Source organism: Corynebacterium liangguodongii (genome assembly GCF_003070865.1).
Lineage (GTDB): Bacteria > Actinomycetota > Actinomycetes > Mycobacteriales > Mycobacteriaceae > Corynebacterium > Corynebacterium liangguodongii.
This window is the reverse complement of sequence record NZ_CP026948.1, coordinates 339,936-394,763: the sequence shown is the minus strand read 5'-3', so window position 1 is coordinate 394,763 and position 54,828 is coordinate 339,936. Positions and strand designations below refer to the sequence as shown.

Here is a 54,828-nt window from a genome sequence, read left to right as displayed (position 1 = left end):
GAGAGACCTCGCGCACCGCGCGTACCCGCACGTCGGCGGGCAAGAGCTTGGCAAGGCGCCTCACCAGGCGGGCGGGGTCTCCGTCGATGGAGCGCTGCTCGAGAGCGGCCGCCGGGACGTCGAGGTGGGCGACCTGCCCGGAGGCGTGAACGCCGGCGTCGGTGCGCCCGGCGACGGTGAGCTCTGAGGGGGTGCGCAGCACCGTCGTCAGCGCATCCTCGAGCGTCGCCTGGACCGTGCGCGTGGGCGTGCCGTCCGCCTGGTCGGCCTGCCGCGCCCAGCCGTGGAAATCCGTGCCGTCGTAGGCGATGTCGAGGCGCAGTCGTATCGTCTTGTCGGTCTGGGCGGGGTGCATGGTGATTCGAGGGTAGCAAAAGGCCCCGCGGCCGCGTGTGCGGTGCGGGGCCTTCGTGTGGGCGGGGCCTACTTCTCGTCGGCCTCGGTGCCCTCTGCAGTCTCGTCCGTCTCAGCGGCTTCGGTCGCTGCCGAGGTCTCCTCGGCCTCGACCGCGGGGGCCTCCTCGACCTTCTCGGCGGACTCCACAGACTCCACAGACTCAGCCTCAGCCTGCTTGGAGGCTGCGGCGCGGGCGGCGCGGGACGCCTCGGACGACACGGTCTCCTCGAGGACGAGGGAGATGTGGGTCATGGGCGCGTTGTCGCCGGAGCGGTTGCCAATCTTGATGGAGCGGGTGTAGCCGCCGTCGCGGCCGGCAAACTGCGGCGCGAGGTCGTTGAACAGGTGCGCAACGATCTCCTTGTTCGGCAGCTCGGCGGCCACGGCGCGGCGGTCCGCCAGCGTGCCCTTCTTCGCCTTGGTGATCAGCTTCTCGGCGTAGGGGCGCAGAACCTTGGCCTTGGCCTCGGTGGTCTTGATGGCGCCGTGCTCGAAGAGGGACATCGCCAGGTTAGAAACGATCTGCTTCTGGTTGGCGGCGGAGCCTCCGAGACGGGCACCCTTCTTAGGGGTCGGCATTTTCGTACTCCTCGTGTGCGGTTAGTTGAGAGCGCGTGCTCTTCTACGTGTTACTCGGTCTCTTCCGCGCTGACGTCGATGTAGTCGCCCGTCTCGGCGTCGTAGCCTTCGATCTGGGTCGGGTCGAAGTCTTCCGGTGCGTCCTTCAGCGTCAGGCCCAGCGAGGCGAGCTTGATCTTGACCTCGTTGATGGACTTCTGCCCGAAGTTGCGGATATCCAGCAGGTCCGTCTCGGTGTACTCGGCGAGCTCACCGACGGAGTGGATCTCCTGGCGCTTGAGACAGTTGTAGGAGCGCACGGAGAAGTTCAGGTCCTCAATCGGCATGTTGTAGGCGGCGATGAACTCCGTCTCCTGCGGGGACGGGCCGATCTCGATGCCTTCTGCCGAGGTGTTGAGCTCGCGTGCCAGGCCGAAGAGCTCGACGAGCGTCGAGCCGGCGGAGGCGAGCGCGTCGCGCGCCGTCATCGAGTTCTTCGTCTCCACGTCGATGATGAGCTTGTCAAAGTCGGTGCGCTGCTCAACACGGGTCGCCTCGACCTTGTAGGCCACGCGGGTGACCGGGGAGTAGATCTGGTCGACCGGGATGCGGCCGACCTCCCCGCCCGAGTTGGGCACGGCCGGAACGTAGCCGCGGCCGCGCTCGACGACGAGCTCCATCTCCAGGCGAGCGCTCTCGTTGAGCGAGGCGATGTGGAGGTCCGGGTTGTGGATGACCACGTCCGCCGGGGTCTCGATATCGCCCGCGGTGACCTCGCCCTGACCCGTCTTGGACAGGTACATCACGACCGGCTCATCGGAGTCGGAGGAGAGCACGATGTTTTTGACGTTGAGGATGATCTCGGAGACGTTTTCCTTCACGCCGTTGATCGTGGTGAACTCGTGGAGCACACCATCGATCTTGATCGAGGTCACGGCCGCGCCCGGGATGGACGAGAGCAGCGTGCGGCGCAGGGAGTTTCCGAGGGTGTAGCCGAAACCGGGCTCGAGCGGTTCAATGACGAACTTCGAGCGGTTGGTGTCGATGTACTCCTCGGTCAGCTGAGGGCGCTGTGAGATGAGCATGGACTTCTCCTTTGTCGGCAACCACTATTTGATGCCGGTAGGAACGGATAAAAACGGAAGGTAGTGCGCGATGCAGTCTGGTGAAAGACTACTTCGAGTAGAGCTCGACGATGAGCTGCTCCTGCAGCGGAACGTCGATCTGGGCGCGCTCGGGCAGCTGGTGCACGAGGATGCGCAGGGTCTCCGGAACGACCTGCAGCCAGGCCGGCACGACGGAGTCGACCAGGTTGTCCTGGGCCTCCTCGAACCACAGCATCGCGCGGGACTTCTCGCGGACATCGATGATGTCGTACCGGGAGACGCGGTAGGACGGCACGTCGGTGCGCTTCCCGTTGACCGTGAAGTGGCCGTGGGAGACGAGCTGGCGTGCTTGACGACGCGTCCGTGCCAGGCCGGCACGGTAGACGACGTTGTCCAGGCGGGACTCGAGCAGGACGAGCAGGTTGTCACCGGTCTTACCAGGCAGGCGGTTGGCCTCCTCGTAGTAGCGGCGGAACTGCTTTTCCATCACGCCGTAGGTGAAGCGGGCCTTCTGCTTCTCCTGCAGCTGGAGGAGGTACTCAGATTCCTTGATGCGGGCGCGGCCAGCCTGCCCCGGGGGGTAGGGGCGGCGCTCGAAGGACATGTCACCGCCGACGAGGTCGACGCGGAGGCGACGGGACTTGCGGGTAGCAGGGCCGGTATAACGAGCCATGGTGTTGTTACCTCTTTCCTTTCTGCCTTAAACGCGACGACGCTTCGGCGGACGGCAGCCGTTAAACGGCTGGGGCGTCACGTCGGAGATCGAGGACACCTCCAGGCCGGCGGCCTGGAGCGAACGGATGGCGGTCTCGCGGCCGGAGCCGGGACCCTTGACAAAGACGTCAACCTTCTTCATGCCGTGCTCCATCGCCTTGCGGGCGGCGTTCTCGGCGGCCATCTGCGCGGCGAACGGGGTGGACTTGCGCGATCCCTTGAAGCCGACGTGGCCGGAGGACGCCCAGGAGATCACGGCACCGTTCGGGTCCGTAATGGAGACGATGGTGTTGTTGAAGGTGGACTTGATGTATGCGTGGCCTGCGGCCACGTTCTTCTTGACGACGCGGCGGCCAGTGCGGCGCGCGCCGGAGCGAGTCTTGGGAGGCATATGTTACTTCTTCTTTCCTGCGATGGTCTTCTTCGGGCCCTTGCGAGTGCGCGCGTTGGTCTTCGTGCGCTGGCCGCGCACGGGCAGACCACGGCGGTGACGCAGGCCCTGGTAGGAACCGATTTCAATCTTGCGGCGGATGTCAGCCTGGACCTCGCGGCGCAGATCGCCCTCCACGGTGTAGGAGGACTCGATGGCGTCGCGCAGGGCGGCGAGCTGATCGTCACTCAGGTTGTCGGTACGCAGGTCAGGAGAGATGCCGGTCTTCTCAAGCAGCTCCTTGGAACGGGTCGGCCCGATTCCGTAGATGTAGGTCAGTGCGATCTCCATGCGCTTGTTGCGCGGCAGATCGACGCCAGCTAGACGTGCCATATGGGACGTGCCTTTCAGGTTGGTACGGTGGTTTTCTCCCCACCCGTCCGCGCCACGCGGCGCCCTACCCGGTCCTCGCCGGATGATGGGCCGTGGTTACGCGCGGCTCCGGCCACCGTGGCCGAAGGTAGGCGACGCACCCGCTGCAAGCGGGCACGCTTGGGTAAGGAGGCTTCTTTGAGGTCGTGCTACTTGTAGCGGTAGGTGATCCGCCCGCGGTCGAGGTCGTAGGGCGAGAGCTCCACGATGACTCGGTCCTCCGGGAGGATGCGGATGTAGTGCTGGCGCATCTTGCCACTGATGTGGGCCAGAACCTCGTGACCGTTGTCAAGCTCGACACGGAACATCGCGTTCTTCAAGGGCTCGACGATGCGGCCCTCGACTTCAATTGCGCCTTCTTTTGCCATACACTCCACTTCCTACAAGCACTGCGCCACGAGAGTGCGGCCCAGGTACTTTTCACCTTTTCGGATTGCTACACGGCGCGCTCGCCTGCGGGTTTTCCGAAGGCGTGACACACCGGTTGTCAATCTTAGCGCCCGACCTGCACAAAGACAAACCCCGCCGCCTCGCGAACGGCGAGGAGGCGGGGCTTACCCGCAGCCGGGCTAGTAGACGACGACCTTGTCGCCGATCTGCAGGTCGGCGAAGTAACGCTCGGCGTCCTGGCGGTGCATGCGCACACAGCCGTGGGAGAGGTACGCCGGGTCGCCCTCGTGGAAGGCGATGCCGTTGTAGGTGAAGTATGTCGCAAACGGCATCGGCGCGTTGCCGAACTCGTAGGAGATCTCGTCCTTGATCTTTCGGTTGACGTAGAACGTCCCGCGCGGGGTCTCAAACCCGGGCTTGCCGGTTGCCACGTGCGACGCGACGTAGTAGGCCTCTCCGTTGTTCTGCAGCCAGGACCGCTGCCCCGCGATATCGACGCAGACCTTGGCGTCCTTCGGGCAGGCTCCGTAGTCGAACGCCGGGGCGGGCGCGGGCGCCGGGGCGGCGGGGGGCTCGGGTGCCGGGGCGGGCGCAGGAGCCGGGGCAGGCGCCGGGGTGTGCTCGGCGACCAGGCCCGGGAACATTGCCTCGAAGGCGCGGTCGATCTCCACACGCGCCTGCTCGGGCAGCGCCGGGTTGATCGCGGAGAGCGCGCCGGCCTGGGCGATGAGCGACTGGCGGACGTTCCACGCGTTCTCGCGCGTCGCGCTCGTCAGCGAAGAGTTGACCTGCTGCGCAAACGCACCAAGGCTTTGCGCGGACGAGGACACAGGCGCCGGGGCGGGCTGGGCAGCAGCCACGGCGGGGGAATTCATGAGCGAGAACGCAACCCCCGCCGAGGCGAGGACGGCGGCTACGCGGCGAGGCGAGAAAGAGACCATGCGATGAGTATAACTCTTTACTTGGACAATGCTGGAGATGCGCTCCTAATCCTCCGCCCGGGGCGTGAGAATCCGCGGGCCGGACGCGGTCGCCGCAACCGTATGCTCCCAGTGGGAGGCGGGCGAGCCATCGGCGGTGACGACCGTCCAGTCGTCGTCAAGCACCGCGCTATCGACCTCGCCGCCGAGGATGAGCATGGGCTCGATCGCGAGCACGGAACCCTCCTGGATGAGCGGTCCGCGCCCGGCCTTGCCCTCGTTGGGCAGGTACGGATCCTCGTGCATGCTCCGGCCGATGCCGTGGCCGCCGTATCCGTCGAGGATTCCAAGCGCCACGCCGAAGCGCTCCTCCGCCTGTCGCGTCGCGGCCTCGAGCGCAAAGGAGACATCGCCAAGCCGATTGCCGGGCACCATCGCCTGAAGCCCCTCATCGAGCACCCACGCGGTCGCGCGGTTGAGCTTATCCACTCCCCCGTCGAGCTCCCCGATCCCGAACGACCACGCGGAATCCCCGACCCAACCGTCAAGGGTGGCGCCGCAGTCGATGGAGACCAGATCGCCCTCGGCCAGGACGGTGCGCTCGCTCGGAATGCCGTGCACCACAACGTCGTTGACGGAGGCGCAAATCGATCCCGGGAACCCGTTGTAGCCCAAAAACGTCGGCTGCGCCCCGTGGGAGCGGATCACTTCCTCGGCAACGCGGTCGAGCTCGGCGGTGCTCACTCCCGGGCGGGCGGCCGCGCGCACTTCCACGAGGGCCGCGCCGACGACCCGGCCCGCCGCCTCCATCGCGTCGAGCTCGGCGGGGGTCTTCGCGGGAATGCGGCCGCGGCGCGCGCGGAAGATCATCGCGGCAGCGCGCTCAGGGCGTCCATGGCGCGGCCGTTTACCTCATCAACCTCGCCGACGGCGTCGATGTTGATGATCGCATCCCCGTAGTGGTCGATCAACGGGGCGGTCTCCTCGCGGTAGACGCCCAGGCGGGTGCGGATCGTCTCCTCGTTGTCGTCCTCGCGCCCGCGGGCGAGCATGCGCTCGACCACGACGTCCTCATCGACCTGGAAGTTGAGAACCCCATCAAGGCTCACGCCCTGCTTGGAAAGGAGGTCTTCGAGGATCGACGCCTGCTCCACCGTGCGCGGGAAACCATCGAGTAGGAAGCCCTCCGCCGCGTCCGGCTCGTTGAGTCGGGCCTCAACCATGCGCGCGGTCAGCTCGGTGGGCACCAACCGGCCAGCGTCGATGTATTCCTTCGCCTCCACGCCCAGCGGGGTGCCCTCGCCGATGTTGGCGCGGAAGAGGTCGCCGGTGGAGATGTGGGGAACGCCGAGCTTTTCGGAGAGGATTGCAGCCTGGGTGCCTTTGCCGGCGCCGGGAGGGCCGAGTAGAACGAGTCGCATTATCGCAGGAGTCCTTCGTAGTTGGATTGCAGGAGTTGGGATTCGATTTGCTTCACCGTGGTCAACGCCACGGAGACCATAATCAGGATAGCCGTGCCGCCGAACGCGCTCATGCCCATCTGCCCGGAACCGCTCACGCCCGCGTCGAAGGCGAGGTTCGGCAGGATGGCGATGAGCGCGAGGTAGAGCGCGCCTACGAAGAGCAGACGGTTCATCACAAACGCCAGGTACTGCGCGGTCGGGCGGCCGGGGCGGATGCCGGGGATGAACCCGCCGTACTTCTTCATGTTGTCCGCCTGCTCCACCGGGTCGTACTGGATGGAGACGTAGAAGTAGGAGAAGAAGACGATGAGCCCGAAGTAGACGAGGATGTATTGCCACGAGCCCGGGTTTTGCAGCCAGGCCATGACGTTGCGCATCCACCAGTTATCCGGCGGGGTCGGCTTGTTCATGGTGACGATCTGGGTGATGAGCACCGGAACGTACATCAGCGAGGACGCGAAGATCACCGGGATCACGCCGGCCTGGTTGACTTTCAGCGGCAGGTACGTCGAGGTGCCGCCGTACTGGCGGCGACCCACCATGCGCTTGGCGTACTGCACCGGAATGCGCCGCTGGCCCTGCTCGACGAAGATGATGCCCACGACGAGCACAACCAGCGCGGCGAGCACCAAGCCGAAGGTCACGGGCCCGGACTGCTGGAGGATGAAGACGCCCTCGGTGGGGATCTGGGTGGCGATGCCGGCGAAGATGAGCAGGGACATGCCGTTGCCCACGCCCTTTTCAGTGATGATCTCGCCGAGCCACATGATAAGGACCGCACCCGATGTCATCACGATGATCATCATGATCAGCGTCCAGATGTTGCGGTCTTCCACAAGCACCGGCATTCCCTGGCCAAGGAGCTGCTCGCGGTCCGCCAGCGCGACGATGCCCGAGGACTGCAGCAGGGCCAGCGCGACAGTGAGGTAGCGGGTGTACTGGGTCATCTTCGCCTGACCCGACTGCCCCTCCTTCTTGAGCTCCTCGAAGCGCGGGATCACCACGGTAAGCAGCTGGACGATGATCGACGCCGTGATGTAGGGCATGATCCCGATAGCGAAGATGGACAGCTGCAGCAGCGCCCCGCCCGAAAACAGGCCGATGATGGAGAACATCGTGGCTTGATCACCTTGAGAGATGTCCTCGAGGCGCTGGTTGATCAGCGCATAGTCAACACCCGGGGTGGGGATCTGGGCCCCGACCCGGTAGAGCACGACAAGCGCAAGGGTGATGAGGATCTTCTTACGCAGATCGGCGTCCTTGAACGCCTGGACGATAGCGGACACACAGCCTCCTGGCTCCCGGGCGCAGCGTCCCCGGAAGGTCGTGAACAGGTACAGCCTGAGCGCGGCTCCGGGAGTGTTTCTCTCCCCCGGAGCAGATCCCAGACAGTTTGACCACAACAGCCTAGCAGCGCGACCTTCACCGCTGTTGTTGCGGTCGGCTTTGTAATTCCTGATAATCGGAGCGAGCAACTCCTTCGATCCCCGAAAGGCCCACGCGATGACAGAGAACGAGCGCGACGTGCGGATTGGCAACCCAGAAAGGTCTGATGCGCTTAACAGGCTTACCGACGCCTTTGTCAACGGCTACGTTGACATCACCGAGTTCGACGAGCGCTCCGCCGCGCTCGCGCAGGCGACGCATCGGGGCCAGCTCGACGCCGTCTTCGCCGATCTTCCGCAGGCTGCCAGGGAGAACACACTCAACTACGCCGAGCAGTCCGCTTTCGTCGGCTCCGCCGAGGCGGAATTGGACCAGGTCCTTGACCGTGGACGTAAGGCGCGCACCGCCGATGCGATCATCGGTACTATCACCGCGGCGCTGTTCTTTCTCGGCCTATTTGTCTTCCACTGGCCGTACTTTTGGGTCGTCTTTCCCCTCTCCGGTGCGGCGTTCATGGCCACGCGGGCCATCATCGGGGTGGGCCACGATGACGAGAAGATCTACGACGAGCTGGAAGCAGCGGAGAGAAAGCAACGCGCGCAGCGCCTGCGCGTCGCCCTGGAGCGTCGAAAAGAGCTCGGGCACTCAGCCGAGTAAGCGCGGGCCACGAATCGGGGGTAGCGCGCTCATCCCCACCGGAATCCGACGCGGCGTGCGCGTTGAAGGCGGCTCCGAGGGTGGCTCCGAGAGCAATTGCCCCGATCCAAAAACAAAACGGGCCACCCCCGCGAAGGGGGCGGCCCGTCAAGCGGCGCAGCTGCTAGCGTCTACGCCTCGGTGACGGAGCCACCGGCTGCCTCGATCTTCTCGACGGCAGACTTGGAGAACTTCGTGGCGGTGACGTCGAGCTTGACGCCCAGGTCACCGTTGCCAAGAACCTTCACAGGCTGGTTCTTGCGCACCAGGCCAGCGGCGACGATGTCGTCGATGGCGACGGTGCCACCCTGCGGGAACGCCTTTTCCAGATCGGAGACGTTGACCACCTGGAAAACGACCTTGTTCGGGTTCTTGAAGCCCTTGAGCTTCGGCAGGCGCATGTGCAGCGGCATCTGGCCACCTTCGAAAGCGGCCGAAACCTGCTTGCGAGCGCCGGTGCCCTTGGTGCCGCGGCCAGCGGTCTTGCCCTTGGAAGCCTCACCGCGGCCGACGCGGGTCTTGGCCTTATTCGCGCCCTTTGCCGGGCGCAGATCATGGAGCTTAATGATGTCAGCCATGTCTTATCTACTCCCCTGCAATTTCTTCGACGGTGACGAGGTGACGCACCTTGAGGATTTGGCCGCGCGTAGCGGCGTTATCCTGCTTGACCACGGACTGGCCGATCTTGCGGAGGCCGAGGGCCTCGAGGTTCGCGCGGGTTACCGGCTTTTCACCGACCTTGCCGTGGTGCAGCGTAATCTTCAGAGCCATTGTTTCTAGGCCTCCTGTCCTGCGCGTGCGCGCAGCATACGAGCCGGGGCGATGTCTTCGACGCTCTTGCCACGCTTCGCGGCGACCTCTTCGGGGCGCACGAGCTGCTTGAGGCCTGCGACAGTCGCCTGGACGACGTTGAGCGCGTTGTCGGAACCGAGCGACTTCGACAGGATGTCCTGCACGCCAGCGCACTCGAGGACCGGGCGCACCGCGCCACCGGCGATCACACCGGTACCGGGTGCGGCCGGGCGCAGCATGACGACGCCCGCCGCGGCCTCTCCCTGCACCGGGTGGGGGATGGTGCCGCCGATCATGGGGACGCGGAAGAAGTTCTTGCGAGCCTCTTCGGCGCCCTTTTGGATCGCGGCCGGGACTTCCTTTGCCTTGCCGTAGCCGACGCCGACCATACCCTGGCCGTCGCCAACCACCACGAGAGCGGTGAAGGACATGTTGCGACCGCCCTTGACGGTCTTGGCAACACGGTTGATGGTGACGACCCGCTCGATGTACTTATCGCGCTCGTCGTTGTGGTTGCGGCGGTCGTCGCGGTCGCGGCCACGGCCCCCACGCTCACCGCGGCCGCCGCGGTCACCGCGGCCCCTGCGGTCGTCGTTGCTGTTGTTCTGGTTGTCGGCGGAGCGTCCGCCGTCACGCCGTTCACGTTCGGCCATTACGCGTTCCTTCCGTTGATGGTGATGATTGCGGCAGTCATTAGAACTTCAGACCACCTTCACGAGCTGCGTCCGCCAGGGCCGCGACGCGGCCGTGGTACTTGTAGCCGGCGCGGTCGAAGACGACGGCCTCGATGCCGGCTGCCTTGGCGCGCTCGGCGATGAGAGCGCCGACCTTGGCGGCCTTGTCCTTCTTGTCGCCCTCGGCGGCACGGATGTCGGCTTCCATGGTGGATGCGGAGACAAGCGTGTGGCCGGCGAGGTCGTCGATGACCTGGACGTGCATGTGGCGGGAAGAACGGTGCACGACGAGACGCGGGGTCTCAGGCGTGCCACGCAGGGTCTTACGGATGCGGTAGTGGCGGCGTGCGCGAGCCTCGCGGCGGCGGGTGGAGATATCCTTGCCCACCGGGGTGCGCTTCGTGTTCTCTGCGGTGTTACTCATGGTTTACTTACCCGTCTTTCCGACCTTGCGGCGAATCTGCTCACCTGCGTAACGGATGCCCTTACCCTTGTAAGGATCGTCCTTGCGCAGTCGGCGGATGTTCGCGGCGATCTGGCCAACCTGTTGCTTGTCGATGCCCTCGATGGAGAACTTCGTGTTGCCGTCGACGGCAAAGGTAATGCCTTCGGGGGCCTTGATGAGGATCGGGTGCGAGTAGCCGAGAGAGAACTCGAGGTCCTTGCCCTTGGCCTGGACGCGGTAGCCGACGCCGAAGATCTCCATGTTGACCTTGTAGCCCTCGGTCACGCCAACAACGAGGTTGTTGACCAAGGAGCGGGACAGGCCGTGCAGAGCGCGGCTCGTGCGGTGGTCGTTCGGGCGGGCGACGACGATCTCGCCGTCCTGGATGGAGGCGGTGATCGGCTCGGGAAGGGTCATCGAGAGGGTACCCTTCGGCCCCTTGACCTCAACGTTTTGGCCGTCGATCTTCGTCTCCACGCCGTTCGGAATGCTGATGGGCGCTTTACCTACGCGTGACATAGTCTTTTCAACCTCCCTTTACCAGACGTAGGCGAGAACTTCTCCGCCTACGCCTTTCTCCTGGGCCTGACGGTCGGTCAGGAGGCCCTGAGACGTGGAGATGATTGCCACGCCAAGGCCGCCGAGAACCTGCGGCAGGTCGTTCGACTTTGCGTACACGCGCAGACCGGGCTTGGACACGCGACGCAGGCCGGCGATGGACGCCTCGCGGGTCGGACCGTACTTGAGGTCGAGGGTTAGCGTCTTGCCCACCTTCGCGTCCTCAACGGTGTAGTTAGCGATGTAGCCCTCCTGCTTGAGGATCTCCGCGATGTTGACCTTCAACTTCGAGGAGGGCATAGACACGGTCTCGTGATGAGCGCTACTGGCGTTGCGCACGCGAGACAGCATGTCTGCGATTGGATCAGTCATGGTCATAAGAGTGACCGTTTACCTTTCTCGTTGCGGTTCCCTTGAAAACCCACCTGACCCCGCGGGGGTACCGCGGAAAGGTCGCGTTATCCGTGTGGTCTGTCGGGGGCCACTTGACGCTCCCCGCGCTCAGTAACGCGGGGCGCTCGCCGCCTCCCCTGCACCCGGTCCGCATTTCGGCGGGGGGCCTGCAACAAAGTTGGATGTACGATGAACTTGGATGGACCCACGCGGGCACGCAGCAACACGGCCCGAAAGTCCAGGGGCTTACCTTACAGCCCTCTTATCGCGGCAGGCAAATCGCATTTTGTTCGGCCTATCGGCGCCTCATTCCTACACCGTTCCACGTAGTTGCCTGCACCGCACAGTACACTCTTTACGTATGACTATCGCGTTAAACGTTCACCCCGAAAAATCGCCCGAGCCGTTTTACCGGGCGTTGGGCCGGACGAAGCACACGTGAAGGTCCGGCACACACCCGCAGCCTCCGACCGAACCGAGGCTTTCCATGGGAACGACTCCGCGCTTTTAGGGATCGTACTGTCAGTTATTTCTTTTTGGCTGTTTGCTCAGACGACGTTGAACATCGGTCCTGCCATCGGCCAGGACATTGGCGCCCCGCCTCCGTTGATGAACGCAGCGATTTCACTAACGGCGCTGTGCGCCGGCATGTTTATAGTCGCGGCTGGGGGACTGGCGGACAGATTCGGCCGCGTTCGCTTCGCAATGGCCGGCAACGTACTCAACATCGTGGGTTCACTCATGGTTGGGATTGCCTTCCCGGGCCCCGTGGGGATCGCGATGCTGCTGGCCGGCCGAAGCATCCAGGGACTATCGTCCGCCTGTGTCATGCCCGCCACACTCGCTCTGATCAAAACCTACTGGCAGGGCGAGAACCGCCAGCGTGCTGTATCAATTTTTTCCATGGGCACCTGGGGAGGTTCCGGCCTGGCCTCACTCTTCGGTGGGTTCATGGCCGCCTCGCCCCTAGGGTGGCGTTCCATTTTCCTGGTTTCCGCCGGGGTCTCAATTGCGGCGATGTTGCTATTGCGCCAAGTCCCCGAAGATGCCCCGGAGCGCAGCGTCCGCACCGCCATCGACTACCCGGGAATTGCCTCCCTGGCGGTGTTCGTGCTCGGGTTACTCCTCGTAGTCACCCAAGGTCCGGCGTTAGGTTGGAGAAGCTGGCCGACGCTATTACTCCTGGGCGCATCCGTCATTTCCCTGGCGGTGTTCATCCGGGTCGAGCGCGCCACACCGAGGCCCCTGGTTGATTTCAGCGTATTTAGGAACCGGGTGTTCGCCGGAGCAACCCTTTCTAACCTGCTTATCAACGCGACTGCCGGACTGATCCCGGTATCCATGTGGGTAATCCAGGACAGCGCCGGGTGGACCACCGCCCAGGCCGGATACCTCACCATCGGCTATGCCGTATTTATCCTCGCGTTCATCCGCCTCGGAGAGAGGCTACTGCAACGCTTTGGAGCACGGCAGCCGATGGTCTGGGGCACGCTAATCGTGATCGCCTCCATCGCGCTACTCATGCTCACACCTCTGCCGACCAGAACATACGTGGTACTAACCGCGATCTCCTACTGCCTCTACGGGCTCGGACTCGCTTTCTACGCCACCCCGTCTACAGATACGGCGCTCGCCGCGCTTCCCACCGAAAAGGCCGGCGCTGGCTCGGGGTTGTACAAGATGGCGTCCTCTCTCGGTGCCGCATTCGGCGCGGCCATCCCTGCCTCGATCTACGTCGCTGTCTCCCACAATGGTGTGAGCTTCTTAAGCACGATGGTGCCTTTTCCAGTCCCGGACGACAACCTCGCGGTCCGCGAGGCCGGAATGCTCGGCCTCGGAGCAACGCTTCTTATGGCACTCGTGGCGCTGTCTTTCGTCTACCTGGTGCCCCGCTCAGCGGGGACGGCACTACCCGATTAGGCCCAATCAGGCCCAATCAGGAAGGAAAGGCCCCATGGTATGCAGAAACAGGTAGTTTACTGTATCCGCCGTGTCCTTGGAGGACGCAGCGGTCTCCCGGGATACCCGAGGGGGCGGCGTGCCTGCGGAGGATCCGCGGTGGTACGAATCAGCCGGAATTCTTTATTACCGGATACCCGAACACTTGGAGCCGATGTCGAGTTGGTCCACCGGCGAATTTTGTCAGCGCTCTTTGAAAAGTAGCCCACCCGGAAAAGGTTGGATGGGTGATTACGACGACGAGCAGCGGGCGTTATCGATCCACACTGATATCTTCGACGGAGTCCTGCGCCACCTTGGGGCGCTGCTTTCCGACGCCGGCGTTATAGGGGATGGGGAGTTCTGGGCAACAGTGCGCGACTGCGTCGAAAGCTACTGGATCGATTACCCCGATTCCGGGCGCGATCTCCCCTTGCTGGCGGACACATTCCGCCACTCCTGCCTCAACCGACTGCAGTTGCGAAACCCCGAGGCGATGGTCAACCTCGGAGACCAAAACGCCTCCCTACTCTACGCCGGGCGGATTGCTAACCCAGCGGCTCGCGCGGGACGATAAGCGGAGCCTGACTGACGGGGTCTTCCCACACGTCCGCTCTCAACCTGTATGCCTCGGCCAACACCGCTTCGGTCAGTGCCCGCCGCGGGGCGCCGCGTGCAATAACCCGGCCGTCCCGCATCACTACGACGGTGTCAGAAAACTGCCCTGCCAGGTTGAGGTCGTGCAGCACCATTACCACTGTCTTTCCCGCGCGCGCCTGCCGGCGGACGAGGTCGAGCATTGCCACGGCGTGAGCGGGGTCAAGGAATGTAGTGGGTTCGTCAAGCAGCAGCACCGGGGTGTCCTGGGCAAGCGCCATAGCAAGCCACACGCGCTGTCGTTGTCCGCCTGATAGCTCGCAAATATCGCGCTCAATCAAGCCAGTAATCCCGGTCTCCTCGCAGGCGCGCTCCACGGACTGACGGTCTCGCGCTGAGGGGCCGCGGAACCTGCCCTGGTGAGGGTGTCGGCCGCGGGAGACAAGCTCCCCGACAAGCAGGCCTTCCGGCGCGGTCGGCTGCTGCGGCAATACCGCGACAAGCCTCGCCGCTCGACGGGGCGGAAGAGCGTGCACATCTACCTCGCCGACGTGGACCGCCCCGGAGCGCGGGGGAAGAAGCCGAGACATCGTTTTCAGTAGAGTCGACTTTCCGCAACCATTCGGGCCGACAAGCGTGGTCACCTGCCCCGGCTCAGCGTGAACTGTGACCCCGTGCAAAATCTCGGGCCCACCCCCGTAGCCTGCGCAGATCATTTCCGCACACAGCTGCACCTCCGTCGGTGCCGATGTTCCGTCCACCACGACCCCTTTCCCTTAAAACCTTGAGCTAAACGGCGTAACGTCGCCAGACCAAAACCACTAGCGCAACTCCGCCGATGACGGAAGATACGGACCCCACCGGTGCGGCGACCGGAAGCCACCCGGCGATAACCGCGCAGATTGACAACAACGCAGCGCCTGCAGCAGCGGAGATCAGCGGACCAGGTGTCGGTGCCCGAGCGATGAGGCGGGCCAGGTGCGGCGCGATGAGCGCGACGAAGCCGATCGGCCCCGCCACCGAGACCACCACAGCGCTAACCCCGGTTGCGGCGACTACTAACAGGGCTCGGCTTCGGCGCAGGTTCACCCCAAGCGTGGCGGCTGAATCGTCGTCGTGCGCTAAAAGCGGGACGTCGCGCGCACACCAGGCCCCGACCGCCACAAACGGGGCAAGCCCGAGGAGAAGCGGCCCGATGGCGTCGGCGCGTACGAAGCCCGTCGAACCTGCGATCCAGGTCTGAGCCTCGGCCGCCCGTAGCACCTCCGCTTTGAGCAAGAGGAAGCTGGTACCAGCTTGCAACATGAGCGAGAGAGCAAAACCCGTAAGTACGATCCTGATTCCGCTGCCAATTCCCCCGAGCAAGGCGAGGACCGCGACCACACCAAGTGATCCCACCATGGCCAGTCCCGCGCGCCACCAGAAGGTGGGTACGCCCTCCGCAAACTCCGGGCGGGTGGTGACCGTTCCGGCCACCACGAACAGGGCGGCGCCGGAGGTAACGCCGAGGATATCCGGCGAGGCCAGCGGGTTGCGCGCCATTGTCTGTGTCCAGGCCCCCGCCGCTCCGAGCGCGGCCCCTACGATCACGGTCGCCAGCGCTACTGGGAGGCGGAGGTCCCACACCACAGCGATCTCGCGCGCCGTCCCCCACCGGTGAGGACCTCGATCACCTGACGGGGAGTGAGTGCCACCGCACCCTGACCGAGCAAAACGAGGTAGGCCAGCACCGCGGCGACACCCAGCAGCGCGGTCGCCCAGGTGGTACGCCAGAGGCGCCGCCGACGTGCCACGCACAGAGCTTCACCCACTGCGGACACTTACACCACCGCCTTTCGCCACCCCAGGCCGCGGTTTACGGCCGCGATCAGCGCCGGGGTGCCGATCACCGCCACTACGATAGACATCTCCAGCTCCCCAGGCCGCATAACCAGGCGGCCAATTATGTCGGCTGCGAGTACGATAACGGCACCGAGTAGCGCCGTGGGCACGACCATTCGAGTCAGCTGGGGGCCAAGAACTCGGCGAACCAGGTGGGGCGCGGCGAAGCCAACGAAGGCGACTGGGCCCACGGCGGCGGTAGCAGAGCCAGCAAGGACGACCACCCCGGCCGCAGCCAATGCCTGGGCGGTACGCGGAGAGCTGCCAAGAGCGCGGGACGTCTCCTCCCCCATTGCTAGAAGATCGAGCGGGCGGGAAGCCAACCCTGCCAGGGCGAGCCCGAGCGCTAGGCCGACCACCGCGATCACGATGTCGGATCTATCCCGGCCGAAGGTGGATCCCGTCGTCCAGCGACGCATCACGTCAAGGACATCAGTGTCGAACAGCCCAATCAGTCCGGCCGCCGAGCGCAGCGCTGTGTCCACACCCACCCCCACCAGAACCAGGGTCAGTGGGCTGCGCGCCTGGGTTGACACCGCCACTACGAGGGCGGAGGCAGCCGCCGCGCCCACCAAAGAAGCCGCGCCTCGCCCAAGGGCGGTGCCCGCACCGAGCAGCGAGGAAAGCGCCACAGCACATGACGCCCCGGCAGTCACCCCGATGAATCCGGGGTCAGCCAGGGGATTGCGGGTCCACGACTGCGCCAGTGCACCGGCAACCGCGAGGGAAGCTCCGGCTGCGAGCGCCAGCAACGTACGGGGGACGCGTAGGCCCCAGACTATGTTGCTGATCTCCGCACTGCCTCCTCCAACCAGCGCGGTACCGACCTCGGAGGGTTCTAGTGTGCGCGAGCCGAGCAAAAGCGAGCCGGCAACGCATACCGCAACCGCGATAACGAGCCCGGCCGACAACGCGGCACCCCGAGCTGCGCGGCGCTGACGACCCGCTGAATGCATCATTTAATCCAGCTGCCCTGCAAATTTCTGGATAGCCCATGGAATGGTCACCGGATTAGGCATGCTCATCGCATTTCCGGTGTCGGTGTCTAAGTAGCGCACCCGGCCTTCCTTAACCACGTCGAGTTGCTGGAAGGTCGGATCGTCCTTCAGCGCGTCGATGGCCCCGTTGTAGTCGAGCACAAAGAGGTAATCCACACCGTTGAGCCGATCATAGTTCTCCGGCGCGTAGTCAACGAAGAAGCTGGCGCCGTCGCCCTGTAGTTCCTCGGGGATGGTAAAACCGAGGTTCTCAATGAACTGTCCGCGTCCGTCCGACGCTGTGTACAGACCGATCTTGCCTTCGTACGGCATGACGATGGCGGCGCGTTTTCCCTGCGACTCCGGGTGATCGGCTTTGAACCTTACAAAGGCTTCTCGGGTGTCTTTAACCAGCTGCTCGCCCTCGTGTTCTCGGTCCACGGCATCAGCGATCGTCTCCACCTGTTTATCCCATGGGATCTGCCAGTCTGGGTATCCCTCAGGTTTCAGAGTGCTCGGGGCGATCCCTTCGAGAGAGACCCGTGCCTGGTCATCGACGGCTTGGTTTACTGCGACGATCTGAGTCGGGTCCGCCGCGGCAACCTGCTCGAGGATGTCTGCGGTGAAACCGCTTGCGGTGTTGTAGATGACCTCCGGCTGAGCACTGCCAAGTAGCTCCTTCGACCACGGCCCAACGCCCGAGCCATCGCCGTCACCTTCTGCACCCCAGGGAGCAACAGCAACGGGCGTGACTCCCAGTGCAAGAAGCGTGTCCGCGTCCCCTAAACCGAGGCTGGCGACTCGCGGTTCCGCAGCCGCAATGGAGGGCTCCGTCCTGGCCGCGGGGTCAGCCCCCTCACCACGGGAGCACGCGCTTAAGGCAAGTGCCGAAGCGGTCAGGACCGCAACCGCAGCAAAAGCTCGGTGGGACACCGAAGTCATGTGGAGACCTTTCTGTAGAAATGCGTCGAATGGCGGGGAGATTGAAGCCATCCTAAGAGGCCACTATGGTCTTAGGCAAGCCTAACCTACCCAAGGTCGGAGGAAATACTGCCCGATGTCACACACGCTCTTGCCCGCCACCTTGACCGCGAACCAGCAGCTCAAGCCCAAGCTGCACCGACTCACGTTCAGCTCACCGGCGTTCTCCCGGCACCGCCTCACCGGTCCAGATGAGTACTTTGGATTGATCATGCCCAAGAAAGGTCAGGAGTTCACCCCGTTCGAGATTGACGGAGTGAACATCCGCTCGGCGGTCTCGGCCCTGCCTGAAGAAAAACGCCCGGAACTGCGCTGGTACACCGTCCGCAACTTCCGGCCCGCTGAACAGGAAATCGACGTTGACGTTGTCACCCACGGGGATTCCGGCCCCGGCTCGCGATGGATTCGGCGCGCTCGTCCCGGGGATACTGTCGGGATCTTCACCTGCCCCGCCCTATGGGTGCCCCCGACGGATTCGCAGCTGCTCGTCGCCGATGCCTCGGCACTGCCCGCGCTGCGCCACATTTTGGCCTACCAGCGAGCGAACGCCCCCCAGGCACTGAGCCGCACCGATGTCGTAGCGGTGGTGACCTCGACCGATGAGGTTGAAGGCCGGTTCGTGGCTGAGTGGTCCCGCTCACTACGCAACCTCACGGTGGTCAGTGCCGAAGAGACAGGGGAAACCCGAGTGGTACTGGGCACGCTCCACGGTGCCTACGACGTGCACAGCGCTCCTCGATCCGTCTGGGTCTCGGGCGAAGGAGAGCTGGCGAAGGCCGTTCGCCGGCTTGCGGTGACGGGTTGGGGCATCTCCCCCGCAAACGTGGTCTGGGTGCCGTACTGGTTCCGCGGCAAGGCACGCCCTTAAAACAACCCCAGATGCCACGGCCCACTAAGGCATAGAGGACATCAGCCCGCTCGACAACGGCATCGAGCTCAGCGCGGAGCTGGAGTCGGCTACGGACGACCCTGTGTTACCGTTGAAATTCGTACAGGTTGTCCCCGCCGCGGGGCCACGACCATAGAAGGCGTTGACAATGAACGGGATGCCGAAAGACCCTCCGGATACAGCCTGAGCGACATGGTTGTACTCGCCGAGCGCTCCCAGTTCAGGGAGGAAATCGTCGCGATAGACCACATCAACGCCCTTCGCGCACCAGGTCTGCGCGAGGTGCTTTGCTTGACCATATGCAACGTTGCGGTCGTAAGGACCGGAGACGATCATCACAGGCACGCGCGGCCGTCCAGTGCCGATCACCTGATCATCCATCGCCGCCTTGGTCTCAGGAAATGCTCGCGTCAGCTCTGTCAAGGATCGCTCTCCGGTGATCCACTGCCGGGTGTTTTGGAAACCGAATTCTTCCATAATGTCGTTGGTGCACATCTGAGAGACCCGGGTGAGCACATCCTTCCCCTCAGGAGTGACGTTAGCCTCGATAATGGGCGCAAGACTCGGGTACCGGGCGAGGAGCCCGTTGATGGTAAAACCGATTGCGCCGACCAGGTCGGAACCATCAATGTTGCGCTGTACCTCGTCAAGGTCCGCCGGCGGTGCAGAGGCGTACGCCGCAGCGAGGTTAATATCGGGCGCGTAGGTTGGCTGGGCCTCTGCCGCGGCCGCAGAAGCGCCCCCACCCTGCGAGTGGCCGTAGAGACCCACCTGGCCGAACCTGCCGCCCCGGCTTTCTACCAGGGTGCGCGCAGCTCGAGCTGCGTCGAGCATCGCGTGCGCCTGGTCGTCGCGATTCATGTAGGTATGCGTGCCCTGAGTTCCCATCCCGACCAGATCCGTGACCACAACGCGTATCCCCTGATCGGCAAACACCATGTCGTAGAGGCCCTCAAGGTTGACAAACCTGCCCGTGTTCACGGGGTCCGGCTGACCATCCAGCGGCCAGTTGCGCGAGGGTGCGCAGTGGTCGCCCTGGCCGACGGTCCCCCGCACGATCACAACGGTGGGCCGCTCTCCTTCCCCGCGCCACGGCACCGCTGGTTCAAGGACGTACCCGGTTACCGGAGTCAACGCGCCGGAGGCATCACGCGTGGTGTACATGATTTTGTCCACGCTGTCCGGCAGTGCCAGAGCAGCATCACCGAAGATGCCGGAGTAGGAGGCTTGCTGGGTGCGCAGGATCTCACCCTCTCGCACCGGCGTGACGGTAGATGTGTCGTAGAACGGGTCGACCTCGCCCGGCGCTACCACGGGTCGAGTCACCACCGAAGATCCCACAGAGGATCCCTTCAACGAACTCCCCTCAGCGTGGGCAACAGGCGCTGCCACGGCACACAGCGATATCGCCGCCGACAACGCAGCCCCGCCGACAGCGAGGAAAGAAGCGCGCACCCGCGGACGCCCGGCTTGTCCAGTAAAACGACGCATGTGATCTCCCTCTCTAGAGACGTCCTAGTGTGTATGGGAACACATTACGTTTAGTTTTGGCACACTGTTCGCATTTTGAAATATTTTCTCGGGCCCAACCCCACCCAGGCGCCCGGGTGCGGCCATCCGCTGTGTAATCAGCGGTACCCAGACCGCGAAACCTGTGGTGCGTCCGGCACGAGAAGAGCGTGAAACAGCATGCGCTGCATCGGGTTGACGTTGTCGTCCGAGACCACTATGACGCTGCGGCGCCACTGAAAAAGTACCGTGCTCGGGTGAAACGAAGATGTATGCGCGTACGGGCCCACGGTCCCCCTTGCCATCGGAAATGGCGATCCACCTGCTGTCCCCGATTCGTTCAAGGCCGCTTAAACCCCCGATGCCAGGGTCTGCACCAATCACGCTGACGTTGAAACCTCCGCGCTACCCTCCCGCAACCACCGCCTGGACCGGGCCAACGCTCTCATTGGCGCTGAGATAAAGCGCAAGGCACCGCCGCAGCGGCAATCAGGACCACGGCGGCTGTGGCAACGGCGGCCAGTGGTAAGCCTGCGCGGTGGCGACTGACCATAGGTGGCTCTCCCCGGTGAAAGGTCATGGCAAATAAGCTGTCACCACCTTAAGGTTGAACCCCCGGCGGTTCGACAGGGAAGCGTAACGCGAAAAGCCGCCGCCCGAAAGCTTCTCGGGAGGCGGCTTGATGGGAGCACAAACGCTAGGCCTGCTGCATCTTCCCATCCTTGTCCGCGAACGGGAAGCCGAGGTGGCGCAGCAGCGCGCGGCCCTCGTCGTCGGTCGTCGCGGTGGTCACGAGCGTGATGTCCATGCCGCGGACGCGGTCGACCTTATCGATGTCGATCTCGTAGAACATGGTCTGCTCGTTGAGGCCGAAGGTGTAGTTGCCCGCACCGTCGAACTGCTTATCGCTTAAGCCGCGGAAGTCGCGGATACGAGGAAGCGCGATGGAGAGCAGGCGGTCGAGGAACTCCCACATGCGGTCACCGCGCAGGGTGACCTTAGCGCCGATCGGCATGCCCTCGCGGAGCTTGAAGTTCGCGATGGACTTGCGGGCGCGGCGCAGCTGCGGCTTCTGGCCGGTGATCGCCGTGAGGTCCTCGAGCGCGCCGTTGATGACCTTGGAGTCGCGCGCGGCATCACCGACACCCATGTTGACCACGATCTTGGTCAGGCCGGGGATCTGCATGACGTTGTCGTAGTGGAACTCGTCGTTGAGCTTGGCGCGGATGTCGTCCTTGTAACGCGCCTTGAGGCGCGGGGTGTAGTTCTCAGCCATGCTTAGATGTCCTTCCCGTTCGACTTTGCCACGCGGACCTTCTTGCCGTTCTCGTCGAAGCGGTAGCCCACGCGGGTCGGGGTGCCGTCGGAATCAAGGAGCATCACGTTGGAGACGTGGATCGGGGCCTCCTGGGTGACAATTCCGCCGGACTCGGCGCCGCGCTCGTTGTACGAGTTCGCGACGTGCTTCTTCACTCGGTTCACGCCCTCGACGAGGACCTTAGAGCGCTTCGGGTAGGCCTCGATGACCTTGCCCTGAGCGCCCTTGTCCTTGCCAGAGATGACCTGGACCATATCGCCCTTCTTGATCTTCATGGGTTAGATCACCTCCGGTGCGAGAGAAACGATCTTCATGAACTTCTTGTCGCGCAGCTCGCGAGCGACGGGGCCGAAGATGCGGGTGCCGCGGGGCTCGGTGTCGTTCTTGATCAAAACGGCAGCGTTCTCATCGAACGCAATGTAGGAGCCGTCCGGGCGACGGGTCTCCTTCTTGGCGCGGACGATGACGGCCTTGACAACCTCACCCTCCTTGACGTTGCCGCCCGGGGCGGCTTCCTTCACGGTGGCGACGATCGTGTCGCCGATGCCGGCGAAGCGTCGGACAGAGCCGCCGAGCACGCGGATGCACAGGATTTCCCTGGCGCCCGTGTTATCGGCGACCTTCAGACGCGATTCAGGCTGAATCACAGTTGGTCTCCTGACCTGGTAGTATGTGCGCCAGATTTCCGTCCTGCACGCACGTGGCCAATGTCTTTTCTGCGCCTCTCGCTTATCGACGAACCGCCCAAACGCGGTCGAAGGGTCTCGGGGCGCTCACTCGGAAACGCGCTCACACCCCGACCAGCTCGAGACAACTACGACAGTAAACCACGCCCGAGGTGCGAAAACCAAATCGCTCACGGCGCTTCCCGCCCACCCCGCGCAACCACAACGCGGGCGCCCCGGGAACGATGCCCGGGGCGCCCGCGTTCGCGCGAATCCCTCGCGCAGTCTTCTTAGAATTTCCTAGAAGTGGATGGAGTTGACGATCTGCTCGACGACCGGGATCGCGGCCATGATGCCGTTCATCGTGAGCAGGGTGTAGAGGCCGTACGCGGACATGATCATGTGGGTTTCCTCCTATGCGGGTCGAACTAGGGGTGGTCGAGCGGGACTAGATGATGGAGTGGGCGAACTGGTCGATGGCCGGAACGGCGTCCATCAGGCCGGTGCGCACCGCGAGGGTGTAGAGCCCGAAGGAAGACAGACCCGTGCCAATGATGGCCGGGATGATCGACAGGACGGTAGCGACGATGCCGCCAATGCTCATAATCTTGATTCCTCCTGGATGTAGCGAGAGCGGGTGTGGAAAATCTCCGCACGCTTAGACTCCGGCACCCAAGGGAAATTTCCCCTCGCATCCCGAGCGAGCACACAGCTTTTCCATGGACGATCGTATATGTAAACATTTGGCACGGCAACCGATTTGGCAGTAAACGCGTAGAAAGTAGACCATGAACTACCAGCAACCCCGCGTCCTCTCCATCGCAGGGACGGATCCCACAGGCGGGGCCGGCATCCACGCCGACCTCAAATCCATCGCGGCCGCCGGAGGCTTTGGTATGGCCGTGATCACCGCGCTCGTCGCCCAAAACACCCAGGGCGTGCGGGAGGTGCACACTCCCCCGCAGGCGTTCCTCCGCGCGCAGCTCGAGGCGGTCTTCGACGACGTCGCCGTCGACGCGGTCAAGGTGGGCATGCTTGGCGACGCCCCCACCACCGCCACCGTCTCCCACTTCCTAGCCACCCACCCCGTCCCCGTCGTCGTGGTCGACCCGGTGATGGTAGCCACCTCTGGCGACCGCCTGCTCGACGAGGACGCCGAGGAGGCGCTGCGCGAGTTCGTCCGCGACCACGCGACCGTGGTCACGCCCAACGTGCCCGAGCTCGCCGCCCTGTGCGAAACCTCCCTCGCTTCCGCCTTCGAGGAGGCGCTCGATCAAGGTCGCGCGCTCGCCGCGAGCGCGGGGGTGTCGGTCCTGGTCAAGGGAGGCCACCTCGCCGGGCCCGAGGCCTCCAACGCGCTTGTCACCCCCGCCGGTGAGGCGCACACCATCGCGCTGCCCCGCGTGAAGACCACAAACACCCACGGCACGGGCTGCTCGCTGTCCTCCGCGCTGGCCACGCGCATGCGTATCGACACCTCCGCCGCAGCCGCCGCCGAATGGTCCTCCCACTGGCTCCACGAGGCGATCTCCCACGCCGACGAGCTCCACGTGGGCCGCGGCCACGGGCCTATCGACCACTTCCATGCCCTCAGGCGGCTGGCGGGCTGGGGCTAATAGTGCCCCGCCCACCGCTTCTCGGCCAACATCCACGCATAAAAGCGGGAACGAGCGTGCGGGAACACTCGATCCCCCGCACAACCGGGTTGTTAGCCGGGTCACGGCCAGGGGGCGAACTCTAGAGCCTTTCTCCGCACCAACTCTCCCAACCCTGCACCACCTGTAGCTTCGAGGCGCAACCGCTCGTCTGCCAACCCTGCCATCACATCGATCCCCATTGCTAAAAGGTCGCGTAAGCGCAAGGAGGCCAAGCCCCTCATGCCCACCTTCTTGGCGCTCACGGCGCGAAGCTGGTCTGAGAATAGGGGTCGCCAACCGGCTCCATCATCGCAAAAGGCCACGGGCCCTGGTAAGCCGGCACGATCTCGCAGTCGGTATGGCCAAGCACGATACTTAGGCGCGCCCGCGGGTCGTTGTCCTCATTCCTTGCCGAGCAGGTAGTTGAGAGCGTACACATTTGTCGACAGCCTGCGATACGCGACTGGCTCCTCGAGCTTTATCCCGTGCCGCATTTGGGTGCTGAGTCGGAGTGCGGCTTCATCTCGCCGAGGCGAACGTGGCTCAAGGCCGGCTCTCCGTCGTGCATCTCCACGCCTCTTGTCTCGCGCTGAGTACCACCGCAGATGGAAAAACTACCACGACGCGGTGTCGTGGTAGTACGGCCGCAGTCGACCGCTGCTTTCTTAGGCCTCGACGCCGATCTTCTTGCCGTCGGTGCGCCACGCCATGGCAACCGCCGGGCGCGGGACGGCGTTGCCGCCCTCCGGCCAGTGCGAACCGGGCTGCTCGAAGGTGGCGTCGTCACCCTCGCCCGGGTGCTGGACGTTGACCATCACCAGATCATCGGTGACGATCGGGCCGCAGGTCTCAGCGTCCTTCGGCACGGTGAGGAAGCACTTGACCTGGCCGCGGTTCTCGCCCTCGAGGCCAACGGCGTAGAGGCCGTCGTTACTCTTCAGTGCGTTACCGTCGGTCGAGATCCAGAGGTTGCCGTAGGTGTCAAAGGCGAGGTTGTCCGGGCAGGAAATCGGAGAGACCTTCGCCTTATCAAACCCGCCGAAGTAGGTCGACGCGGCCTCGGGGTCGCCGCAGACGAGCAGCAGGTTCCAGGTGAAGGACTCGCCGGCGAAGTCGTCCTCGATCTCCATGACGAGACCGTTCTTGTTCTCGCGGATCGGGGCGTACTCCATGACGTCTTCCTTGCTCTTTTTCGCGTTCTCGCCGGAAGCGCCGCGGTAGGAGTTGTTCGTCAGGGCGACGTAGACCTTTTCGTTGACCGGGTTGACCTGGAAGTCCTCCGGGCGGTCCATCTTGGTCGCGCCAACCTTATCGGCCGCGAGGCGGGTGTAGACGGCGACTTCCTCGGCGGTGAAGCCGTCGACGTGGGACTCGGCGCCGCCCGCGGTGACGGTGAGCAGCTTGTGCCAGGTGCCCTTGCCGTCGAACGCGCCGTCAGCCGGGAGGTCACCGTCGCCCGTGATCTCACCCTGCGGGGAGTTGCCCTCGAGCGAGGCGACGTAGAGCGTACCCTCGTCAAGGATGGTCATGTTGTGGGCGATGTCGCCCTCCTTGACCTTCTTGGAGGAGACGAACTTGTAGATGTACTCGAAGCGGGAATCATCGCCGGAGTAGCACACCACGGTGCCATCCTTGGCCACGTGGACGTTGCCGGCTTCGTGCTTGAAGCGGCCCATCGAGGTGTGCTTGACCGGGGTCGATTCCGGATCAAAGGGGTTGATCTCGACGACGTAGCCGAAGCGGTGGAACTCGTTGGGCTCCTTGCTCAGGTCGAAGCGCTCGTGCACGCGCTCCCACTTGCGCTCGGAGGCACCCTCCTCCACACCGAAGCGCTTGACGTCTTCTGCCGCGCGCTCGTCGGTCACCGCCGCGGCGTTGGCGAAGTACTGGTCGATGTTTTCCTCGCCGGAGAGCATCGTGCCCCACGGAGTGATGCCGCCGGAGCAGTTGTTGAAGGTGCCAAACACCTTGGTGCCGGTCGGATCGGCCTTGGTCTTCACCAGGTCGGACCCGGCGGCAGCGCCGGCGAGCGTGAACTCGGTAAACCCGGTGATGCGGCGGTTAAGGGGGCCGAACTCGCGCTTGAGCTCGCCACCCTTGCCCGTCTTGGACACCTCGAGGATGGTGTGGCCGTGGCTGGCGATCCCGATGTTGATCTGCTCGTCGGTCGGGTTCTCTCCGTCGTAGCCGGGGAACATCTGCGGCTCGGTGGAGTACTCGTGAGAGCAGACGTAGACCATGCGGGCCTTGTTGTCGGGGTGCTCGAGGAGGCCGGCGAAGTCGTTGTTGAAACCGAACTGCTTCTTAGCGGCCTCCGCCGTCTGGTTGTTGGGGTCAAACTCAGGAGCGCCCTCGACAACCGGGTCGCCCCACGCGATGAGGACGCCGGTTTCGTAGCCCTCGGGCACGACGACCTTGTCCTCGGTGTTCGGCTCGACACTGGCAAACTGCATGCCCTTGAGCGGCTTGACGTCCTTGGCAGCCTCGGCCTTCGAGCTCGTGGCGGAACCAGCGGCTGCGCCGCCCTCCTCGGGAGAACCGCAGGCGGCGAGCGCTGCGCCGCCGCCGACGGTGACCACGCCGAGACCGAAGGACTTCAGCACACCGCGGCGGGACATCACGTCCCCGAAGTACGCGTTGTTGGACGTGTTGGTGCACTCACCCAAGCAGGCGTTGCCGCACTTGTAGGTGCAGGTCAGCTTCGAGCGCTTGGACTGAAACAGCAGGTTAATGCCTTGAAGAGACACGATTGAGCTCCCTGGATAGTTAGATACGGACCGCAGTTGCCGAAAGTGAACACGAATGACACTAAGTTGTTCGTTTTGCCGTGCAGAGAAAAGGGAGTGAATTTTCGGTGAACATGGGCCTTCGGCGGCGTCCCCGCGCATGCGGCACGCACGTAAAAAGCCCCGCCTACCGGCGGGGCTTTTTACGTAGATCCGTCGAACTCGGAGGGGCTAGCGGGCCTTCTCCACGATTTCGAAGAGGCGGAAGTGCTTGTCCTTCGACAGCGGGCGGGTCTCCTCGATGATGACGAGGTCGCCGACGCCGGCGGTGTTGTCCTCGTCGTGGGCCTTCACGCGCTTGGTGGTACGGACGATCTTTCCGTACAGGGCGTGGGACTTGCGGTCCTCGACCTCGACCACGATCGTCTTGTCCATCTTGTCGGACACGACGTAGCCGCGGCGGCGCTTCTGCAGACCCTTCTTCTTGGTCTTGTTTGCGTTATCTTCAGTCACGGTCACGTTTCCCTCAGTTGCTTCAGTCATGGTTATGCCTCAGCTCCCGGGACGACAGACAGACCCAGCTCGCGCTCGCGCAGCACCGTGTAGATGCGAGCGATGTCGCGCTTGACGGTGGAGATGCGGCGGTTGTTGGTCAGCTGGCCGGTGGCGAGCTGGAAGCGCAGGTTAAACAGCTCTTCCTTCGCCTCGGACAGGCGGGTGCGCAGCTCGTCGTCGGTGAGCACGCGGAACTCGGATGCGGGGGTACCAGCAGCCATTAGAACAGGTCCTCCTTCTTAATCACGCGGACCTTGCACGGCAGCTTCGCGCCGGCGCGGCGCAGAGCCTCCATGGCAACCGCTTCGCTCGGGTAGGACATCTCGAAGAGGATACGACCCGGCTTCACGTTGGCGACCCACTTCTCCACGGGGCCCTTACCGGAGCCCATACGCACGCCGAGCGGCTTCTGGGTCAACGGGCGGTCCGGGAAGATGTTGATCCAGACCTTGCCGCCGCGCTTGACGTGGCGGTTGATCGCGATACGAGCGGACTCGATCTGACGGTTGGTGATGTAGGCCGGCTCGAGAGCCTGGAGGCCGTAGTCACCGAAGTTGATGCTGTTGCCGCCCTTGGACACGCCGCGACGGGTCGGGCGGTGCTGGCGGCGGTATTTCACGCGCTTGGGAATAAGCATGTGTTTAGCCCTCCTGCTTCTGCTCTGCGCGCTGGCGACGCTGGCCACCGCGGCGCGGGCGGCGGTCGCGGTCGCCGCGGCCGCGGCGCTCGTTGGACGGGGCGTTGAGCTCAGACTCGCGCACGCCGCCGACGACATCGCCCTTGTAAATCCATACCTTGACGCCGATGACGCCGAAGGTGGTGTGTGCCTCTGCCGTGCCGTAGTCGATCTCCGCGCGGAGCGTGTGCAGCGGCACGCGCCCCTCGTGGTAGCGCTCGACACGAGACATCTCGGCGCCGCCGAGGCGGCCCGACGTCATCACCTTGATGCCCTTGACCTGCGGGTTGCGCATCGCGGACTGGATGGCCTTGCGCATCGCGCGGCGGAAGGCCACGCGGTTGACCAGCTGCTCCGCGATGGACTGGGCGACGAGGGTCGCGTTCGCATCGACGTTTTTGACCTCGAGGATGTTCAGCGCGACCATCTTGCCGGTGAGCTTTTCCAGCTCGCGGCGAATGCGGTCAGCCTCGGCGCCGCGGCGGCCGATCACGATGCCCGGACGGGCGGTGTGGATGTCGACGCGGACGCGGTCACGGGTGCGCTCGATGACGACGTCGGCAATGCCGGCGCGCTCGAGGCCCTTGGACAAGAACTCGCGGATTTTGATGTCTTCTGCGACGTAGTCGGCGTAGTTCTTGTCGGCGTACCAGTGGGTCTTCCAATCGGCGGTGATGCCCAGGCGAAGGCCGTGTGGGTGGATTTTCTGGCCCATTACTTAGCCCCTTCCTTAGCTTCAACGGACTCGACGACCACGGTGATGTGGGAGGTGCGCTTCCGGATCTGGAACGCGCGGCCCTGGGCGCGCGGCTGGTAGCGGCGCATGGTCGGGCCCTCGTTGGCGTAGCACTCGGCGACGACGAGGGTGCGCGGGTCCAGGCCGAAGTTGTTCTCGGCGTTGGCCGCTGCGGAAGCGACGACCTTGGCAACGTCCTTGGAGGCCGCCTGCGGTGCGTACTTCAAAATGGCGAGCGCCTCAGAGACGGACTTCCCGCGGACGAGTGCGAGCACGCGGCGCGCCTTCATCGGGGAAGTGCGGACGAACTTGGCCGTCGCGGATGCGGAGGTGATGGTGTCACTCATCGCTTATCGACGTCCCTTCGATTCTTTGATGTGACCCTTGAAGGTCTTGGTTGGTGCGAACTCGCCGAGCTTGTGGCCGACCATGGACTCGTCGACGAACACCGGCACGTGCTTGCGGCCGTCGTGGACGGCGAAGGTGTGGCCGATGAAATCGGGGAGAATGGTCGAGCGGCGAGACCAGGTCTTGATGACCTGCTTGGTGCCGGCCTCGTTCTGAGCGTCCACCTTGTTGAGGAGGTGCTCATCGACGAACGGGCCCTTCTTCAGGCTGCGTGGCATGTCTGCTTACCTCCTCTTAGCGCTTCTTGTTCGGGCGACGACGGCGCACGATCATGTTGTTGGAATAACGGTTCGGGTTACGGGTACGGCCTTCCTTCTGGCCCCACGGGCTGACCGGGTGGCGACCACCGGAGGTCTTGCCCTCGCCACCGCCGTGCGGGTGGTCAACCGGGTTCATGACCACACCACGCACGGTCGGGCGCCAGCCCTTCCAGCGCATGCGGCCGGCCTTACCCCAGCGGATGTTGATCTGGTCGGCGTTGCCGACCTCACCGACAGTAGCGCGGCAGCGGATGTCCACGCGGCGGATCTCGGAAGAGGGCATACGCAGCACCGCGTAGGGGCCTTCCTTACCGAGCAGCTGGATGGACGTTCCGGCGGAGCGGGCGAGCTTGGCGCCGGCGCCCGGCTTGAGCTCCACGGCGTGGATCGTCGTACCGGTCGGGATGTTGCGCAACGGCAGGTTGTTGCCCACCTTGATGTCGGCCTGCGCGCCGGATTCGATCACGGTGCCCTGGGTCAGGCCCTTGGGCGCGATGATGTAGCGCTTCTCGCCGTCTTCGTAGTGCAGCAGCGCAATGTTGGCGGTGCGGTTCGGGTCGTACTCGATGTGAGCGACCTTGGCCAGCACGCCGTCCTTGTCGTTGCGGCGGAAGTCGATGACGCGGTAGCGGCGCTTGTGTCCGCCGCCGCGGTGGCGGGTGGTGATGTGACCGTGGTTGTTGCGGCCACCCTTCTTCGGGAGCGGGCGCAGCAGGCTCTTCTCCGGGGTGGAGCGGGTGATCTCCGAAAATTCGGAAACGGAGCTGTTGCGGCGACCCGGGGTTGTCGGCTTGTACTTGCGAATAGCCATAATGTGTCCTTTTCTATCGAGCCACTTAGACGGCTGCGCCGCCGAAGATGTCGATGGAGTCGCTGCCCTCGCGGAGGGTGACGTAGGCGCGCTTGGTGTCCTTACGCTTGCCATAGCCGGTGCGGGAACGCTTGCGCTTGCCCTCGCGGTTGGCGGTGTTGACGGAAGCGACGTCGACGCCGAAGATCTCCTCCACGGCAATCTTGATCTGGGTCTTGTTGGCAGACGGGTTCACGAAAAACGTGTACGTGTTCTGCTCCATCAGCGCGTAGGTCTTCTCGGAGAGGACCGGGGCGATGATGATGTCACGCGGGTTGGCGATCTTGGCCATTTACTTCTCCTCCTCCACTGCAGCGGCGGGTGCGCCCGCGGATGCGTTCACAAAGGTGTGAAGCGCCTCGACGGAGAACACGACGTCGTCGGAGTTGAGCACGTCGTAGGTGTTCAACTGACCCGGCTCAAGGATGTGGACGCCCGGCAGGTTCCGTGCGGAAAGGCGGGAGTTGACATCCTCACGGCCGATGACAAGAAGAACGTTCTTGCGGTCGGTGAGACGCTCAATGAAGGCGCGTGCGGACTTCGTCGACGGGGTCTGGCCCGGGACGAGCTCCTCGACGACGTGGATGCGCTCGCCGCGCGCGCGGTCGCTCAGGGACATGGCGAGAGCGGCCTTGATCATCTTCTTCGGGGTGCGCTGCGCGTACGAGCGCGGCTGCGGACCGTGAACGGTGCCGCCGCCGGTGAAGTGCGGCGCGCGGGTCGAGCCCTGGCGGGCGCGGCCGGTGCCCTTCTGGCGGAACGGCTTCTTGCCACCGCCGCTGACCATGCCGCGGGTCTTGGTGGCGTGGGTGCCCTGGCGCGCGGCTGCCTGCTGTGCGATGACAACCTGGTGCATCAGGGGGATGGAGACCTCGCGGTCGAAAATCTCGGCCGGCAGGTCGACGGAACCGTTGGTCTTGCCGTCAGCGGTGTGGACGTTAAGCGTCAGGTTCGTCATGCGTGAGCACCGCCCTTCACTGCGGTCTTGACGGTGACAATGCTGCCCTTGGCACCAGGGATTGCGCCCTTGATGAGGATCAGGTTGTTCTCGCCGTCGATGCGTTGGATCTTCAGGTTCTGGGTGGTCACCCGGTTGCCGCCCATGCGGCCGGCCATGCGGGTGCCCTTGAACACGCGACCGGGGGTCGCGCAGGCGCCGATGGAGCCGACGCGGCGGTGGGAGGCCTGGTTACCGTGGGCGGCACCCTGGCCGGCGAAGCCGTGGCGCTTCATCGCGCCGGCGTAGCCCTTGCCCTTGGTGGTGCCGACGACGTCAACGTAGGTGTCACCGTCGAAGATGGTCGCGTTGAATTCCTGGCCGATCTCGTACGCGGAGGTGTCATCCATGCGGATTTCCGCGACGTAGCGGCGGGGGTTGACGCCGGCCTTCTTGAAGTGGCCGGCCTGGGGCTTCTTGGTCTTACGGGGATCGATGTCGCCGTAAGCGATCTGGATGGCGCTGTAGCCATCGGTCTCCGGGGTGCGAATCTGGGTGACCACGACCGGCCCAGCCTCGACGACGGTGACCGGGATAACCCGGTTGTCCTCGTCGAAGATCTGGGTCATGCCGAGCTTAGTGCCCAGAATGCCCTTGATCTGATTGTCAGACATGTGTGTGTTCTCCACTTACCAAAAGTCGGATCTTGCTTACTGAATGTTCACGTCGACGCTGGCCGGCAGGTCGATGCGCATGAGCGCGTCGACCGTCTTGGGCGTCGGGTCGAGAATGTCGATGAGGCGCTTGTGAGTGCGCATCTCGAAGTGCTCGCGAGAATCCTTGTACTTGTGGGGAGAACGGATAACGGCGTACACGTTCTTCTCAGTGGGCAACGGCACCGGCCCCACGACGCGGGCACCCGTGCGGGTGACCGTTTCAACGATCTTCTTCGCGGATGCGTCGATCGCCTCGTGGTCGTAGGCCTTGAGCCTGATGCGGATCTTTTGTCCCGCCACGCTTACCTCTTCCTCGCTTGCCCCACATTCGGTGTCGAAGCGGTGGGGGTTTTAAGCTTCTTGTTTCTCTATAACGTTGTCCGGGCTTAGCCCTTGGCGCAACGCCAGTGTCGTTCAACTGCCATGACCGAACCAGGAAGGTGGGCCGCACAGCAAACAACCTGCGCGCAACCGATCAGTGCTTCCCGCCGCTGGCTGGTGGCCCAGCCGCGTGGTCTGACGTTACGAGGAAGGGAGCGGGCCCCCTATACTCACGTACTGCCGCTGTTTATTTGCCATGGACCTTGCCCGGTCCACCCGCAAGGGGTGCCTCCAGGGTTGAAGGTGTCATGTTCGCCCCGCCACCGCCCGTCCCCGCTTACGAGGCCAGGCCATGTCAAGGCAACCCGTGTATTTAAGCACATCCGCGCCCCGCGAAGCAAAATCGCGTATCGACGCCCCCGTGCAGGCCCTCCCTGCAGAGCACCACACGGGTGTAGTGTTAGGGGCCATCGACCGTCCCCGCACTTCAACGAGAATTGAGGCCCCCATGAGCGAACCCACCTCCCCTGCCGCCGGCTCCACCGCCGCGGACACCACTGAGGCACAGGTACAGACACAGGTTGCACCGAGCGCGCAGGCGCCCAACACGAACCTGGTGACCGAGACCGGTACCACCGTCATCGACGACACCGTGGTGGGCAAGATCGCCGGTATCGCCGCCCGCGAGGTCTCCGGCGTCGCTAACCTCGGCGGCGGCGCGGCGCGCATGTGGGGCGCCGTGCGCGAATCCCTCACCGCCTCCACCAACGTGCAGCAGGGCGTCAACGTGGCCGTGCAGGACGGGCGCGCCTCCATTGCCGTGGCAATCATCGCCGAGTACGGGGTGGCCATCCACGAGCTGGCCAACGCGATCCGCCACAACGTCCAGGTGGCGGTGGAGCGGATGACGGGGCTGATCGTCGAGCGCGTCGACATCACCGTCCACGACGTCAATTTGCCGCTGCAAGACGGCGCGGAGCGCGAGGCGACCGAGCCTGCCGGCGCTGTCGGCGGCACCGGCGTCGCGGGGTAACGGGCGTGGGCGCCGAAATCGGCAGGGCCGAGGCGGAGGCGATCCGCGCGGCCGCCCTCAGCGTGCCGGGCGTGGCCGGCTTAAGCGGTGGGCAGTTCGGGGAGGTCGCCCTCCTCCTGCCCGGGGCGAAGATCCCCGGGATCCGCCCGCTCACCGCGGACGGTCGCCGGGGCGTTGAGCTGCACGTGGTCTACGCCACGGACCAGGGGTGCCCGATCGCGGACGTCGCCACGCAGCTGCGCGAGGACGTGGCGGCCGCAGCGGACCTGGACTTTATCAACATCATCTTCGCGGACGCCACCGCGAATACGACACGAGCACTGTGAGAGCGACTATGGCATCAAACCCCCTCAATTCCACCCAGCCGCGCAACCCCGCGGCACCGCAGCCGCCTGCCCGCAACCGCAACAAGGCATTGATCGGGATCGCCGCCGGCGTGATCGTGGCGTTCTTCGTCACCTTCGGCGGCTGGCCCGGAGTGGCGTGGCTGCTGCTCTTCTCCGCGATCGGCGGCGTTGTCGGCGCCCAGCTCGACGGCCGCATAGACATCGCCGAGGCGATCGCCACCTGCATCGGACGCGGGAGAAGCTAGTGGTAGACAGCGAGTTCCACCTCAGCGAGAGGGCCGTGGAACGCATCGCCGAGGCAGCGATACGCTCAGTGCCCGGATCGATCTCGCTCGACGCGAAGCTGGCGGGCCTCGCTGGGCGGGGCCTGCCGCGCGTGAGCGCACTGATGGACCGGCGCGCAGGGACCGTCTCCTTCGAAGCCGACGTCGCCGCCGCCTATCCAAGCCCGATCGCCGCGGTAACGGATTGCATCCGCGCCGCCGTCATCTCCCAGGTGCGCACGCTCACCGGGCTGGAGGTCACCCGCGTCGACGTCAAGGTCGCCGACGCCAAGGCGTTCGCCTCGCGCGTGGACGCAGCCGACCTGGAGCGCTACCGCGAGCGCGGCATGGACCTTATCGCCAGGCCTGTGTCAGTGACGGGGGCGTCGTCACGCGTGCGCAGCGTCACAACGCCGCAACCGCGCCCGCTGCGGCCGGTGATCGCGCCTGAGGCGCCGCAGGTGCGCACGCGCTTCGTCGTCGCCCCGCAGCCTCCCCTCACCCCGATCCAGGTCTCGCGTACGCCTCGCGTCGCCGTGGAGATCGTGCGCACCCGCCCCGTTACTCATCCGCTCGCGCCGGCCCCGCTGCCGCTGCGCCCGATTCACATCACCCCGGTGGTAGAACCCCATGGCATATCGCGCTGACTCCCCTGACGTCCCCACCCCCGGGCCGCAGCCGCGCGCACTCCCGGCCGCGCGAGCACTGGCGATACTCCTCAGCCTCGCCCTTATCGGCCTCTCCGCGGTCGCCGGCAGGGACCTCTGGATGCGCTGGGTCGCCGGCACGCCCGGCGACTCCTGGATCGCGGCGGCCCTCAATCGTCTCGCCGCACTCGAGCTCACCCCGGCCATGCTGGTCGTTGGCGGCGCGCTCACCCTTATCGGCCTGTGGCTCGTCCTCGCCGCGTGCGCCCCGCGCGTACGCACCCACGTGCGCGCCACCTCCCCGGCCTCGATCTGGGTCCGCCCAGTCGACATCGCCAGGCGCGCCACCTACAGCGCCCGCTCTGTCACTGGCGGCAGCCACATTTCCTCTCAAGCGAGCCGGACGCGCCTGAAGGTGACCGTCGAAGACGACGGCAGCGGCGAGGAGCTGCGCTCCAGGGTCACGCGCGCCCTCGAAGCGCAGTTCTCCCCGCTCGCCGTCTCTCCGCGCATCAGCGTGACACTCGCTCCCCGCCGCGAGGACGATCGCGCCTGGGAAAGCGCGCGCGCCGCGGAGAACGCCGAGCTCGCCACATCGCCCACGGACCCGAAGGAAGGCCTCGCGTGACACGGACACTCTCCCTGATCGACCGCGCCATCGTCTTCGTACTCGGGCTCGTCATTGCGCTGGCGGGGCTCGTCCCCGCGACACTCTACTGGGACATTCCGCGCGTGAGCGCACATGTTCGTGCAGCGGCCTCCCGCATCGACCTCGGGCAGCTCGCCGGGGCCCAGGCGCACCCCGCTTTCGGGGCCGCGCTCGCCGTGGGCGGTGTGCTAGCGCTCATCGCCGGGGCCTGGTTGCTCGTCGCGAACCTCCGTGCCCACACGGTGACGCACCGCGGGATCATCCCGGCGGACCGCGCCCACGGCGAAACCACGCTCGGTATCGCGCGCATCGCGCAGGCTGCGTGCGAGCACATGTCCCTCTCCCCCGCCGTCGAACAGGCGCGCAGCACCGTGACCATGGTGCGCCCGCGACCGACGGTCACCTTCACTGTCACAGCGAACCCGGAGTACGATCTCGCGGACGCCATCGCGGCCGTGGAGCGGGCAGACCGCGACTTCACCACCGCGTGCGGGCAGATGGGCATCGACACCGTCTACAAGCTCCACCTCGAGCGCATTTCCTAGCCCCCACGCGCACCGCTAGGCGCTAGGCCTCAAGGAGCAGGACCCGCTCGACCCGGCCCAGGCACGCCGGGGCCACGCCGCCCGGCGGCTGCACCTCTAGCGCACCGCCCACTGCGCAGGAGACTATCCGCTCGTAGGCCACCTCGCTGCGAATCACCTCGCGGCGCAGCTGCTCCCACAGGCGGATCGTGCGGCCCACTACCGCGCGCTTGCCGTCCTCGAGTACAACAAGCCACCGCGCGCCACGCGCCTGCCCCTTCACCAACCCGCTCAGGCTCGGCGCGCCTGTGGGATCGATCGCCGTGATAAGGGTGGTCACGCCGAGGCGATGGTCAACCCCCTGCGTGTCGGCGATGACGAGCGGTAGGCCCGGGCCGGTGCGACGCATCGAGCCTGCCCGCCATACCGCGGGGATGCGCCCCGCATCGGCGGCAGAACGGACGACAATATCACCTGCGCACAGGGTGACGATGTGGGCGGGACCGGTCGTGGTGATGGTGTAGTGGCCGCCCGAGGGGGCATCGATAAGCGCGGGATGCTCCGCCTCCATATCCGCGAGCACGCCGCAGAGCTCCTCGTCGCTCGAGCCCCAGCTAATCCCGCGGTTGGCGGCGATGCCGATGAGCGCCGGCAGGGACAGGTCGGGCTGGCCCTCCCACGCCCTGCGCAGCGCGGCGATGACCGCCGGAATTCGGGTGGGATCTCTCACGGCTGACCACCTTACCGCCACGGCTTAATGCACGAAAAAGCTCCCCTCCCCGCGTGATGCGGGTGGGGAGCTTTCAGCTCACGGCGCTACTGGAGAGCGCCCTCGGGGATTAGTCGAGGATCTTGGTCACGCGGCCAGCGCCGACGGTGCGGGAGCCCTCGCGGATAGCGAAGCGCAGGCCCTCGTCCATGGCAACCGGCTGGATGAGCTCGACGGACATCTCGACGTTGTCGCCCGGCATGACCATCTCGGTGCCCTCCGGCAGCTTCACCACACCGGTCACGTCGGTGGTGCGGAAGTAGAACTGCGGACGGTAGTTGTCGAAGAACGGGGTGTGGCGGCCGCCCTCGTCCTTGGACAGGACGTAGACGGAACCCTCGAACTTGGTGTGCGGGGTGTAGGCGCCCGGCTTGATCACGACCTGGCCGCGCTCGACGTCCTCGCGCTTGAGGCCGCGGAGCAGGAGGGCGGCGTTGTCGCCGGCCTCGGCGGAATCGAGAAGCTTGTTGAACATCTCGATGGAGGTGACGGTCGTCTTCTGGGCCTTCTCGCGGATACCGATGATCTCGACCTCTTCGTTGAGGTTGAGCACACCGCGCTCCACACGGCCGGTCACGACGGTGCCGCGGCCGGAGATGGTGAAGATGTCCTCGATCGGCATGAGGAAGTCGCGGTCGGTCTCGCGGACCGGGTCCGGGATGGAGTCGTCGCACGCCTGCATGAGGTCGATCACGGACTGAACCCACTTCTCGTCGCCCTCGAGGGCCTTGAGAGCGGAGATGTGGACGATCGGGGCCTCCTCATCGTAGTCCTGCTCGGCGAGGAGCTCGCGCACCTCCATCTCGACGAGCTCGATGATTTCCTCATCGTCGACCATGTCGCACTTGTTCAGGGCGACGAGGATGTAGGGGACGCCGACCTGGCGGGCGAGCAGCACGTGCTCACGGGTCTGCGGCATCGGACCGTCGGTGGCGGCGACGACGAGGATCGCGCCGTCCATCTGAGCCGCGCCGGTGATCATGTTCTTGATGTAGTCGGCGTGGCCCGGGGCGTCAACGTGAGCGTAGTGGCGCTTCGGGGTGTTGTACTCCACGTGGGAGATGTTGATGGTGATGCCGCGCTCGCGCTCCTCAGGAGCCTTGTCGATCGCGTCGAACGCGAAAGCGGTGTTCTCCTCCGGGTAAGCGTCAGCGAGCACCTTGGTGATGGCAGCCGTCGTGGTGGTCTTGCCGTGGTCGACGTGACCGATGGTGCCGATGTTTACGTGCGGCTTCGTACGCTCGAATTTAGCCTTTGCCACTGTATGTCCTCCTGGACTTCATGGTGGCTACGACCTTCGCAGCCACGTGGTTTACTGATTGCCTTGCTGCAACGCCGCGTGCGCGGGCGCCGAAACAATGGCCATTTCACAATGTGCCAGTTACATGATCTTAGGTTCATGAAGACCGTTTTTCAAACCGACGCGGCCCGAACAACGCCGGGCTTGGGCGGGTATGGCGATCCATTCAACCAGATCCACCTAGAGAGTAACGGCCGGCTCAAGCACGCCGATCATCGGGTGCGTGCCTCAGCTCGACCGCTACTCCGCGGGTCTCGGCCGCCCTCCCCTCCAAAGCACCGCCGCCAGCACTGGCACGCGCCGGCGAGCGATATCGGGGAGGGCGCCCCGGTAGGCAACCTGTGGACGGTGTGTTTACTTGTTGCCGTTGCGCTCGTCGATAATCTCCTGCGCCACGCTAGAGGGAACCTCCGCGTAGGAGTCGAAGACCATCGTGAAGTTGGCGCGGCCAGCGGTGCTGGAGCGCAGGTCGCCGATGTAGCCGAACATCTCGGAGAGCGGCACCTTCGCCTTGACCACCTTGGCGCCGGAGCGGTCATCCATCGCGTAGACCTGGCCACGGCGCGAGCTGATGTCGCCGTTGACCGTACCCATGTACTCCTCCGGGGTGACAACCTCGACGGCCATGAGCGGCTCGAGCAGCACAGGCTTCGCCTTGGCGACGGCCTCCTTCAGCGCCTGGGAGCCAGCCAACTTGAAGGCCATTTCCGAGGAGTCGACCTCGTGGGAGGCGCCGTCTTCCAGCGTGGCCTTGATGTTGACTAGCGGGAAGCCCGCCAGGTAGCCATACTGCATGGCGTCCTGGATGCCGGCGTCGACCGAGGGGATGTACTCCTTGGGCACGCGGCCGCCGGTGACGGCGTTTTCGAACTTGTAGATCGCGGACTCGCCCTCTTCGAGCTCCTCCGGCTCCGGGGAGTACGGCTCGATGGTGACGATGACCTTCGCGAACTGGCCGGAACCACCCGTCTGCTTCTTGTGGGTGTAGTCGAGGTGCTCGACCTTCTTACGGATGGTCTCACGGTAGGCCACCTGCGGAGAACCGATGTTCGCCTCGACCTTGAACTCGCGCTTCATGCGGTCAACCAGGACGTCGAGGTGGAGCTCGCCCATGCCGCCGATGACGGTCTGGCCGGTCTCCTCGTCGAGCTTGACGGTGAAGGTCGGGTCCTCCTCCGCGAGCTTCTGGATAGCGGTGCCCAGCTTCTCCTGGTCGGCCTTGGTCTTCGGCTCGATGGCGACCTGGATCACGGGGTCCGGGAAGTCCATGGACTCCAGGATGATCGGGTGGTCCGGGTTGCACAGGGTGTCACCGGTGGTGGTGTTCTTCAGGCCGATGAACGCGTAGATGTTGCCGGCGTCGGCGTGCTCGACCGGGTTTTCCTTGTTCGCGTGCATCTGGAAGAGCTTGCCCACGCGCTCCTTGGTGCTCTTCGTGGAGTTGAGCATCTGCTCGCCCGGGATGGCCTGGCCGGAGTAGACACGCACGTAGGTGAGCTTGCCGAAGAACGGGTGCACCGCAATCTTGAACGCCAGCGCGGAGAACGGCTCCTCGACGGACGGCTTGCGGGTATCCGGGGTCTCGCCGTCGAGCGCGGTGCCGTGGACCTCGCCGATGTCGAGCGGGTTGGGCAGGAAGTCGATCACGGCGTCGAGAAGCGGCTCGATGCCCTTGTTGCGGTAGGCGGAGCCGCAGTAGACCGGGTAGATCTCGGAGTTGACCGTCATCTTGCGGATCGCGGCCTTGATCTCCTCGACGGTGAGCTCCTCGCCGCCGAAGTACTTCTCCATGAGCTCCTCGTCGGACTCAGCGACGGTCTCAAGAAGCTTCTCGCGGTATTCCTCGGCCTTGTCCTTGAGCTCGGCCGGGATCTCCTCGATCTGCGGCGGGGTGCCGGTCTCGACCTTGCCCGGCCACAGCAGCGCCTTCATCTCGATGAGGTCGACGACGCCGTCGAAGTCATCCTCGGCGCCGATCGGGAGCTGCATGACCAGCGGCTTCGCACCGAGGCGGTCGACGATGGTGCCGACGGTGAACTCGAAGTCAGCGCCGAGCTTGTCCATCTTGTTGACGAAGCAGATGCGCGGCACGTCGTACTTGGCGGCCTGGCGCCAGACCTGCTCGGATTGGGGCTCGACGCCCTCCTTGCCATCGAAGACGGCAACCGCGCCGTCGAGAACGCGCAGGGAGCGCTCGACCTCGACGGTGAAGTCCACGTGGCCCGGGGTGTCGATGATGTTGATCTGGTTGTTGTTCCAGAAACAGGTCACCGCCGCGGACGTAATGGTGATGCCGCGCTCCTTCTCCTGCTCCATCCAGTCGGTCGTGGAGGCACCGTCGTGGGTCTCGCCGACCTTGCGGTTGATGCCGGTGTAGAAGAGGATGCGCTCGGTGGTGGTGGTCTTACCGGCATCGATGTGCGCCATGATGCCGATGTTGCGGACCTTGTTTAGGTCCTTAAGCACTTCTTGTGCCACGTTGATACCCCAATTGGATGTCGATGACGTATCCGGGCAACCTAGCCGGCTCCGAGCCGGCCCCAGCCGGATAACGCCAGGGTGGATAATTACCTTTATCTATTCTGCCATTAAACCCGCGCCTTGGCAGCATGTCCTCGCACACACGGCAAACCCGGGCGCCGGCCGCGGCGTGCGACCGGGTTGTGGTGCGCGTGGTCAGGCGCACGAGGCGCTGACCTCGCTTCGGACTACCAGCGGTAGTGGGCGAAGGCGCGGTTGGCCTCGGCCATCTTGTGGGTGTCCTCGCGGCGCTTGACGGAGGCGCCGAGGCCGTTGGAGGCGTCGAGGATCTCGTTGGCGAGGCGCTCGATCATGGTGTTCTCGCGGCGCTGGCGGGTGAAGGTGACCAGCCAGCGCAGGGCGAGGGTGTTGGAGCGGCCGGGCTTGACCTCGACCGGGACCTGGTAGGTAGCGCCGCCGACGCGGCGGGAGCGGACCTCGAGGTCGGGGCGGATGTTGCCCAGGGCCTTCTCGAGGGTGCCCACGGGATCGGTGCCGGTCTTCTCGCGGCAGATCTCGAGCGCACCGTAGACGATGCGCTCGGCGGTCGACTTCTTGCCGTCGAGCAGGACCTTGTTGACGAGCTGGGTGACGATCTCGGAGTTGTAGACCGGGTCCTTAACGACGGGACGCTTCGGTGCTTGCTGCTTACGCATTGGTGATTACTGTCCCTTCTTCGCGCCGTAGCGGGAGCGAGCCTGCTTGCGGTCCTTCACACCCTGGGTGTCAAGCGCGCCGCGGATGATCTTGTAGCGAACGCCCGGCAGGTCCTTCACGCGGCCGCCGCGCACGAGCACCATGGAGTGCTCCTGAAGGTTGTGCCCCTCACCCGGGATGTAGGCGGAGACCTCGATGCCCGAGGTGAGGCGAACACGCGCGACCTTACGCAGCGCGGAGTTCGGCTTCTTCGGGGTGGTGGTGTACACACGGGTGCACACGCCGCGTCGCTGCGGGGAGCCCTTCAGGGCCGCCGTGGCAACCTTCGTGCGCTTGTCGTGGCGGCCCTTGCGGACCAGCTGCTGGATAGTTGGCATTCACGCATCCTTCTACGTTCGAGTGAAAATGTGTCCATACATGCAAAAATGGGGGCTCTTTTCCGGGGCCCTGCCGCATGTGCGTCGACGACAAAGCTTAGCGCCTTGCCCCGGCTCCGCAAAATCGCCCTAGCCGAAGGTCAGGCAGTAGAGCCGCACTCCAGGGGATGGGGAGATTCGCAGCACCCCCTCGCCCGGCCGTTCGCCCTTGTGCAGGTCGATCGTTCCATCCTCGACTGCATCGACACCGCACCCCAGGTAACCAGTATGGATGCGAGACGTCGCAAAGCGAACACTGCTACCGCCTCCATCGCGGCGACGCCCCTCATCGCCGTCGGCTCTAGCATCACGACTGCCTCGCACCTCTCCCCCCACCCCAGATACCGTGACCGCCTCGGGCGTCGACGGCATGCACGCGATCATGGAGGCCCCTGACCTGAGCCGGACGACCACCGAGGCGAAAGGAGCGAGCCTGGACATTGTTGTGAGCACCGAGTTGGGCAAAGGCGGAGCGATAATCGACGGTGAGCCCGCGTTGGAGACCTATTTGGGCGCCTAGGTGTGGGCCATGATGTGCGACGGGGTCCGCGAAGTTCGCCGGGGTGATCGGGCAGGTCGAGCTCTAAACCCGCGGGGCAACAAGGTTGCGATTGCATTAACCTTGCCTCATGTCAAATGCGCTTGAAGATTTTATTGCGGATCCGGCCTACGGCGAGCTTCCCTTTCCAAAAGTGCAATGGCAAAACAGGTTCCCGCAAGACATGCAGAGGGCGTTCCTTTGCTCCCTGCCGTACGGTCTCGCGGACGGTAGGATAGTCGACGGTCCAGGCCCGGTGCTCAAGCGCAGGAAAGGCCTTTTCACCAACCCCCTGTACCGCCAGTTCGAGCAGAACCTGTGCGAAACGTGGGGTTTCGCGGACCCGGACGATGCACGTGCAGCTATTGCCTCCTTGCTGAGCACAGACTCGAACCCCGAGTACGTCGCACTTTTGCCCGAGATAAAGATCATCGCACAGGAGCACAATCCGGAAACAGCTCACGCTCTCGTCGAGCCCGCATGCCAGCGCCTCCCCGGAGTAGACCCCTCCGCCATCACCGCTGTCCTGCAAAAGTATGCGAATCTATTTGCTGAAGGAATGGGGTTGCCGAGCCAGCTTCCTTCCACGCTTACCTCGTGGGACTACGGCCGTGCCGCCTGGATCTCACGGATGGCCCACGGGATTGGTTGGTTCAGCGAAGAAGAGTGCGCTCAGCACCACGCCCACGCGCTCGAACGCGCCCAGGTGATGTATCCAGATTGGAAATCCTACGCATCCGGTTGGTTGCTCGGCCGTGCCGCCTGGTCCGGCATGGTTGGCGAGGATGGCGAGGGACTCTCCGCGCTCGTCGCGACGCTGCTTGTGAATCCGGCATCCCCGTGGCTGCGAATGCCCCTCAACCCCTAAGAGCAGCACACGCTTCAGGCCCCGCCAGGTGGATCGCCCGGCGGGGCCTGTCGCGCTACGGGTGCAGGTCCTACATCTGGTCGAACCCGTACTCGTCGAGCGGCACCGAAGCACCGGTGAACTCGCCGTAGCCATCATCGCCGTAAATCGAATCACCGAAGGTCGGGATCGAGTACGCCGCGCTGCGCGCCGCCTCGGTCGGCTTGACCTGGATGTTGCGGTAGCGCGAGATACCCGTACCGGCCGGGATGAGCTTACCGATGATCACGTTCTCCTTCAGGCCGATGAGCTTGTCGGAGCGCTTGGTGGCAGGCGCCGTGGATAGCGAGACGCCCCGCCGCCTCGACTCACCCTCGAATGGCGCCGCGACGAACCACATCGAGACCAGCGATCTAACCCCACTCACGATGGACCCACCAAAGGGGCATTCATCGCCAACCAGCGAGTTTTAAATCGAGTTCCCCTATCGATCCAGGACCTCGCATCCCTGCTCAGAGCCCTTCCGTGGCTACTTTAGTAGAAAAAGGATACTTTAGTACCAACTTTCGGCGTTACTATTGCCGTCCCCCTTTTGCAAAGGTATGCTCGACACCGTGACGAATGCAAAAAAGAATCGGCCCACCAGGACCCAGCAGACAGGCTATGGGCATCCCGTCCCGGCCCTACGTCTGACTTCCCCGGGTCCCTGATCCACCAAATCGACCCAACTACCAATTCCCCAGAAAGGAATCCGCCATGACCACTTTCTCCAGCACCCAGACCAAGATCGCAACTGCGATCATTGCGCTCGCATCGTTCGTCGCCATCGCCGCAACCTCTGTCGGCGCCATGTGGATCGTCGGCACTTTTGGTGTAAGCACCGCAACCGCTTCCGCAATCGTCAAGGCTGTCGAGGTCGGCAGCTGGGGCATGTTTTTGGCGGCCATCGCGACGACCGGCGGCATTATCGGCGCTGGCCTGTGGGCCGTTATCAAGACCAAGCTCGCACAGATGGGCACTAAAGCCGTCGTCGCCTAACAGCCGCAATTCAAGCCTCGGCCGCGAAGAGACTGGCGCATGACAGCGAAGGTGTACCATACGTCCTTGCTGCTATCTATCGCAACCGCCACTATTGTTCTAGGTAGTGCGTGCGCAGTGGGGACGCTATCAGGAAACGCCGTTCCCTTATCTGAGATTGACGCTCCACCCACGTCCCGCTCGTCGTTTGATGAGGCGTTTATATTTATCGCCTCATCAAACATCCCTACCTGGTGCATATTAGTTTCAGGGGTTCTCTCCTTCGGGCTCACTACAGTGGTCGGGGCATTCGGACTGGGGCTGTACCTCGGATTATCGTTTGCAATTTCCGTCAACGCTATCGGACTCCGGGCTGCGATTGGAAGTACATGGGCTTACTCCCCGTTCGAGTTTTTTGGCCTATTCCTTGCCAGCGTCGTAGGGATATTTCCCACTTTCATACTTCTCATGCAACGTGATGACACCGGTGTATCATTTGCCGCTCGCTGGTGGCTCGCCGTGAAAAGTACTTTTCCTTTCGTTCTCACGTCGTTCGCCCTTATTTGGACGGGAATCCTCATCGAAGCACTTGTCGTTTCAAACACGTGACGATCCCGTCCAATAAACACAGAAAGATGCACAAGAATATGTCCAAGACCCCATCACCAATGTCAAGTGATCCATCTACGCATCGCGAATACCTTTATTTTGCCAATGCGCCCCGGAACGAGAAGCACACCGGCGCAATGGTTTCCCCGCATGCGGGGATAATCTTCGCTCTCGGAATTCTCTACACTATATTTTACACTCGGGCAACCGCCGAGCGTTCCCTAAAGTCGCTGCCGAGCAACATTGAAATGAACGGGGACATGCTGCGGTTACTCGTGTTTGGTACTGCCGCCGGTCTGATTCTTTCTACAATTATCTATTCACTCCTAGCGTTTAGCGTATTGCGCACAGTCGCACATTGGGGAAGAGAAAGCGGAGACACGACGGGAGTATTTGATGCACTATTCTATACGATCAGTGCCTCGTTCATCGTCCCGCTGACAATACGACTTCTTCCAGGAGCTGAAGCACTCCACGCCGTCGCGAGCGCCATTTGCGTCTTAGGCGTCACAGGATATTTCACCCATAAGTGCGTCTCCAGTTGCTACAAGGCGCTCATCCCCTTTGTAATAGCCTTGCTCATTAGCGCACTCTTGTTCACCGCCGTTTACCGCCCGTTGTTTTCCCCGCTTTTCGCCTAAGGGAGTAGTACATGAATTTCCGTTTCGTCTCACTTTTGTGGGTCTTAGCAGCCCTGTCTCTTGTCTTCCCGGTTTTCTCTTCATGGTCGATGCATGCAAGCTCGGGATTGGACAACAAAGCCTTGGCCACTGCTGTCGCCCAGGCAACCATCTTGGTGGCCGCCGTACTGTATGCCGCCTTTAGCCCTCGCTTCCCAACACTTTCCTTCTTCTTAGCTTCGACATGTGGTTTCACGCTCTGGGTACTCAGCTCCTTCGCTGTTACGGGCGGAGTTCTCCCTACCCGAGCATCCGCGATCGTATTCTTCGTGATCGGCATCTGGTCCGCCCTAGAGCTGGTGGAGCGTAACAATAGTCGTCGCTCCACCTACCTGTCGTAGCTTAAGGATCACGCTGCGTTTATGTCCTTAAAACCAGCCCCCGTACCCGATCACGTTCAAGCCCAGTGGTCAGGCGTTCAAGTCGCCCGAACGCTCAAGATCACCGAAATAATCGATAGATTCGGAGTACCGCTTGACCCTCGGCTTGCGCTAAAGGTGGCTCCGGTACTTTTCGGGATGCTTGTTGTGTGCGAGGCGCTCATTGCAGGCGTAATAGTTCGAAACGCCGCTCCCCAACTCGCGTCGAGCTTGCCATCCCTTGCAGGCCTGGAAGGTGCAGATGGTACATATTTTCTCTTCGCGTTCGCGCTCATTCCAGCACTGCTCGATGTTTTCGGGCATATCGTAAAACTAGCCGTGAGCACTCGGCTAGAGCGGGATCCTTTGATTCGTTCGCTTCCATCCCTTGGCGTGTCTACCCGAGATGCATTTCTCTCAACCATTGTCATTCCCTTGGCGAGTCGCTGGCCACTGTTCTGGAGTCCACTCCTGCTCGTCTCGCTCGGCTCCGGCAACTCCCTTGTCACTCGCCTCTGCTTCGTAGCCATGAGTTTTAGTATTCCGCTTTATGCTGTAAGCGGCTTTCGAGGCCTACGCTCGATAGCCTTTCTGCCCAGTCCCGGGATCTTGCGATGGCGATCCAGCGTCTTCATCGCGACTGCGCCTTGCATTGTAGGCTTTTTAGCTGGTTCATTAGTCTCTTCCGCCGTCGCAGCTTTGGACGGTGCACGGCGCGTGCAGCACACGAGCGAGTTCGCGATTCCATTAGCGCCTGTTATCGGGATTGTGTCGCGGCCGATGGTCGCATGGCCTTTGATTGGGGTGTGCTGCTCAGTAGGAGTAATTCTTTTCCTGCAAATGGGTAATATTCTTCGGGCAGCACCCCTTATTTATACTTTGCGTGCTATTAACCCGCCACTTTCCGGCCCACCCACATCCACGTGGGGCCTGGACTCGCTTCTCAATCGATTTCTATATCCCATCGTCGGCAGCTTGTGGGTGCGCATTCTGTGGACGCGACCAAGCGTCGTTGTCAATTCTATGGTGCTTAGTGCAGCCGCCGGGCTCACGCATTCCATCGAAGGCTTGATCCCTGCTCTAATTCCGGTTTTCATCATCGTTTCCACACTGTCGGCAGCATCGACCGAGCATTTCTCAGCCGTTGAACCCCGCAAAAGCTTGCTGCGCTATCGCTTTCACGTTGAGCTAGATAGCGCCGAGGTGCTGGTGATTATTCTTCGCTTACTGTTTGCCGCATGCCTCGCACTCACTCCGCTCCTTGCGGCTTCGTTGCTGTGGCTAGCGGTTTCGGGGATGCCTCTTCTTATTGTGGCTGGGCCGGTTCTTGCTTTCACTGCAGTTGGCTTCCTCTTTGCCAACCGGCCGATTGGAAAGAACCTAGTGGAGACCCAGATGGTCTTGCTCGAACTACTTTTCTCCTACGCTTTCGCGTTCATCTTCGTGTGGTCGCCGCTTGTAGGCGCCTGCGCCCTAGCAATCGGGCTCGGAACCACACTCTTTGTTGCCCGCGCTAGATTGCTCAGGATGGTACACGTATGTCGTTAAGTATTGTTGGACAGTCCATGTCCGCTGGCTACAAGCGCAACACCCCGGCGTTTTCCGATGTCACCATATGCGTGCGCAGTCCCGGTCTACGAATTCTCCACGGGCCGAACGGCTCCGGAAAATCAACTCTCATGGAAGTCATCGCAGGCTTCCTTCCGCTTATAGCTGGCACGATTGCCGTGTCGGGCGAAGTCACATACATCCGCCATTCCCCCGCCCTCGTCCCGTTTCTCACTGTGCGGGACAACTGCACCCTATACTTGCGGCGCTACGGCTTCAGCCCAGACTCGGCAGATCGTTTCATCGATGGGCTTGGCCTCCAGCCGCATCTGGATAAGCTCCCGTCGGAGCTATCCACCGGAACTCTCCGAAAGGCTTGGATCGTGTGCGGGCTTCTTACCAGAAGCGGCGTTCTTTGCCTGGATGAGCCGTTCAATGGGCTCGACCCGGGGGCAGCGGATTATGTGGCTGCCGAGCTGTTCCACCAATCAGCCGAACGCCTGGTTCTCGCCGTCGCCCACCAGCCCCCTGAGATCATCACTTTGGACGAACACAATCGATTTGCAGACGTGTGCGTCTCGAACGCAGGATTCGAATTGCGGTCGGCGCGCGTGGGCTAAGCGCACGAACTTCGACCCTGCCCCCGCATAGGAATGACCACGGTGCAATCTCGCGTGCCGAGTGTACCCAAGATCGCACCGTGGTCTTGCCAGTCGCGTGACTACATCTGGTCGAACCCGTACTCATCGAGCGGCACCGAGGCACCGGTGAACTCGCCGTAGCCGTCGTCGCCGTAAATCGAATCACCGAAGGTCGGGATCGAGTACGCCGCGCTGCGCGCCGCCTCGGTCGGCTTGACCTGGATGTTGCGGTAGCGCGAGATACCCGTACCGGCCGGGATGAGCTTACCGATGATCACGTTCTCCTTCAGGCCGATGAGCTTGTCGGAGCGCTTGTTAATGGCGGCGTCGGTAAGCACGCGCGTGGTCTCCTGGAACGAGGCCGCGGACAGCCACGACTCCGTCGCCAGCGAGGCCTTGGTAATGCCCATGATCTCCGAGCGCATCTCCGCCGGCTGGCCGCCGTCGGCGACGACCTGCGCGTTGACCTGGCGGGCCTCGGCGAGGTCGACCAGGGTGCCCGGCAGGAACTCCGTATCGCCGGAGTCGATGACGTTACCGCGGCGCAGCATCTGGCGGATGATGATCTCGATGTGCTTGTCGTGGATGGACACGCCCTGGGTGCGGTAGACCGCCTGCACCTCGTCGATGAGGTGCTTCTCGACGCCTCGCCGACCGAGCACCTCGAGCACGTCGTGCGGGTCAGCCGCGCCGCGCAGGAGCCGATCGCCGACCTCGACGCGGTCGCCCTCGCGCAGGGAGCGCTCGATCATCGCGTTCGGGTTGGACTCCATCGGGCGGCGCACCTGGGCCAGGCCCTGGCGCTTGGAGAGCTTCTCGTAGACCACGTCGTCGGAGCCGTCGTCCGGGTGGATGGTCAGCGTCCAGAAGTTGCCCTCGTCCTCCAGCGAGACCGTACCTGCCGCCGAGGCGATCGGGGCGCGGTTCTTCGGCACGCGGGCCTCGAAGAGCTCCTGCACGCGGGGCAGGCCGCCGGTGATGTCGCCGCCGACACCGCCCTGGTGGAAGGTACGCATGGTCAGCTGGGTGCCGGGCTCACCGATCGACTGAGCGGCCACGATGCCCACCGCCTCGCCGATGTCGACGAGCTTGCCGGTGGCCATCGACTTGCCGTAGCACTTCGCGCACACGCCGGTAGCCGTCTGGCAGGTGAGCACGGAGCGGACCTTGACCTCTTCCACGCCGGCGGCAACGAGCTTGTCGATGTTCTCCTCACCCAGGTCAGCGCCCGCGGGGAGCACGACGTTGCCGTCGGCGTCCTTCGCGTCCGAGGCGACGACGCGGCCGGAGACGGAGGTCTCCACCAGCTCGTCGCGGACCCACTTCTCGCCCACCTTGCGGGCGACGGGGACCTTCACGCCCTGGTGCGTGCCGCAGTCGTCCTCGCGGACGATGACGTCCTGGGCGACGTCGACAAGACGACGCGTCAGATAACCCGAGTCCGCGGTACGCAGCGCCGTATCGGCCAGGCCCTTGCGGGAGCCGTGCGAGTTGTTGAAGTACTCCATCACGGACAGGCCCTCGCGGAAGGAGGTCTTGATCGGGCGGGTGATGTACTCACCGCGCGAGTTCACGACCATGCCCTTCATGCCGGCCAGCGTCCAGATCTGGCGCATGTTACCGGCCGCGCCCGACTTCACGATCATCGGAATCGGGTTGTCGTCCGGGTAGAGGTCTTCGACAGCCTGGCCGACCCTGTTGGTGGCGTCCTGCCAGAGCTCAACGAGGCGGTCGTAACGGTTCTCCTCCGTCAGCGCACCCTTCTCCCAGAACTTGCGCTCGATCTCCTCCGCCTCGCGCTCGTACTGCTCGAGCACCTCGACCTTGTTCGGCAGGACGAGAACGTCGGACATGGAGATGGTCACGCCGGAACGGGTCGCCCAGTAGAACCCGGCGTCCTTCATCTTGTCCAGGGTCTGCGAGACCGTGATCATCGGGTAGCGCTCCACCATGGACTCGATGATGTCGCCGAGCAGCACCTTTCCGGAGCCACCGCCCTTGCGCACCATCGCGCCTTCCTGGTACGGGAAGTTGTACGGCAGAAGGTCGTTGAACATGATGCGGCCCAGGGTCGTATCGGCCATCCAGGCCTGGCCCTGCGTCCAACCGTCCGGGAACTGCTCCGCCTCGATCTCCGGGGTCGGGCGCAGGTGGTCGATGCTCACCTTGATCGGCGCCTGCAGGCCGAGCACCCCGCGGTCGTAGGCCATGATCGCCTCGCGGTAGGAGGTGTAGACACCGCGCGCGGGGCCGTTATCGTCGGCCGGGGCGTAAGCGCCCTCGCCGCCGATTTCTCCCTCGCCCTTGAGCATGGTGAGGAAGTACAGGCCGGTAACCATGTCCAGGCGCGGCATGGCCAGAGGCTTGCCGGAGGCCGGGGACAAAATATTGTTCGAAGCGAGCATGAGGATGCGGGCCTCGGCCTGCGCCTCCGCGGACAGCGGCAGGTGGACAGCCATCTGGTCGCCGTCGAAGTCGGCGTTGAAAGCCTCACAGGCCAGGGGGTGCAGCTGGATGGCCTTGCCCTCGACCAGCTTCGGCTCGAACGCCTGGATGCCCAGGCGGTGCAGCGTCGGTGCGCGGTTGAGCAGCACCGGGTGCTCGGAGATGGCCTCCTCGAGCACGTCCCACACCTCGGGGCGCTGGCGCTCGACCATGCGCTTGGCGGACTTGATGTTTTGCGCGTAGTCGTTGTCCACCAGGCGCTTCATCACGAACGGCTTGAACAGCTCGAGCGCCATGAGCTTGGGCAGGCCGCACTCGTGGAGCTTGAGCTGGGGGCCGACGATAATAACGGAGCGCCCCGAGTAGTCCACGCGCTTGCCCAGGAGGTTCTGGCGGAAGCGGCCCTGCTTGCCCTTGAGCAGGTCGGACAGGGACTTCAGCGGGCGGGTGCCCGGGCCGGTGACCGGGCGGCCGCGACGCCCGTTGTCGAACAGCGCGTCGACGGACTCCTGCAGCATGCGCTTTTCGTTGTTCACGATGATCTCGGGCGCGCCGAGGTCAATCATGCGCTTGAGGCGGTTGTTGCGGTTGATCACGCGGCGGTACAGGTCGTTCAAGTCCGAGGTGGCGAAACGGCCACCGTCGAGCTGGACCATCGGGCGCAGCTCCGGCGGGATGACCGGAATCGCGTCCAGGATCATGCCGTCCGGGTTGTTGCCGGAGCGCTGGAACGCGGCAACGACCTTGAGGCGCTTGAGCGCGCGGATCTTCTTCTGACCCTTGCCCTCAGCGATGATGGAGCGCAGCTCCTCGGCCTCGGCGTCGAGATCGAAATTGCGGATGAGCGTCTGGATGGCCTCGGCGCCCATGCCGCCGGTGAAGTAGTCCTCGTAGCGGTCGACGAGCTCCTCGTAGAGGTTCTCATCGATCACCATCTGCTTCGGCGCGAGCTTGACAAAGGTCTGCCACACCTCGTCGAGGCGCTCGACCTCGCGCTCCGCGGCCTGGCGGATGTGCGTCATCTCCTTGTCGGCGGCCTGCTGCACCTTCTTACGGGAAGAGGCGTTGGCGCCTGCGGCCTCGAGCTCGGCGAGGTCTTCCTCGAGCTTCTGCGCGCGCTCAGCGATCTCCGAGTTCGCGTCGGCCTCGACTTCCTTCTTCTCCAGGATCATCTCGGCCTCAAGCGTCGAGAGGTCGTTGTGGCGAGCCTCATCGTCGACGGAGGTAATGATGTTGGCGGCGAAGTAGATGATCCGCTCGAGGTCCTTCGGCGCCAGGTCAAGCAGGTAGCCCAGGCGGGAAGGCACGCCCTTGAAGTACCAGATGTGGGTCACCGGGGCGGCGAGCTCGATGTGCCCCATGCGCTCGCGGCGCACCTTGGACTTGGTCACCTCGACGCCGCAGCGCTCGCAGATGATGCCCTTGTAGCGCACGCGCTTGTACTTGCCGCAGGCGCACTCCCAGTCGCGGGTCGGGCCGAAGATGCGCTCGCAGAACAGCCCGTCCTTTTCCGGCTTGAGGGTGCGGTAGTTGATGGTCTCGGGCTTCTTGACCTCGCCGTGGGACCAACGGCGGATGTCGTCGGCGGTGGCCAGGCCAATGCGAAGCTCGTCGAAGAGGTTTACGTCAAACACGTAAATTCCCTTTCACCTCCCCCTGATGGGGAGGATCGATGTGGATAGATGTCTTTCGGTTGCGTTCGCCTGTGTCTAGGCCGTGTCCGCCGCGGCGCCCTCGTCGCGCGAGAGGTTAATCCCGAGCGAGGAGCCCGCCTGGTCGAAGTCGTCCTCGTCGCCGGCAAGATCCATCGGGGTGCCATCGGCGGTGAGGACCTCGACGTTGAGGCACAGCGACTGGAGCTCCTTGAGCAACACCTTGAAGGACTCGGGGATGCCCGGATCCGGGATGTTGTCGCCCTTGACAATCGCCTCGTAGACCTTCACGCGGCCAACCACGTCGTCCGACTTGATGGTGAGCAGCTCCTGCAGGGTGTAGGCGGCGCCGTAGGCCTGCATCGCCCACACCTCCATCTCGCCGAAACGCTGGCCACCGAACTGTGCCTTACCGCCCAGCGGCTGCTGGGTGATCATGGAGTACGGGCCGGTGGAGCGGGCGTGGATCTTCTCGTCAACGAGGTGGTGCAGCTTGAGCATGTACATGTAGCCCACCGAGACGGGGTACTTGAACGGCTCGCCCGAGCGGCCGTCGAAAAGCATGGCCTTGCCGTTGCCATCGACCATGACGTCACCGTCGCGGTTCGGCTTGGTGTTGGCCAGCAGGCCGGCGACCTCTTCGTTGCTCGCGCCGTCGAACACCGGGGTGGCGGTGAGAGACTCCGGCGGCACGTCGTAGAGGTGCTTCGGCAGCGTCTTGAGCAGCTCGGCGTTCTTCGGATCCTCGGGATCGACCGTCCAGCCCGCGTGCGCGAGCCAGCCGAGGTGGACCTCGAGGACCTGGCCGATGTTCATACGACGCGGCACGCCGTGCGTGTTCAAGATGATGTCCACCGGGGTGCCGTCCGCCATGAACGGCATGTCCTCCTGGGGCAGGATCTTGCCGACGACACCCTTGTTGCCGTGGCGGCCAGCCATCTTGTCGCCGTCCTGGATCTTGCGCTTCTGGGCGACGTAGACGCGGATCATCTCGTTGACGCCCGGGGAAAGATCGTCGTCGTCCTCGCGGGAGAAGCGGCGCACGGCGATGACCTTGCCGGTCTCCCCGTGGGGCACCTTCAGCGAGGTATCGCGCACCTCGCGGGCCTTCTCGCCGAAGATGGCGCGCAGCAGTCGCTCCTCCGGGGTGAGCTCGGTCTCGCCCTTCGGGGTGACCTTGCCCACGAGGATGTCGCCGTCGCGCACGTCCGCACCAATGCGGATGATGCCGCGCTCGTCGAGGTCCTTGAGCACGTCTTCGGAGACGTTCGGGATCTCGCGGGTGATCTCCTCGGCACCGAGCTTGGTGTCGCGGGCGTCGATCTCGTGCTCCTCGATGTGCACAGAGGTGAGGATGTCTTCCTCCACGACGCGCTGGTTGAGGATGATCGCGTCCTCGTAGTTGTGGCCCTCCCACGGCATAAACGCCACGAGCAGGTTGCGGCCCAGCGCCATCTCACCGTTCTTGGTGCCCGGGCCGTCCGCGATGACCTGGCCGGCCTCGACGCGCTCGCCGGCGGAGACGATCGGGGTCTGGTTGTAGCAGGTGCCCTGGTTGGTGCGCTCGAAGGTGCGCAGCAGGTAGGTGTCGCGCACGCCGTCGTCGCCCATCACGGTGATGTAGTCGCCGGTGACGTCTTCGATCACGCCGGTCTTCTTCGTAATCACGGTATCGCCCGCGTCGTAGGCGGCGCGCTGCTCCATACCGGTGGCGACGTAGGCCGCCTCGGAACGCAAAAGCGGCACGGCCTGCTTCTGCATGTTCGCGCCCATGAGCGCGCGGTTGGCGTCGTCGTGCTCGAGGAACGGAATCATCGCCGTTGCCACGGAGACCATCTGGCGCGGGGAGATGTCGAGGTAATCGACGCTCTTGCCGCCCACCACACCGATGTCGCCGTCCTTGAGGCGCACCTCGATGCGCTCGCCGGTGAGGTTGCCCTCGGCATCGAGCGGTGTGGCCGCCTGCGCGATGGCAAAGCGGTCCTCCTCGTCGGCGGTGAGGTAATCGATCTGGTCGGTGAGCTTGCCGTCGACGACCTTCTGGTAGGGGGTCTCGATGAAACCGAAGGCGTTGACGCGGGCGTAGGACGCCAGCGCACCGATCAGGCCAATGTTCGGGCCTTCCGGCGTCTCGATCGGGCACATGCGGCCGTAGTGCGACGGGTGCACGTCGCGGACCTCGATGCCGGCGCGCTCGCGGGAGAGACCGCCCGGGCCGAGCGCCGAGAGGCGGCGCTTGTGGGTCAGGCCAGACAGGGAGTTGTTCTGGTCCATAAACTGCGAGAGCTGGGAGGTGCCGAAGAACTCGCGGATCGCCGCGGAGACCGGGCGCACGTTAATGAGCGAGGTCGGCGTGATCGACTCCGCGTCCTGGGTGGTCATGCGCTCGCGCACGACGCGCTCCATGCGGGAGAGGCCGACGCGGACCTGGTTTTGGATCAGCTCGCCGACGGTGCGCAGGCGGCGGTTGCCAAAGTGGTCGATGTCGTCGGTGCTAATCGGGATGACCTCGCCGGTCGGCGACGTCATCTCCGTCTCGCCCGCGTGCAGGCGCACGAGGTATTCGAGGGTGGTGGCGATATCTTCCTCGGTCAGGGTCATCAGGCCGTCGTGGTCGCCGCCGAGACCAAGCTTGCGATTGACCTTGTAGCGGCCCACGCGCGCGAGGTCGTAGCGCTTGGCCTTGAAGAAGGAGTTCTCCAGCAGGGACTGCGCGAGGTCGCGCGTCGGCTGCTCGCCCGGGCGCTGCTTGCGATAGATCTCCAGCAGCGCCTCGTCGGTGTTGGCCACACCGTCGGACTCGAGGGTGGACATCATAATCTCGGAGAACCCGAAGCGCTCGGTGATCTGCTCAGCGGTCCAGCCCAGCGCCTTGAGCAGCACGGTGACCGGCTGGCGGCGCTTGCGGTCGATGCGCACACCGACGGTGTCGCGCTTATCGACGTCAAACTCCAGCCACGCACCGCGCGAAGGAATGACCTTCACGGCGTGCAGGGGACGCTCGGTCGACTTGTCGATCGTCTCGTCGAAGTAGACACCCGGGGAGCGCACGAGCTGGGAGACGACGACGCGCTCGGTGCCGTTGACGATGAACGTGCCCTTGTCCGTCATCAGCGGGAAATCGCCAATGAACACCGTCTGGCTCTTGATTTCCTGCGTGTCGTTGTTGATAAACTCTGCCGTGACGTAGAGCGGCGCGGAGTAGTTGATGTCCTTCTCTTTGCACTCGTCGATCGAGTACTTGATCTCCTCGAACCGGGGCTCCGACAGGGACAGGCTCATGTTGCCCGAGTAATCCTGGATCGGGGAGATTTCCTCAAGGATGTCCTCGAGCCCGCTTGTGATCCGTGCGTCGTCGCCACGCTCGGCGCGCTGGCGCTCGCGCCAGTCCGGCGTGCCGACGAGCCACGCGAAGGATTCGCTCTGCACGTCGAGCAGGCCAGGGACGGTAATCGGCTCGCTAATTTTGGCGAACGAGTAACGCTCCGGAGCTCCGG

The 54,828-nt window shown here is 64.1% G+C and carries 63 protein-coding genes and 2 pseudogenes (2 of these 65 running past the window's edge); 19 read left to right on the top strand and 46 right to left on the bottom strand.

The window, feature by feature from the left end; genetic code table 11:
• The 11 genes from truA to secY form a co-directional block, all read right to left on the bottom strand.
• On the bottom strand, positions 1-355 hold the beginning of the coding sequence (truA, locus tag C3E79_RS01945) for a tRNA pseudouridine(38-40) synthase TruA (RefSeq protein ID WP_108403393.1). Its footprint begins 515 nt before the window's first position; only the first 355 of its 870 coding nucleotides appear in the window; the start codon lies at positions 353-355; its stop codon lies beyond the left edge, outside the window.
• Between the two features lie 68 nt (positions 356-423).
• Entirely contained in the window at positions 424-975 is a 552-nt protein-coding gene (gene rplQ, locus C3E79_RS01940) for a 50S ribosomal protein L17 (RefSeq protein ID WP_108403392.1), read from the bottom strand.
• Between the two features lie 50 nt (positions 976-1,025).
• Entirely contained in the window at positions 1,026-2,039 is a 1,014-nt protein-coding gene (locus tag C3E79_RS01935; RefSeq protein ID WP_108403391.1) for a DNA-directed RNA polymerase subunit alpha, read from the bottom strand.
• An 88-nt stretch (positions 2,040-2,127) separates the two neighbouring features.
• Complete coding sequence (gene rpsD / locus C3E79_RS01930) at positions 2,128-2,733, bottom strand: 30S ribosomal protein S4 (RefSeq protein ID WP_108403390.1); 606 nt, start codon at positions 2,731-2,733, stop codon at positions 2,128-2,130.
• 27 nt (positions 2,734-2,760) lie between these two features.
• Positions 2,761-3,165, bottom strand: coding sequence for a 30S ribosomal protein S11 (gene rpsK, locus C3E79_RS01925; protein WP_006839472.1), 405 nt, complete (start codon positions 3,163-3,165; stop codon positions 2,761-2,763).
• A 3-nt stretch (positions 3,166-3,168) separates the two neighbouring features.
• Entirely contained in the window at positions 3,169-3,537 is a 369-nt protein-coding gene (rpsM, locus tag C3E79_RS01920; protein WP_108403389.1) for a 30S ribosomal protein S13, read from the bottom strand.
• Between the two features lie 188 nt (positions 3,538-3,725).
• Positions 3,726-3,944 (bottom strand): translation initiation factor IF-1, encoded by a 219-nt coding sequence (gene infA, locus C3E79_RS01915; protein WP_018017508.1) that lies wholly within the window; start codon positions 3,942-3,944, stop codon positions 3,726-3,728.
• A 201-nt stretch (positions 3,945-4,145) separates the two neighbouring features.
• Positions 4,146-4,907 carry a L,D-transpeptidase gene (locus C3E79_RS01910; RefSeq protein WP_108403388.1) on the bottom strand — a complete coding sequence of 254 codons (762 nt, stop codon included), beginning with the start codon at positions 4,905-4,907 and terminating at the stop codon, positions 4,146-4,148.
• 45 nt (positions 4,908-4,952) lie between these two features.
• Positions 4,953-5,756, bottom strand: a complete 804-nt coding sequence (map, locus tag C3E79_RS01905) for a type I methionyl aminopeptidase (protein ID WP_108403387.1) — start codon at positions 5,754-5,756, stop codon at positions 4,953-4,955.
• Positions 5,753-6,307 (bottom strand): adenylate kinase, encoded by a 555-nt coding sequence (locus tag C3E79_RS01900; RefSeq protein WP_108403386.1) that lies wholly within the window; start codon positions 6,305-6,307, stop codon positions 5,753-5,755. Before C3E79_RS01900 ends, map begins: the two co-directional genes overlap by 4 nt.
• Positions 6,307-7,635: a preprotein translocase subunit SecY gene (gene secY, locus C3E79_RS01895; protein ID WP_108403385.1), complete on the bottom strand. Its 1,329-nt coding sequence runs from the start codon at positions 7,633-7,635 to the stop codon at positions 6,307-6,309. The genes C3E79_RS01900 and secY overlap by 1 nt, the downstream gene beginning before the upstream one ends.
• Positions 7,636-7,852: 217 nt before the next feature.
• Between secY and C3E79_RS01890 the strand changes: the two genes are divergently transcribed.
• Positions 7,853-8,392, top strand: a complete 540-nt coding sequence (locus tag C3E79_RS01890; protein WP_108403384.1) for a DUF1707 SHOCT-like domain-containing protein — start codon at positions 7,853-7,855, stop codon at positions 8,390-8,392.
• Positions 8,393-8,562: 170 nt separating this feature from the next.
• Here the strand turns inward: C3E79_RS01890 and rplO are convergent, their stop codons facing one another.
• From rplO to rpsH, 6 genes are read right to left on the bottom strand one after another with little or no spacing between them, the layout of a single operon-like run.
• Positions 8,563-9,009: a 50S ribosomal protein L15 gene (rplO, locus tag C3E79_RS01885; RefSeq protein ID WP_108403383.1), complete on the bottom strand. Its 447-nt coding sequence runs from the start codon at positions 9,007-9,009 to the stop codon at positions 8,563-8,565.
• A gap of 7 nt (positions 9,010-9,016) precedes the next feature.
• The gene (gene rpmD / locus C3E79_RS01880; protein ID WP_108403382.1) at positions 9,017-9,202 is read right to left on the bottom strand and encodes a 50S ribosomal protein L30; all 186 of its coding nucleotides are present in this window, start codon (positions 9,200-9,202) and stop codon (positions 9,017-9,019) included.
• A gap of 5 nt (positions 9,203-9,207) precedes the next feature.
• Positions 9,208-9,876, bottom strand: a complete 669-nt coding sequence (gene rpsE / locus C3E79_RS01875; protein ID WP_108403381.1) for a 30S ribosomal protein S5 — start codon at positions 9,874-9,876, stop codon at positions 9,208-9,210.
• 40 nt (positions 9,877-9,916) lie between these two features.
• The gene (gene rplR / locus C3E79_RS01870) at positions 9,917-10,321 is read right to left on the bottom strand and encodes a 50S ribosomal protein L18 (RefSeq protein WP_108403380.1); all 405 of its coding nucleotides are present in this window, start codon (positions 10,319-10,321) and stop codon (positions 9,917-9,919) included.
• A gap of 3 nt (positions 10,322-10,324) precedes the next feature.
• Positions 10,325-10,861 (bottom strand): 50S ribosomal protein L6, encoded by a 537-nt coding sequence (gene rplF / locus C3E79_RS01865; protein WP_108403379.1) that lies wholly within the window; start codon positions 10,859-10,861, stop codon positions 10,325-10,327.
• 18 nt (positions 10,862-10,879) lie between these two features.
• Positions 10,880-11,278, bottom strand: coding sequence for a 30S ribosomal protein S8 (gene rpsH, locus C3E79_RS01860; RefSeq protein WP_108403378.1), 399 nt, complete (start codon positions 11,276-11,278; stop codon positions 10,880-10,882).
• A gap of 453 nt (positions 11,279-11,731) precedes the next feature.
• On the opposite strand from rpsH, the gene C3E79_RS01855 reads away from it, so the two are divergent.
• Positions 11,732-13,213 (top strand): MFS transporter, encoded by a 1,482-nt coding sequence (locus tag C3E79_RS01855; protein WP_108403377.1) that lies wholly within the window; start codon positions 11,732-11,734, stop codon positions 13,211-13,213.
• 262 nt (positions 13,214-13,475) lie between these two features.
• Positions 13,476-13,808 (top strand): ferric iron reductase, encoded by a 333-nt coding sequence (locus C3E79_RS11280; protein WP_158268460.1) that lies wholly within the window; start codon positions 13,476-13,478, stop codon positions 13,806-13,808.
• Here the strand turns inward: C3E79_RS11280 and C3E79_RS01845 are convergent.
• The 4 genes and pseudogenes from C3E79_RS01845 to C3E79_RS01830 form a co-directional block, all read right to left on the bottom strand.
• Positions 13,780-14,544, bottom strand: coding sequence for an ABC transporter ATP-binding protein (locus C3E79_RS01845; RefSeq protein WP_108404999.1), 765 nt, complete (start codon positions 14,542-14,544; stop codon positions 13,780-13,782). The two genes, C3E79_RS11280 and C3E79_RS01845, sit on opposite strands and share 29 nt — an antisense overlap.
• 73 nt (positions 14,545-14,617) lie before the next feature.
• Positions 14,618-15,621: pseudogene (locus tag C3E79_RS01840) on the bottom strand (FecCD family ABC transporter permease).
• A gap of 27 nt (positions 15,622-15,648) precedes the next feature.
• A complete protein-coding gene (locus C3E79_RS01835; RefSeq protein WP_108403375.1) occupies positions 15,649-16,668 on the bottom strand; it encodes a FecCD family ABC transporter permease in 1,020 nt (339 codons plus the stop codon).
• A complete protein-coding gene (locus C3E79_RS01830; protein ID WP_108403374.1) occupies positions 16,669-17,628 on the bottom strand; it encodes an ABC transporter substrate-binding protein in 960 nt (319 codons plus the stop codon).
• Between the two features lie 115 nt (positions 17,629-17,743).
• Here C3E79_RS01830 and C3E79_RS01825 point away from each other — a divergent pair, with 115 nt between their 5' ends.
• Positions 17,744-18,535, top strand: coding sequence for a siderophore-interacting protein (locus C3E79_RS01825; protein ID WP_108403373.1), 792 nt, complete (start codon positions 17,744-17,746; stop codon positions 18,533-18,535).
• Between the two features lie 24 nt (positions 18,536-18,559).
• Here C3E79_RS01825 and C3E79_RS01820 read toward each other — a convergent pair whose 3' ends face one another.
• The 5 genes from C3E79_RS01820 to C3E79_RS11275 all read right to left on the bottom strand — a co-directional run bounded on the left by C3E79_RS01820 (position 18,560) and on the right by C3E79_RS11275 (position 22,652).
• Positions 18,560-20,047 (bottom strand): lipase family protein, encoded by a 1,488-nt coding sequence (locus tag C3E79_RS01820; protein WP_108403372.1) that lies wholly within the window; start codon positions 20,045-20,047, stop codon positions 18,560-18,562.
• Positions 20,048-20,762: 715 nt separating this feature from the next.
• The gene (gene rplE / locus C3E79_RS01815) at positions 20,763-21,341 is read right to left on the bottom strand and encodes a 50S ribosomal protein L5 (protein ID WP_108403371.1); all 579 of its coding nucleotides are present in this window, start codon (positions 21,339-21,341) and stop codon (positions 20,763-20,765) included.
• A gap of 2 nt (positions 21,342-21,343) precedes the next feature.
• Positions 21,344-21,658 (bottom strand): 50S ribosomal protein L24, encoded by a 315-nt coding sequence (gene rplX, locus C3E79_RS01810; RefSeq protein ID WP_108403370.1) that lies wholly within the window; start codon positions 21,656-21,658, stop codon positions 21,344-21,346.
• Between the two features lie 3 nt (positions 21,659-21,661).
• Positions 21,662-22,030 carry a 50S ribosomal protein L14 gene (rplN, locus tag C3E79_RS01805; protein ID WP_108403369.1) on the bottom strand — a complete coding sequence of 123 codons (369 nt, stop codon included), beginning with the start codon at positions 22,028-22,030 and terminating at the stop codon, positions 21,662-21,664.
• A gap of 466 nt (positions 22,031-22,496) precedes the next feature.
• Entirely contained in the window at positions 22,497-22,652 is a 156-nt protein-coding gene (locus C3E79_RS11275) for a hypothetical protein (RefSeq protein WP_158268461.1), read from the bottom strand.
• 184 nt (positions 22,653-22,836) lie between these two features.
• On the opposite strand from C3E79_RS11275, the gene thiD reads away from it, so the two are divergent.
• Positions 22,837-23,664 carry a bifunctional hydroxymethylpyrimidine kinase/phosphomethylpyrimidine kinase gene (thiD, locus tag C3E79_RS01800; protein ID WP_108403368.1) on the top strand — a complete coding sequence of 276 codons (828 nt, stop codon included), beginning with the start codon at positions 22,837-22,839 and terminating at the stop codon, positions 23,662-23,664.
• 686 nt (positions 23,665-24,350) lie between these two features.
• Here thiD and C3E79_RS01795 read toward each other — a convergent pair.
• From C3E79_RS01795 to rpsJ, 12 genes are all read right to left on the bottom strand, one after another.
• Entirely contained in the window at positions 24,351-26,432 is a 2,082-nt protein-coding gene (locus C3E79_RS01795) for a PhoX family protein (protein WP_108403367.1), read from the bottom strand.
• A 210-nt stretch (positions 26,433-26,642) separates the two neighbouring features.
• Positions 26,643-26,924, bottom strand: coding sequence for a 30S ribosomal protein S17 (gene rpsQ / locus C3E79_RS01790; RefSeq protein WP_179948327.1), 282 nt, complete (start codon positions 26,922-26,924; stop codon positions 26,643-26,645).
• A gap of 32 nt (positions 26,925-26,956) precedes the next feature.
• Positions 26,957-27,187, bottom strand: a complete 231-nt coding sequence (gene rpmC, locus C3E79_RS01785; RefSeq protein WP_108403365.1) for a 50S ribosomal protein L29 — start codon at positions 27,185-27,187, stop codon at positions 26,957-26,959.
• Complete coding sequence (gene rplP, locus C3E79_RS01780; RefSeq protein WP_108403364.1) at positions 27,187-27,603, bottom strand: 50S ribosomal protein L16; 417 nt, start codon at positions 27,601-27,603, stop codon at positions 27,187-27,189. The genes rpmC and rplP overlap by 1 nt, the downstream gene beginning before the upstream one ends.
• A 4-nt stretch (positions 27,604-27,607) precedes the next feature.
• Positions 27,608-28,357, bottom strand: coding sequence for a 30S ribosomal protein S3 (gene rpsC, locus C3E79_RS01775; RefSeq protein WP_108403363.1), 750 nt, complete (start codon positions 28,355-28,357; stop codon positions 27,608-27,610).
• A complete protein-coding gene (rplV, locus tag C3E79_RS01770) occupies positions 28,357-28,725 on the bottom strand; it encodes a 50S ribosomal protein L22 (protein WP_108403362.1) in 369 nt (122 codons plus the stop codon). The genes rpsC and rplV overlap by 1 nt, the downstream gene beginning before the upstream one ends.
• 3 nt (positions 28,726-28,728) lie before the next feature.
• Positions 28,729-29,004 carry a 30S ribosomal protein S19 gene (gene rpsS / locus C3E79_RS01765; RefSeq protein ID WP_006839436.1) on the bottom strand — a complete coding sequence of 92 codons (276 nt, stop codon included), beginning with the start codon at positions 29,002-29,004 and terminating at the stop codon, positions 28,729-28,731.
• 16 nt (positions 29,005-29,020) lie between these two features.
• Positions 29,021-29,857, bottom strand: coding sequence for a 50S ribosomal protein L2 (rplB, locus tag C3E79_RS01760; protein WP_108403361.1), 837 nt, complete (start codon positions 29,855-29,857; stop codon positions 29,021-29,023).
• A gap of 25 nt (positions 29,858-29,882) precedes the next feature.
• The gene (gene rplW / locus C3E79_RS01755) at positions 29,883-30,188 is read right to left on the bottom strand and encodes a 50S ribosomal protein L23 (RefSeq protein ID WP_108403360.1); all 306 of its coding nucleotides are present in this window, start codon (positions 30,186-30,188) and stop codon (positions 29,883-29,885) included.
• On the bottom strand, positions 30,189-30,854 hold the full coding sequence (rplD, locus tag C3E79_RS01750) for a 50S ribosomal protein L4 (protein ID WP_108403359.1): 666 nt from the start codon (positions 30,852-30,854) through the stop codon (positions 30,189-30,191). It abuts the gene before it with no gap.
• The gene (gene rplC / locus C3E79_RS01745; protein WP_108403358.1) at positions 30,851-31,507 is read right to left on the bottom strand and encodes a 50S ribosomal protein L3; all 657 of its coding nucleotides are present in this window, start codon (positions 31,505-31,507) and stop codon (positions 30,851-30,853) included. The genes rplD and rplC overlap by 4 nt, the downstream gene beginning before the upstream one ends.
• 36 nt (positions 31,508-31,543) lie before the next feature.
• A complete protein-coding gene (gene rpsJ / locus C3E79_RS01740) occupies positions 31,544-31,849 on the bottom strand; it encodes a 30S ribosomal protein S10 (RefSeq protein WP_003848085.1) in 306 nt (101 codons plus the stop codon).
• A 529-nt stretch (positions 31,850-32,378) separates the two neighbouring features.
• Between rpsJ and C3E79_RS01735 the strand changes: the two genes are divergently transcribed.
• From C3E79_RS01735 to C3E79_RS01710, 6 genes are read left to right on the top strand one after another with little or no spacing between them, the layout of a single operon-like run.
• Entirely contained in the window at positions 32,379-32,903 is a 525-nt protein-coding gene (locus C3E79_RS01735) for an Asp23/Gls24 family envelope stress response protein (protein ID WP_235840551.1), read from the top strand.
• A 5-nt stretch (positions 32,904-32,908) separates the two neighbouring features.
• Positions 32,909-33,229: an Asp23/Gls24 family envelope stress response protein gene (locus tag C3E79_RS01730; RefSeq protein ID WP_108403357.1), complete on the top strand. Its 321-nt coding sequence runs from the start codon at positions 32,909-32,911 to the stop codon at positions 33,227-33,229.
• Between the two features lie 8 nt (positions 33,230-33,237).
• Entirely contained in the window at positions 33,238-33,495 is a 258-nt protein-coding gene (locus C3E79_RS01725; protein WP_108403356.1) for a hypothetical protein, read from the top strand.
• Positions 33,495-34,160, top strand: a complete 666-nt coding sequence (locus tag C3E79_RS01720; protein WP_158268462.1) for an Asp23/Gls24 family envelope stress response protein — start codon at positions 33,495-33,497, stop codon at positions 34,158-34,160. Before C3E79_RS01725 ends, C3E79_RS01720 begins: the two co-directional genes overlap by 1 nt.
• Positions 34,144-34,788, top strand: a complete 645-nt coding sequence (locus C3E79_RS01715; RefSeq protein ID WP_179948300.1) for an Asp23/Gls24 family envelope stress response protein — start codon at positions 34,144-34,146, stop codon at positions 34,786-34,788. Before C3E79_RS01720 ends, C3E79_RS01715 begins: the two co-directional genes overlap by 17 nt.
• Positions 34,785-35,354 (top strand): hypothetical protein, encoded by a 570-nt coding sequence (locus C3E79_RS01710; RefSeq protein WP_108403354.1) that lies wholly within the window; start codon positions 34,785-34,787, stop codon positions 35,352-35,354. The genes C3E79_RS01715 and C3E79_RS01710 overlap by 4 nt, the downstream gene beginning before the upstream one ends.
• A gap of 22 nt (positions 35,355-35,376) precedes the next feature.
• Here the strand turns inward: C3E79_RS01710 and C3E79_RS01705 are convergent, their stop codons facing one another.
• From C3E79_RS01705 to rpsL, 5 genes are all read right to left on the bottom strand, one after another.
• Positions 35,377-36,063 carry a hypothetical protein gene (locus tag C3E79_RS01705; RefSeq protein ID WP_108403353.1) on the bottom strand — a complete coding sequence of 229 codons (687 nt, stop codon included), beginning with the start codon at positions 36,061-36,063 and terminating at the stop codon, positions 35,377-35,379.
• A gap of 109 nt (positions 36,064-36,172) precedes the next feature.
• Positions 36,173-37,363 (bottom strand): elongation factor Tu, encoded by a 1,191-nt coding sequence (gene tuf, locus C3E79_RS01700; RefSeq protein WP_108403352.1) that lies wholly within the window; start codon positions 37,361-37,363, stop codon positions 36,173-36,175.
• A 393-nt stretch (positions 37,364-37,756) separates the two neighbouring features.
• Positions 37,757-39,880, bottom strand: coding sequence for an elongation factor G (fusA, locus tag C3E79_RS01695; RefSeq protein WP_108403351.1), 2,124 nt, complete (start codon positions 39,878-39,880; stop codon positions 37,757-37,759).
• Between the two features lie 230 nt (positions 39,881-40,110).
• Positions 40,111-40,578: a 30S ribosomal protein S7 gene (rpsG, locus tag C3E79_RS01690; RefSeq protein ID WP_108403350.1), complete on the bottom strand. Its 468-nt coding sequence runs from the start codon at positions 40,576-40,578 to the stop codon at positions 40,111-40,113.
• Positions 40,579-40,584: 6 nt separating this feature from the next.
• Positions 40,585-40,956: a 30S ribosomal protein S12 gene (rpsL, locus tag C3E79_RS01685; protein WP_018017465.1), complete on the bottom strand. Its 372-nt coding sequence runs from the start codon at positions 40,954-40,956 to the stop codon at positions 40,585-40,587.
• Positions 40,957-41,341: 385 nt separating this feature from the next.
• On the opposite strand from rpsL, the gene C3E79_RS11270 reads away from it, so the two are divergent.
• Together C3E79_RS11270 and C3E79_RS01680 are read left to right on the top strand one after the other, a co-directional pair.
• Positions 41,342-41,515: a hypothetical protein gene (locus tag C3E79_RS11270; RefSeq protein ID WP_158268463.1), complete on the top strand. Its 174-nt coding sequence runs from the start codon at positions 41,342-41,344 to the stop codon at positions 41,513-41,515.
• A gap of 109 nt (positions 41,516-41,624) precedes the next feature.
• Positions 41,625-42,401, top strand: a complete 777-nt coding sequence (locus tag C3E79_RS01680) for a DUF1266 domain-containing protein (RefSeq protein WP_108403349.1) — start codon at positions 41,625-41,627, stop codon at positions 42,399-42,401.
• A 70-nt stretch (positions 42,402-42,471) separates the two neighbouring features.
• Here C3E79_RS01680 and C3E79_RS01675 read toward each other — a convergent pair.
• Positions 42,472-42,777 (bottom strand): annotated as a pseudogene (locus tag C3E79_RS01675) (hypothetical protein); the annotation flags it as partial.
• 359 nt (positions 42,778-43,136) lie between these two features.
• Between C3E79_RS01675 and C3E79_RS01670 the strand changes: the two are divergent.
• From C3E79_RS01670 to C3E79_RS01650, 6 genes are read left to right on the top strand one after another with little or no spacing between them, the layout of a single operon-like run.
• On the top strand, positions 43,137-43,418 hold the full coding sequence (locus C3E79_RS01670) for a hypothetical protein (protein ID WP_108403348.1): 282 nt from the start codon (positions 43,137-43,139) through the stop codon (positions 43,416-43,418).
• Between the two features lie 39 nt (positions 43,419-43,457).
• Positions 43,458-44,006 (top strand): hypothetical protein, encoded by a 549-nt coding sequence (locus C3E79_RS11265; protein ID WP_158268464.1) that lies wholly within the window; start codon positions 43,458-43,460, stop codon positions 44,004-44,006.
• Positions 44,007-44,032: 26 nt separating this feature from the next.
• The gene (locus C3E79_RS01665; RefSeq protein ID WP_146183361.1) at positions 44,033-44,647 is read left to right on the top strand and encodes a hypothetical protein; all 615 of its coding nucleotides are present in this window, start codon (positions 44,033-44,035) and stop codon (positions 44,645-44,647) included.
• An 11-nt stretch (positions 44,648-44,658) separates the two neighbouring features.
• On the top strand, positions 44,659-45,027 hold the full coding sequence (locus C3E79_RS01660) for a hypothetical protein (RefSeq protein WP_108403346.1): 369 nt from the start codon (positions 44,659-44,661) through the stop codon (positions 45,025-45,027).
• 21 nt (positions 45,028-45,048) lie between these two features.
• A complete protein-coding gene (locus tag C3E79_RS11260) occupies positions 45,049-46,593 on the top strand; it encodes a hypothetical protein (protein WP_146183362.1) in 1,545 nt (514 codons plus the stop codon).
• Positions 46,584-47,213: an ABC transporter ATP-binding protein gene (locus C3E79_RS01650; RefSeq protein WP_108403344.1), complete on the top strand. Its 630-nt coding sequence runs from the start codon at positions 46,584-46,586 to the stop codon at positions 47,211-47,213. Before C3E79_RS11260 ends, C3E79_RS01650 begins: the two co-directional genes overlap by 10 nt.
• Before the next feature lie 101 nt (positions 47,214-47,314).
• Here the strand turns inward: C3E79_RS01650 and C3E79_RS01645 are convergent, their stop codons facing one another.
• On the bottom strand, positions 47,315-51,313 hold the full coding sequence (locus C3E79_RS01645) for a DNA-directed RNA polymerase subunit beta' (protein WP_108403343.1): 3,999 nt from the start codon (positions 51,311-51,313) through the stop codon (positions 47,315-47,317).
• 75 nt (positions 51,314-51,388) lie between these two features.
• On the bottom strand, positions 51,389-54,828 hold the 3' portion of the coding sequence (gene rpoB / locus C3E79_RS01640; protein WP_108403342.1) for a DNA-directed RNA polymerase subunit beta. It continues 58 nt past the right edge of the window; 3,440 of the gene's 3,498 nt are visible here — the last part of the coding sequence; the start codon falls outside the window, past its right edge; the stop codon is at positions 51,389-51,391.

Coding starts and splice junctions, on each gene's coding strand:
- C3E79_RS11280 (WP_158268460.1), top strand. CDS start 13,476: ATGGGTGATTACGACGACGAGCAGCGGGCGTTATCGATCCACACTGAT.
- rplB (WP_108403361.1), bottom strand. CDS start 29,857: ATGGCTATTCGCAAGTACAAGCCGACAACCCCGGGTCGCCGCAACAGC.
- rpsL (WP_018017465.1), bottom strand. CDS start 40,956: ATGCCAACTATCCAGCAGCTGGTCCGCAAGGGCCGCCACGACAAGCGC.
- rpsH (WP_108403378.1), bottom strand. CDS start 11,278: ATGACCATGACTGATCCAATCGCAGACATGCTGTCTCGCGTGCGCAAC.
- rpsG (WP_108403350.1), bottom strand. CDS start 40,578: ATGCGTAAGCAGCAAGCACCGAAGCGTCCCGTCGTTAAGGACCCGGTC.
- rpsS (WP_006839436.1), bottom strand. CDS start 29,004: ATGCCACGCAGCCTGAAGAAGGGCCCGTTCGTCGATGAGCACCTCCTC.
- rpsE (WP_108403381.1), bottom strand. CDS start 9,876: ATGGCCGAACGTGAACGGCGTGACGGCGGACGCTCCGCCGACAACCAG.
- rpsK (WP_006839472.1), bottom strand. CDS start 3,165: ATGCCTCCCAAGACTCGCTCCGGCGCGCGCCGCACTGGCCGCCGCGTC.
- rplD (WP_108403359.1), bottom strand. CDS start 30,854: ATGACGAACCTGACGCTTAACGTCCACACCGCTGACGGCAAGACCAAC.
- C3E79_RS01820 (WP_108403372.1), bottom strand. CDS start 20,047: ATGCGTCGTTTTACTGGACAAGCCGGGCGTCCGCGGGTGCGCGCTTCT.
- C3E79_RS01650 (WP_108403344.1), top strand. CDS start 46,584: ATGTCGTTAAGTATTGTTGGACAGTCCATGTCCGCTGGCTACAAGCGC.
- rplW (WP_108403360.1), bottom strand. CDS start 30,188: ATGGCCAAGATCGCCAACCCGCGTGACATCATCATCGCCCCGGTCCTC.
- C3E79_RS11265 (WP_158268464.1), top strand. CDS start 43,458: ATGACAGCGAAGGTGTACCATACGTCCTTGCTGCTATCTATCGCAACC.
- C3E79_RS01660 (WP_108403346.1), top strand. CDS start 44,659: ATGAATTTCCGTTTCGTCTCACTTTTGTGGGTCTTAGCAGCCCTGTCT.
- rpsD (WP_108403390.1), bottom strand. CDS start 2,733: ATGGCTCGTTATACCGGCCCTGCTACCCGCAAGTCCCGTCGCCTCCGC.
- C3E79_RS01845 (WP_108404999.1), bottom strand. CDS start 14,544: ATGATCTGCGCAGGCTACGGGGGTGGGCCCGAGATTTTGCACGGGGTC.
- C3E79_RS01830 (WP_108403374.1), bottom strand. CDS start 17,628: ATGACTTCGGTGTCCCACCGAGCTTTTGCTGCGGTTGCGGTCCTGACC.
- rpsM (WP_108403389.1), bottom strand. CDS start 3,537: ATGGCACGTCTAGCTGGCGTCGATCTGCCGCGCAACAAGCGCATGGAG.
- rplO (WP_108403383.1), bottom strand. CDS start 9,009: ATGGCTGACATCATTAAGCTCCATGATCTGCGCCCGGCAAAGGGCGCG.
- infA (WP_018017508.1), bottom strand. CDS start 3,944: ATGGCAAAAGAAGGCGCAATTGAAGTCGAGGGCCGCATCGTCGAGCCC.
- C3E79_RS01735 (WP_235840551.1), top strand. CDS start 32,379: ATGAGCGAACCCACCTCCCCTGCCGCCGGCTCCACCGCCGCGGACACC.
- C3E79_RS01670 (WP_108403348.1), top strand. CDS start 43,137: ATGACCACTTTCTCCAGCACCCAGACCAAGATCGCAACTGCGATCATT.
- C3E79_RS01680 (WP_108403349.1), top strand. CDS start 41,625: ATGTCAAATGCGCTTGAAGATTTTATTGCGGATCCGGCCTACGGCGAG.
- rplF (WP_108403379.1), bottom strand. CDS start 10,861: ATGTCACGCGTAGGTAAAGCGCCCATCAGCATTCCGAACGGCGTGGAG.
- C3E79_RS01890 (WP_108403384.1), top strand. CDS start 7,853: ATGACAGAGAACGAGCGCGACGTGCGGATTGGCAACCCAGAAAGGTCT.
- rpmD (WP_108403382.1), bottom strand. CDS start 9,202: ATGGCTCTGAAGATTACGCTGCACCACGGCAAGGTCGGTGAAAAGCCG.
- rpsC (WP_108403363.1), bottom strand. CDS start 28,357: ATGGGCCAGAAAATCCACCCACACGGCCTTCGCCTGGGCATCACCGCC.
- rplE (WP_108403371.1), bottom strand. CDS start 21,341: ATGGCTGAGAACTACACCCCGCGCCTCAAGGCGCGTTACAAGGACGAC.
- rplX (WP_108403370.1), bottom strand. CDS start 21,658: ATGAAGATCAAGAAGGGCGATATGGTCCAGGTCATCTCTGGCAAGGAC.
- rplC (WP_108403358.1), bottom strand. CDS start 31,507: ATGTCTGACAATCAGATCAAGGGCATTCTGGGCACTAAGCTCGGCATG.
- C3E79_RS01725 (WP_108403356.1), top strand. CDS start 33,238: ATGGCATCAAACCCCCTCAATTCCACCCAGCCGCGCAACCCCGCGGCA.
- rplR (WP_108403380.1), bottom strand. CDS start 10,321: ATGAGTAACACCGCAGAGAACACGAAGCGCACCCCGGTGGGCAAGGAT.
- thiD (WP_108403368.1), top strand. CDS start 22,837: ATGAACTACCAGCAACCCCGCGTCCTCTCCATCGCAGGGACGGATCCC.
- rplQ (WP_108403392.1), bottom strand. CDS start 975: ATGCCGACCCCTAAGAAGGGTGCCCGTCTCGGAGGCTCCGCCGCCAAC.
- C3E79_RS11275 (WP_158268461.1), bottom strand. CDS start 22,652: ATGAGCATTGGCGGCATCGTCGCTACCGTCCTGTCGATCATCCCGGCC.
- C3E79_RS01835 (WP_108403375.1), bottom strand. CDS start 16,668: ATGATGCATTCAGCGGGTCGTCAGCGCCGCGCAGCTCGGGGTGCCGCG.
- map (WP_108403387.1), bottom strand. CDS start 5,756: ATGATCTTCCGCGCGCGCCGCGGCCGCATTCCCGCGAAGACCCCCGCC.
- C3E79_RS01665 (WP_146183361.1), top strand. CDS start 44,033: ATGCACAAGAATATGTCCAAGACCCCATCACCAATGTCAAGTGATCCA.
- C3E79_RS01900 (WP_108403386.1), bottom strand. CDS start 6,307: ATGCGACTCGTTCTACTCGGCCCTCCCGGCGCCGGCAAAGGCACCCAG.
- C3E79_RS11260 (WP_146183362.1), top strand. CDS start 45,049: ATGTCCTTAAAACCAGCCCCCGTACCCGATCACGTTCAAGCCCAGTGG.
- C3E79_RS01935 (WP_108403391.1), bottom strand. CDS start 2,039: ATGCTCATCTCACAGCGCCCTCAGCTGACCGAGGAGTACATCGACACC.
- rplV (WP_108403362.1), bottom strand. CDS start 28,725: ATGAGTGACACCATCACCTCCGCATCCGCGACGGCCAAGTTCGTCCGC.
- rplP (WP_108403364.1), bottom strand. CDS start 27,603: ATGCTTATTCCCAAGCGCGTGAAATACCGCCGCCAGCACCGCCCGACC.
- C3E79_RS01825 (WP_108403373.1), top strand. CDS start 17,744: ATGTCACACACGCTCTTGCCCGCCACCTTGACCGCGAACCAGCAGCTC.
- rpmC (WP_108403365.1), bottom strand. CDS start 27,187: ATGGCTGCTGGTACCCCCGCATCCGAGTTCCGCGTGCTCACCGACGAC.
- C3E79_RS01715 (WP_179948300.1), top strand. CDS start 34,144: ATGGCATATCGCGCTGACTCCCCTGACGTCCCCACCCCCGGGCCGCAG.
- C3E79_RS01910 (WP_108403388.1), bottom strand. CDS start 4,907: ATGGTCTCTTTCTCGCCTCGCCGCGTAGCCGCCGTCCTCGCCTCGGCG.